General features: G+C 40.5%; 28 protein-coding genes. 1 reads left to right on the forward strand and 27 read right to left on the reverse strand.

Annotation, left to right across the window (positions count from 1 at the left end):
• The 26 genes from DL897_RS11470 to prfA form a co-directional block, all read right to left on the reverse strand.
• Window positions 1-2,508, reverse strand: a 2,508-nt coding sequence (locus tag DL897_RS11470) for a non-ribosomal peptide synthetase (protein WP_145962222.1), incomplete at its 3' end; no start/stop codon positions are given.
• Window positions 2,509-2,525: 17 nt separating this feature from the next.
• Window positions 2,526-5,699: a type I polyketide synthase gene (locus DL897_RS11475; protein WP_113659295.1), complete on the reverse strand. Its 3,174-nt coding sequence runs from the start codon at window positions 5,697-5,699 to the stop codon at window positions 2,526-2,528.
• The gene (locus tag DL897_RS11480; RefSeq protein ID WP_113659296.1) at window positions 5,696-14,830 is read right to left on the reverse strand and encodes a type I polyketide synthase; all 9,135 of its coding nucleotides are present in this window, start codon (window positions 14,828-14,830) and stop codon (window positions 5,696-5,698) included. The genes DL897_RS11475 and DL897_RS11480 overlap by 4 nt, the downstream gene beginning before the upstream one ends.
• Before the next feature lie 2 nt (window positions 14,831-14,832).
• Window positions 14,833-20,022, reverse strand: coding sequence for a type I polyketide synthase (locus DL897_RS11485; RefSeq protein ID WP_113659297.1), 5,190 nt, complete (start codon window positions 20,020-20,022; stop codon window positions 14,833-14,835).
• A 5-nt stretch (window positions 20,023-20,027) separates the two neighbouring features.
• On the reverse strand, window positions 20,028-36,419 hold the full coding sequence (locus DL897_RS11490) for a non-ribosomal peptide synthetase/type I polyketide synthase (RefSeq protein WP_168188772.1): 16,392 nt from the start codon (window positions 36,417-36,419) through the stop codon (window positions 20,028-20,030).
• 485 nt (window positions 36,420-36,904) lie between these two features.
• Complete coding sequence (gene atpD / locus DL897_RS11495) at window positions 36,905-38,320, reverse strand: F0F1 ATP synthase subunit beta (protein ID WP_113659299.1); 1,416 nt, start codon at window positions 38,318-38,320, stop codon at window positions 36,905-36,907.
• Window positions 38,321-38,382: 62 nt separating this feature from the next.
• Window positions 38,383-39,249: an ATP synthase F1 subunit gamma gene (gene atpG, locus DL897_RS11500; RefSeq protein WP_113659300.1), complete on the reverse strand. Its 867-nt coding sequence runs from the start codon at window positions 39,247-39,249 to the stop codon at window positions 38,383-38,385.
• Window positions 39,250-39,327: 78 nt separating this feature from the next.
• A complete protein-coding gene (gene atpA, locus DL897_RS11505) occupies window positions 39,328-40,842 on the reverse strand; it encodes a F0F1 ATP synthase subunit alpha (RefSeq protein WP_113659301.1) in 1,515 nt (504 codons plus the stop codon).
• A 32-nt stretch (window positions 40,843-40,874) separates the two neighbouring features.
• On the reverse strand, window positions 40,875-41,417 hold the full coding sequence (locus DL897_RS11510; protein WP_113659302.1) for a F0F1 ATP synthase subunit delta: 543 nt from the start codon (window positions 41,415-41,417) through the stop codon (window positions 40,875-40,877).
• Window positions 41,414-41,902 (reverse strand): F0F1 ATP synthase subunit B, encoded by a 489-nt coding sequence (atpF, locus tag DL897_RS11515; RefSeq protein WP_240627402.1) that lies wholly within the window; start codon window positions 41,900-41,902, stop codon window positions 41,414-41,416. The genes DL897_RS11510 and atpF overlap by 4 nt, the downstream gene beginning before the upstream one ends.
• Window positions 41,903-41,971: 69 nt before the next feature.
• Complete coding sequence (gene atpE / locus DL897_RS11520) at window positions 41,972-42,193, reverse strand: F0F1 ATP synthase subunit C (protein WP_113659303.1); 222 nt, start codon at window positions 42,191-42,193, stop codon at window positions 41,972-41,974.
• A gap of 42 nt (window positions 42,194-42,235) precedes the next feature.
• A complete protein-coding gene (gene atpB, locus DL897_RS11525; protein ID WP_113659304.1) occupies window positions 42,236-42,982 on the reverse strand; it encodes a F0F1 ATP synthase subunit A in 747 nt (248 codons plus the stop codon).
• A gap of 18 nt (window positions 42,983-43,000) precedes the next feature.
• Window positions 43,001-43,384: an ATP synthase subunit I gene (locus DL897_RS11530; RefSeq protein ID WP_113659305.1), complete on the reverse strand. Its 384-nt coding sequence runs from the start codon at window positions 43,382-43,384 to the stop codon at window positions 43,001-43,003.
• A 6-nt stretch (window positions 43,385-43,390) separates the two neighbouring features.
• On the reverse strand, window positions 43,391-43,609 hold the full coding sequence (locus DL897_RS11535; protein ID WP_168188773.1) for an AtpZ/AtpI family protein: 219 nt from the start codon (window positions 43,607-43,609) through the stop codon (window positions 43,391-43,393).
• A gap of 298 nt (window positions 43,610-43,907) precedes the next feature.
• Window positions 43,908-44,537, reverse strand: coding sequence for a uracil phosphoribosyltransferase (upp, locus tag DL897_RS11540; protein WP_113659307.1), 630 nt, complete (start codon window positions 44,535-44,537; stop codon window positions 43,908-43,910).
• A 601-nt stretch (window positions 44,538-45,138) separates the two neighbouring features.
• The gene (locus DL897_RS11545) at window positions 45,139-45,726 is read right to left on the reverse strand and encodes a DUF4352 domain-containing protein (RefSeq protein WP_113659308.1); all 588 of its coding nucleotides are present in this window, start codon (window positions 45,724-45,726) and stop codon (window positions 45,139-45,141) included.
• 305 nt (window positions 45,727-46,031) lie between these two features.
• Window positions 46,032-47,285, reverse strand: a complete 1,254-nt coding sequence (locus DL897_RS11550) for a serine hydroxymethyltransferase (RefSeq protein ID WP_240627404.1) — start codon at window positions 47,283-47,285, stop codon at window positions 46,032-46,034.
• Between the two features lie 85 nt (window positions 47,286-47,370).
• Window positions 47,371-47,922, reverse strand: coding sequence for a TIGR01440 family protein (locus tag DL897_RS11555; protein WP_113659309.1), 552 nt, complete (start codon window positions 47,920-47,922; stop codon window positions 47,371-47,373).
• 13 nt (window positions 47,923-47,935) lie between these two features.
• Window positions 47,936-48,373 (reverse strand): ribose 5-phosphate isomerase B, encoded by a 438-nt coding sequence (gene rpiB, locus DL897_RS11560; RefSeq protein ID WP_113659310.1) that lies wholly within the window; start codon window positions 48,371-48,373, stop codon window positions 47,936-47,938.
• Between the two features lie 190 nt (window positions 48,374-48,563).
• On the reverse strand, window positions 48,564-49,226 hold the full coding sequence (locus DL897_RS11565) for a low molecular weight protein arginine phosphatase (RefSeq protein ID WP_113659311.1): 663 nt from the start codon (window positions 49,224-49,226) through the stop codon (window positions 48,564-48,566).
• A 500-nt stretch (window positions 49,227-49,726) separates the two neighbouring features.
• Window positions 49,727-50,287: a manganese efflux pump MntP gene (locus DL897_RS11570; RefSeq protein WP_113659312.1), complete on the reverse strand. Its 561-nt coding sequence runs from the start codon at window positions 50,285-50,287 to the stop codon at window positions 49,727-49,729.
• A gap of 304 nt (window positions 50,288-50,591) precedes the next feature.
• Entirely contained in the window at window positions 50,592-51,593 is a 1,002-nt protein-coding gene (locus DL897_RS11575) for an L-threonylcarbamoyladenylate synthase (RefSeq protein WP_113659445.1), read from the reverse strand.
• Window positions 51,594-51,796: 203 nt separating this feature from the next.
• Window positions 51,797-52,264: a GNAT family N-acetyltransferase gene (locus DL897_RS11580; protein ID WP_113659313.1), complete on the reverse strand. Its 468-nt coding sequence runs from the start codon at window positions 52,262-52,264 to the stop codon at window positions 51,797-51,799.
• A gap of 79 nt (window positions 52,265-52,343) precedes the next feature.
• Complete coding sequence (gene spoIIR / locus DL897_RS11585) at window positions 52,344-53,024, reverse strand: stage II sporulation protein R (RefSeq protein ID WP_113659314.1); 681 nt, start codon at window positions 53,022-53,024, stop codon at window positions 52,344-52,346.
• Window positions 53,025-53,326: 302 nt separating this feature from the next.
• Window positions 53,327-54,199, reverse strand: coding sequence for a peptide chain release factor N(5)-glutamine methyltransferase (gene prmC, locus DL897_RS11590; RefSeq protein WP_113659315.1), 873 nt, complete (start codon window positions 54,197-54,199; stop codon window positions 53,327-53,329).
• A 371-nt stretch (window positions 54,200-54,570) separates the two neighbouring features.
• Complete coding sequence (gene prfA / locus DL897_RS11595; protein ID WP_113659316.1) at window positions 54,571-55,641, reverse strand: peptide chain release factor 1; 1,071 nt, start codon at window positions 55,639-55,641, stop codon at window positions 54,571-54,573.
• A gap of 257 nt (window positions 55,642-55,898) precedes the next feature.
• Here prfA and DL897_RS11600 point away from each other — a divergent pair, with 257 nt between their 5' ends.
• Entirely contained in the window at window positions 55,899-56,939 is a 1,041-nt protein-coding gene (locus DL897_RS11600) for a CPBP family intramembrane glutamic endopeptidase (RefSeq protein WP_113659317.1), read from the forward strand.
• Window positions 56,940-56,976: 37 nt separating this feature from the next.
• Here the strand turns inward: DL897_RS11600 and DL897_RS11605 are convergent, their stop codons facing one another.
• On the reverse strand, window positions 56,977-57,567 hold the full coding sequence (locus tag DL897_RS11605; RefSeq protein WP_240627406.1) for a thymidine kinase: 591 nt from the start codon (window positions 57,565-57,567) through the stop codon (window positions 56,977-56,979).
• Window positions 57,568-57,671 lie beyond the last annotated feature (104 nt).

Consider the following 57,671-nt stretch of genomic DNA (forward strand, 5'->3'; position numbering starts at 1 on the left):
TCGTCCTTCTCCCCATGGATTTGGAATAAATCGTTCCCGCTCTAATTCAGGACGATTCCAATAGCTTGCAAGCCCAGCTCCTCCTACATATAGCTCTCCCCATACACCGATTGGGGCTAACTGGTTATACGAATCCAATACATAGGCTTGGACATGATGAATCGGTCGACCAATACTTGGATTTCCAAGACCAAAAGTTTCACACTCTTCGCTTTCGACCTCTCCCGATGTGGAGACCACCGTATTCTCGGTGGGCCCATAGTTATTGACTAACCGGAATGGAATGTGTTTCGGGCGATATCGAGTGAGACGATCTCCTCCTGTCAGCATGACACGGAGTGGGGTTGCTTCTGACCAGTCTTCGGACAGCATTTCCATCGCTAATGGAGTAGGTACAAATGAAACGGTAATCCCCATTTCAGAAAACCACTTTTGAAGATGCGAAGGATTTGGTCGCGTCTCATCATCAACCACATGCAAACTGGCTCCTGTACACAATGTCGCCCAAATCTCCCATGCTGACGCATCAAACGCAGGACCTGCAATCAGAGCACAGCGATCCTTTTCAGTTAAATCAAAGGCTTCTTTGTGCCATGTTACTAAGTTGGCTAGGGCCCGATGAGTTACGGTCACACCATTGGGTTTTCCTGTGGTTCCAGACGTATAAATGATATAAATGGGTGTTTCAGGTTGAATTTGTGTCACCATTGTTTCTTTGGATTGCATATCAATGGTGTCTCGATCTTTTTCCACATGCAAGATAGGCAAATTCACATTTCCATCTATCTTGTTAAAACCATATGAATCTACGATCACAGCAGTTGCTTGGGCATCTTCTGCAATCATACTAATGCGCTTTTTCGGATAATCAGGGTCAATCGGAACATAAGTTGCTCCAGCTTGAATTACTCCGAGTAATGATACTACAAGATCGACTGAGCGACGCATACAAACCAAAACTCGGTCCCCATCTTTCGTTCCCAACTGACGAAGCACCCTAGCTATCTGGTTCGCCCGTTCCATCATCTCTTGATAGTTCAGTGCTTGTACCCCATCAGAAACTGCTAGTGCAGTTGACTGTTGGGTTGCTACCTGTTCAATTATTTGATTTATACATATATTTCTATCCCCTTGACTTAGCTGACCCACTGAATGAGTTAATAGCCAATCTTTCTCCCATTCAGTAATTATGGGATATTGATGAATGGGTTGGTTTGTATCTTTAATCACTTCGTCAACTAACTGTTTAAAATGATCATTCATCCGTTGAATGGTTTCTGTATCAAAAATATCACGATTAAATAAGAACATTCCTTCCAGCTCTTCATCGGATCTCCATATATGCAATTCGATATCAAATCGAGTCGTCATCAATTCCAATGCAAGTGCAGAGGTATGTAATCCTTGCAACTGAAGGTATTGAAAAGGAGCATTTTGAAACGCAAAAACCACTTGAAATAACGGATTTTCTCCAAACTTTCGTTCAGGTTGTAGCACTTCAACCAATCGTTCAAATGGTAGGTCTTGATTTTGATAGGCTTCTCCTGTATTTACTCGTACCTGATCAAGAACCTCCGCAAACGTAGGATTGTCTTTAAGATCAGCCCGAATCACCAACATATTAACAAAGAAGCCAATTAACCCTTCTAGTTCTGTACGCAAACGATTGGCAATCGGAGTTCCTACTGCTAAATCCTGTTGTTGAGAATACCTTTGCATCAAAATAAGAAAGATCGTTTGTAAGACCATATAAAGAGTAGCATCATACTTCCGCCCGATCTGTTCCAGCTCTAGTCTTATATCCTTAGGTAACCGAAAGGATAGTTTACCACCTTGAAATGATGGTATGTTCGGTCGTTTACGATCGGTTGGTAGCTGTAACATCGGAATATCTTTTAACTTTCTAGTCCAATAGTTCACTTGTTTTTGAACTAAATCGCTTGTCAAATATTCTCGTTGCCATTCTGAATAATCCACATACTGAATCGGGAGTTCGAGAAGAGGAGATTCCTTCCCTACTGTATACGCAGCATAAAGAGCTTCGATCTCTGAATGAAGTACACCGATTGACCATGTATCAGAAATAATATGGTGGATGGATAAAAGCAAGATATGCTCTTCTTGATCTATTTTTAACAATCTCACACGAAATAAAGGGCCTCGCTTTAAATCAAATGGTAACAATTGTTCCTCTTTGGCTAAAATATGTGCTATTTCCCGACGTTCCTTGATACTATTCCCACTGATCATTTCTACTTGAAGTGGTAAATCAATGGAATCCCAGACCACTTGGACTGGACTTCCTTGGTCATCTTCAAATGTAGTACGTAACGTTTCATGTCTAGCAACGACTTCACGTATACTATCAAACAAGGATTTTACATCGAGTGCACCTTCAATTAAGGTTGCACTACAAACGTTATAAGCTGGTGTACCTGGTTGAAGTTGCTCCAAAAACCAAATTCGCCTTTGAGCAAATGAGGCAGGAAACTTAAATGCTTCTTGCATAATTCTTCCTCCACTACTCAGATTTTAGATGAACGATCATGATTAGAAGTTTGATGGTTTTTTGCTCTGTTGCGATTCACACGTTTGATAGGGCCTAGGCTCATATTGTCGCTGTTCTTCCCATCTTCTTGAAGTTGTTTAATCTTCTTAGCTATCTTTTGGACAGTCTGTGCTTTTAGCACGCTTCCCAACTCCAAATGGACTTTAAATTCGTCACGTAGTCGCGACGTCAACCTTGTTGCTAAAAGAGAGTCACCTCCTATAGCAAAGAAATTGGTTTGTGGATCAATAAACTTTCGCCCCAATAGTTCCGTAAAGTGTCGAGCAATTGATGACTCTACTGGTGACAAAAATATTTTCTGTTCCTCTTGAGATGTTGTCGAATCATCAGAGGCTACTATTTCACTCGTATCCTGTGACACTGGCAAATCTAATGAGGCAACGGCTTCTGGTTTAGTTTGACTGATATTCCGAGCAGTAGGATAGCTTAACTCAGATGCCCAATATTTCCGGGATTCAAATGGATAAGTTGGGATCCGTATCTTTTGACATCCATATGGTTGGTCAAATTCAGTCCAATCAATATGAGCGCCCATTCTATAAAGTTGAGCAAGAGCATTAGCGATCGTAGGCCATACAGGTTGATCGCGCTCCATGGAAGGAATACCTATTGCATCCACATGTACATCACGAGCAAAACTAAGCAATGTTCGGTGGGGACCTATTTCAACAAAACATTCCACTTCTAGTTGCTTGAGTTTATTCATACCCTCGACAAACACGACTGGACGAATCAAATGTTCTACCCAATAATCTACATTCATAATTAAATCGCTCTCCAAATCTCCGGTCATATTGCTTACATAAGGAACGGCTGGAGTATGATAAGTAACGGATTCCGCTACCTTTCTGAAATCTTCTAGTATAGGAGACATCAATGGTGAATGCGATGCATGTGATATTTCTAACTTCTTGGTTTGTATGCCTTCTTTTTCAAACTGTTCTACAATTTGTAGTACAGCCTCATTTTTCCCAGAGATAACGATTTGATCATAAGTGTTGACCACAGCAATAGAAACTTGATCACTATATGGCTTCATCACTTCTGCTACTTGCTCTCGTGAAGCGGCGATCGAAACCATAGCTCCTTCTTTGGGTAGTCCTTGCATCAGTGAGCAGCGCGCTGCTACAAGACGAAGCGCATCCTCAAGCGAAAACACTCCTGCTGCCCAAGCTGCAGCATATTCTCCTACACTGTGCCCTGCTACGACATCAGGTGTAATACCCCATGATTTCCAAAGTTCTGTCAGTGCAACCTGTAAAACAAATTGGGCAGGGGCAGCATTACCAATTTCATGAATTTGTGATCCCAACTCTTCTGAAAGTAAGAGCGAAACAATCGAACTTCCTAAGAGAGGATCTAGGATTTTAGCACACCGATCTACCATCTTCTTAAAGACAGGGTGCGTTTGATATAACTCTTTACCCATTGCTGGAAATTGACTTCCTTGCCCTGAATACAAAAATGCAACCTTGGGACGATGATCTTGTTGATGAACTTGACTCATGAGCTCATCCGCACGATCATCTCCTTTCGCCATACTTTCTAGAAGAGGAATGATTTCTTTATGCGAAGAGCCTACAACAGCGGACCGATATGATAAATGAACACGTCCCGTATTTGTGGTATGAGCTACATCCTTAATATGAACTGCTGGGGATTCTTTCAAAAACTCTGCGAGTTCAGCTGCTTTCTTCAGAAGAGTTGTTTTTGAGTGTCCCGATAGTGTCAATAGATGACAAGGTCGTATTCTCTCTACTTGGGGTGAATTTACCCGCTCTGGAGCTTCCTCTAATACCAGATGGACATTTGTACCACTCATCCCAAAGCTACTCACTCCAGCAATTCTCGGTGTTTCTCCTTTTGTCCAAGGGATGGACTCTGTTGGAATCGCAAATCGAGAATGATCCAAATCAATTAATGGATTTAACCGATGAAAATGCAAATTTTTGGGGATGACTTCATGCTGTAAAGCTAATACTGTCTTTATCAATCCTGCAATCCCAGCAGCAGCTTCAAGATGTCCAACATTGGTCTTAACTGCTCCCAATATACATGGAACTTTAGAAGATACATCTTGATCAAAAACATTACGAAGAGCATCTACCTCAATCGGATCTCCAATAGCAGTACCTGTTCCATGTGTCTCAACATAAGACACTTCAGCAGGGGATACTCGTGCATTGTTAAGAGCTGTACGTATTAACTGTGTTTGTGCGAGTACATTTGGAGCAGTGATTCCCATCGACCGTCCATCCTGATTCATAGCAGATCCACGAATCAGGGCTAAAATTCGATCGCCGTCCCTTCTCGCATCAGATAATCTCTTGAGTAAAACAACCCCACAGCCTTCACCACGCACAAACCCATCTGCTTGTTCATCAAAAGCTTTACAGCGACCATCTGCAGCCAAAGCTTTTGTCGCATCGATCATTTGAGTTGTCTGATCAGAGACAAGCAGGTTTACACCAGCAGCCACAGCTAAATCACTCTCTCGTAAACGAAGACTTTGACAAGCAAGATGGACTGCTGATAATGAGGAAGAACATGCTGTATCGACTGCCAGACTCGGACCTTCAAAGCCAAATACATAAGATAAACGACCTGCTGCAAAACAATGCCCATTACCAGTGACTACCGCTGCTTGATTGGCTACATTGGGAGTTCGTAGTAATTCGTACAAATAATCTTGTGTTGAAATACCAATAAACACACCTGTTTTCGAACCGAAGAGACGATCTATTGCAAATCCCCCATCTTCAAATGCTTCCCAAGCCACATGTAATAGGAGCCGCTGCTGTGGATCTAAATAATTGGCTTCATCTGCTGTAATCCCAAAAAGGTCTGCATCAAATTCATCAATCTTCTCAAGCCATCCAGCTTTGATCGATGTTTGTGATATAGCCAAGCGGCGAGAGCTTGGCATTTCACAAACACAGTCGTGACCTTCATTTAGCAAATGAAAGTATTCATCAGGTGTATTGGCATTTCCCGGAAATCGGCATGCCATTCCCACAATAGCAATAGGCTCAGATCTTTGCGTTTCCAGTTCGATAATCCGTTTTTTTGCCTTTTGTAATGATTCAAGCGCTAGAGCTGCTGGTGAACGTGCATCTGCCCTTTGTGTCATGATAGTAGATCCTCCATTTCTGCAATTTCCTTTAAAAGCAGTGTATTCATTTCATGATCGGATTCTGGATCTAATGAATCATTACTATTCTTCTTTTGTTCTGTAGCATCTGATTTATGCAACTTGTCAAAATCCAATTGATCCAGTAAATAATCTGAAAGACGGTCAAGATCAGGATAAGCCCAAACAAGGGTTGCAGGTAATTGAAGCTGAAATGCTTTTTCAATTTCTTTACGAAATTCCAAAGCCATCATCGAGGTTAAACCGTAAGAGTTCAATGGTTCATTGATCCGCAAACTCGATGGATCATCCAATTGGAGAATTTGGGCTAATTGTCCTTGCAAGTGATTACATAGTACTCGTTTACGGCTGCGTGGGGCAGAGCCACGTAGTTCATCCCATATCGGATCTAAGGAAGTCCCCGTCTTTATGAGATTAGAATTTACAGTCATCTCTTTCGCATGAGACAGATTTTCTACCATCTGTTGTCTCCTGAGAGATACACTTGTCCATCTAGCAAGCAGCACACCTTTTTCATTATAGAAAGAAACATGGGCTTGTACTTCTTCCTCTGAAACAACTTGGGTCGAAAGATGCATCCAAGTACATGCAGATAGGGAATGAGCTATTTTCACTTCTTGGATAGAAGAAGGTATATATATATTTCCTGTTGTCTTATGCATACTAGCCTGTAACATCAAAACTAGAAAAGCAGACTCTGATATATTTAGTTCTTCTTTATTACTAATGGAGTCATTTCGATCATGTAAGGAATCCAAATATACAAGACATTCATGATCCCCCCACACTGCCTGCTTTATCCGGTACGGATTTCCTTCACTCTTGATTCCCATTGCCTGAATCCGCTGATAAAAGACCTCTGCCTCTTCCAGATTTGAATTTGAGTCCTGTTGATCCAGTCTAGTTAGCTCTTCTTCACTGAATGATTGGACTATGGATATAGCGGAACCATGCTGTTCCCAGTTAATCCCTTTCTCAGATATTTGAGCACTTCTTACTTGAACAATATTCTCTACTTCATTTTGTTTAACTTGTATCTGTAAGATTTGTTGCTGGTCTTCCTGTAAAACGATGGGAGCTTCAAAACGTAAGTCTTTAATGACAACTGAATCCTGTTTAAACACATCTTGACTAGCATGAATGATTGCTTGAAGTATCCATGCCTCTTTTAACCGTCTAACCTTATTGATCTGATAAGTACCCACGCCCCTTTTCCATTCAGATGTGGTTGTTAAATTCCATAATGTTGTATCAGGTTGATCAGGAAGTAAAACTTTTTGCCCCCATAATAGTTCATCATCGAATTGGACGATTGAAGCTGATGGCAAGGCTTCTTCCAGCCAATAATGATCTCGATCAAAGGGATAGGATGGAAGAGAAACCACTTGCTTTTTCTCAGACCAAAAATCCGAAAAATGGATAGGATAGCCTAATGTAAACAAAGCTCCTACTGTGACCATCCAATCCTTCATAGAACGAATCGAACCCTGTGTTAAAAATGGAGAAAGTAATGGGTTTGCACTGATCTCGATCCAATTCGTAAAGTCTTCATGAGTGAACATATCAATAGACTGCATCGGATCATTTGTTGATTCAAGACTTTCTATCCATTTCATATCTAGGTTTATCTTCTTATCATGACTGGAGTATAAAGGAATGGTTTCGTCATTTACCTTAAGAGTGGATAACAACCCCTGTATTTTTTCCTTGGAGATCTCCCCTTTTTGATACTGACCCCAGCTATAGATCATCCGAACGGAGTCTTCAAGGGAGAGTATCCCTGCAGCATATGCAGCTGTTATTTCTCCATCACCACTTCCGACAATCGCATCAGGCTGAATACCATATGACCGGATCATCTCTATCCATCCAGCTTGAATAGCAAATTGAGCTACTTTTTGGATCTCCAAAGGTATCTCTTTAGAAGGTACAGATAAAGCTTGTAAAATGGAGCCACTCTGTAGTTGATCACTTATTTGCTCACAGGTACGGATCATATCTCGGAAGTACGGACTCATATCAAAAAGTGACTGTACTACAGATAGATCTACGCTATTCAACTGTGGAAGTATCCAACAAAGCTTCCTTGATGAATTCACACTATTAACCAAAACCCTAGGATGAGAGTCGCCATTCACATAGGCTTGTAGTGCCTCTATCCACTCTCCATAATTTTCTCCCACTACTACTAGTCGATGATCAAAATGACTTCTTCTTAAAGCAGCAGTATAAGCAATATCTTGGAATCTAACTTCTTCCTTCTGTTTGGAACCCAAAAAGGGAATGAAAGCTTTAGCAAGTCTATGAAGCGATCGCTTTGTCTTCGCAGATAAAATTAACGGCAAATGGCGTACTTCTTCTTTTTGTGAAGAAACCGCTACCCGTGGTGGTTCCTCGACGATCAGGTGGGCATTAGTACCACTTAATCCAAGAGCAGTTACACCAGCCCGACGTGGTTTACTTCCTTGTTGCCAAGGAATCGACTCGGTAACTACACGAATAGGTATCTCATCCCAAGGTACAAGTGTATTAGGCTCTTCAAAGTGAAGAGAAGACGGAATCCTCCCGAATTTAAAGGAAAGTAACACCTTCAGTAAACTTGCGGCACCAGCGGCTGCGCCAATATGACCGATATTGGTTTTAACAGAACCAATATAAAGTGGATTCTCTTGGGTTTTTGCTGAGGCAAATGTTTCAGCAAGTGCTTGAACTTCCATTGCATCACCCATCGAGGTTCCTGAGCCATGCGTTTCAATATAATCAATCTCTTGAGCTGAAAAAGGAACCGATTGTAAAACTTTCTGGATTAACTCTTGTTGAGCCACTCCATTCGGTGAAGTAAGACCATGACTCCGTCCATCCTGATTCACGGAACTTCCTCGTATCACACCCCATATATGATCACCTGACTCTACAGCATCCGATAACCTTTTTAATACAAATACTCCACAACCTTCACTTAACACAATACCGTCAGCCTGCTCATCAAAAGCTTTACATCTTCCTGCAGATGAAAGACCACCTAAACGGCTAAATTCTACATGCAAATCTGGTGAAAGCATTAAAGTAACCGCTCCTGCTAATGCCGTAGAACACTCACCTGCTCTTAAAGACTGACAAGCCAAATGAATCGCTACTAAAGTTGAAGAGCATGCTGTATCCAGAGTCATACTTGGTCCTTTGCTTCCAAGCCAATATGATAGACGACCTGATGCAATACTTGGTGCAATCCCCGTTAACAACGTACCATCTAATCGTCTTTGGTCACTGGTTCCCAAACGTTCATAATCATGTGACATCATTCCAACAAAGATACCCGTATCTGAATTGGTTAACTCTTCATAAGTAAATCCTGCATTCTCCAAAGCTTCCCATGCAACTTCCATCAAAATCCTTTGTTGGGGATCGATATTTTTGGCTTCTCTTGGTGAAATACCAAAGAATTGTGGATCGAATTGGTCAATATTATGCAAGAATCCACCATGCCGGGTGACCATCTTTCCTGATGCTTGAGGATCAGCATCATACCATTTCTCTATATCCCATCGTTCTAGAGGAATCTCTTCAATCGCTTCCTTACCCTCTGATAAAAGTGTCCAGAAAGCATGCGGATCAGCTACATCTCCTGGAAATCGACATCCGACTCCGACAATGGCAATGGGTTCTTCTGAATATATACGAGATGTCTCCACGGAGGATTTTGTGATATTCTCATCCTTTAAATCAATGACTTCCTCAAGGAGATACTTGGTTAAAGAATGGACAGTTGGATAGTTAAACACGATTGTAGCAGGTACAGCTTTACCCAATAGTGAACGAAATGCATTACGTAGCTCTAAAGCCATCAGTGAATCTAAACCAAATTCTCTAAAAGGACGATCAGGTTCTACTTCTGATGCAGAATAACGCCGTAAAACTTTCGCTACCTCTGCTTGAACAGCCGTGCGTAATAGGGTAAATCGTTCCTTCGCGGCAAGGGACTGAAGTCGATGGAGAAACGCTTCAGCCTGCTCATCTCGCAAATCTACTTTCACAGGGGCAAAGTCACGAAGTAAGCCAATGGAATGTGCCTGTTCAGTCGACTGGCGAAAACGCATTTGATCAAATTTAAATAAAGCTAGTTCTGGATGATCATTCAATTCTAGTGCTCTACCAAGCAAAGCAAAGCCTTCATCCATTGATAAAGCTCCAAAACCCATCGCCTCGAATTTTTCTCGAAATCCTTGCTCTAGCGTTCCACCTAATCCATCTCCTGCCCAAAGACCCCAATTTAAGCTTTGACAAGGCTTCCCAAGGCTTTGCCGCCAATAAGCAAATCCATCAAGAAAAGCATTGGCACAAGCATAATTTGATTGCCCTGCACCCCCAAGTAATGATGCTGTAGAGGAATAATTAATAAAGAATTGTGGCTCTATATGCTCTTTTTCTAGTGCTAGATGCAAATTCCACGCTCCTTGTACCTTCGGAGCAAACACTTTTCTAAAGCGTTCTTCATTCTGTTCAAGAAGGATTCCATCATCCAAAGTTCCCGCAGCATGAATAATACCAGCTAACTGAATCTCTTCATTTTTCAATGTGGACAAGAGTTTAAAAACCTGTTCCTGAATACTGACATCGATTTGTGCAATTCGAACCTCTACTCCTTGATTCTGTAGCTTTTGAATCATCCTTTGCGATACTTCATTCGGTTGATTCCTTCCTACTAAAACCAAAGAGCGAACCCCTTTTTCTTTCACTAACCACTCCGCTGTTCTTAATCCAAGGAATCCCAAACCACCTGTGATTAATACTGTTCCTTGTATTTTCTCCAGAGTAGAGGAAAGTTGAGGATCTTTGTCTATGATGCGTGCTAATCGAGCTACCAAACGGTCTGGACCACGAAGTGCAATTTGTCTCTCGTCCGTAAGCACTCCTAGCTCTTTCATTAGCGCATAAGCAGATTGCTTTATTTCCCAAGTAGGATCTAAATCAATCATTTTAAAATCAAGCTCGGGGTACTCACGCATAACTACACGCCCCAATCCCCAAAGCCCTGATTGTGCACAATAAATCGATTTGCTCTTTTCAATTGATTGGGCTCCAGTAGTCACAAGCACAATCCGTTTGGTATTACCTGTTTTCGAACGAATCAATCCCTTGAATACTTCGAGTAACATCTGTGATTGACTTAAAGCGATTTGATCAAGATGGTTGTATTCCGAACTCTTCCCAAAATGACATATGATTCCTGAGATAGATTCATTATTTTCTATTGATTGAACCCATTTTTCTATCTCATCCATCTTAGGGAATGAATGAATATTTATTTTGCAGTTTGAAGTTGACCAAACATCTAGGATCTCTTCTTTGTCATGATATTGATCTGTTAACATCAGCCAGTGCCCATCGAGTGGTTGTGATGAAGAGGAGAGCTTACGCCAAGAAGGTACAAATATAGCTTCGTCTAGCTCTCTGTCAGCCCCGCCCATTTTTAGGAATGCAGACTTTGGTGCTTCTTTCGCCGTAAATCGATCGATCTCCGCCAAAACCCTCCCCGTTTCATCAGCCAAAACAAAGTCACATGTCGTTGTTTCACCTAATTCATCAATGCCACCTTGACCAAAACACCATACTGAGTTCGAGGCCTGACGTTTATACCGTAGTTCACCTACATAAAATGGCAAATGGGGTGGCTGATCCTTATTCACTTCATCCGGCCAGAAAGCCATAGCAACGCCAAAGCAGTTATCAATAAGTACTGGATGGAGTGGGCTGGATGCTTGTGTGATGGTAAATGAGCTGGATAGACGCGCTACTGCTTCTCTCTTTTCTCCTCTTAAATCATCCATCCAACGCCATTTTGGTCCCCATACAATATCCAGATCAGCAATCGTCTCGTATAAACGTTTGATATGAAATTCTTTCGTAAATCTCTTTTCGGTATGTTGAACCTCTATCCAATCATTTTTTAACACAGCCTCTAACTTAATCATTCCGGTTGCATGATGACGCCAAACAACCGATTCTTTCAATTTCGGTTCCCGAGAATACACTTGGAATGAATAAGTATTTTCTTGGCTTGGTTCAAAAATGATATGTACTTCTGTAGGTTCTGAAAGGATAAAGGGCTGGACAAATTGAACATCCGAAAGGGTAAAACCGTTACTTTCCTCAAAGTGTTCCTCAGCTACAGCAAGTACTGTTGCCAAATGAAATGCGCCAGGAACAACCACTTGTCCAAATACAACATGATCTGCCAAATATGATTGATTTGTCGTACTTACAGGGACGACAAAATGGTAACTTCCATTCGGCAAAGCCATTCCATGTCCAGAGAGCGAATACTTATTCCCTATGTTTGCTGTTGGTAAAACCCCTTGTATGGGTTGTGAACCATTTGGAACATGCCAAAAATGGGAATGATCAAAAGGATAGGTTGGCATCGAAACCCGACATGCATCCTTTGGAAATTGTTTATGCCAATCCAGCGAATATCCAAGCGTATACAATAGCCCCAAGGAGTGCAGAAATTCGCTTCTTTCAAGCTGCTGACGGCGTAATGTTCCCAATGCTTTTGCAGGGGTATTTAGGTCTGTAAATAGTTTACTTAGTACCGGAACAAGCACAGGATGAGCACTCACTTCAATAAAGAAATGAAACCCTTTTTGCAGTAGTTCTTTGATAACCGTTGCGAATTGTACAGGTTGACGTAAATTTTGAACCCAATAATTCGCATCCAGTTCGGTACCATTGATCATCTTTCCTCTTACAGATGAGATCATTGGAATCTTTGCTTGCTTTGGACATATCCCAGATAAAACTTGAAAAAGCTCTTCCTTCAACTCATCCATTTGCGGACTATGCGATGCAACATCCACCTTGACTTTCCGACAGAATATCTCGTTCTTACTCAGTTCAGTGATTAATTCATCAATCGCCTTCGGATCGCCAGAAACGACTGTCGATGTATCACTATTACTTACAGCTATGGCTAGTTGTTCTTCTCTTCCTTCTAACCATGTTTCTAACTCTGAAATCGACAACTCTACGACAGCCATTGCACCTTTTCCCACAACTCTACGCAATAATTTACTACGTTCACAGACGACTCGAGCCGCATCTTCAAGGCTAAGAACCCCAGCTACATAAGCTGCTGCAATCTCCCCTTGACTATGACCGACGACAGCATCTGGAATAACTCCTCGCGATTTCCATAATTCTGCTAAAGCAATAGCTACTGCAAATAAGGTTGGCTGTACAACATCTATTTTTTCTAATAAAGCGGCATGATGATCTGAAGTTAGCACATCGATTAAAGACCAATCTACAAATTTTGTGAAAACCTGTTCGCACTGCTCAATCAAGGATCGAAAAATAGGTTCGTGCATAAATAACTCACGACCCATCCCAATCCATTGTGAGCCTTGACCTGGAAAGACAAAAGCTGTTTTTCCTTTACCATCCGCAGTTGCATACTCTACAAAAGGTAGGGTTTCACCTTTCGCAAATGATTCCAGCTTATTTCTTAAGTCTTGCACGTTATCACTAACAATAGACAAGCGACAATGATGATGATCCCGCCCCGTACCAGCCGTATACCCAATGTCAGCCAATCTTTGCTCTGTTAATTGAGGATGATGGGCATAAGTTCGTGCTAATTGACGTAAAACTTTTTCACTCTGTGCTGAAAGAGGAAACAAATAGGGAGATGAGTCATTTTCACTCGGACTTGTCTCTTTGCTAGGTGCTTCTTCAATAATCACATGGGCATTTGTCCCACTCAATCCAAAGGAACTAACTGCCCCTCGACGAATTCCAGCATCTTTGGTCCAATCTAACGCTCGATGAGGAATTTTAATAGGAATATGATCCCAATCGATATAAGGATTTAAGGTTTCCGCATGGAGATGGGCTGGAATCCTTCTATGTTTTAACGACAAGACCACCTTAATTATTCCTGCTAATCCTGCAGCTGCTTCCAAATGACCGATATTCGTCTTAATTGAACCCACGAGTAAAGGATTTTCTTTACTATGCGACTCTTTATAAACATGGGATAACGCCTCAATCTCGATAGGATCCCCTAATGAAGTACCCGTACCATGTGCCTCAACATATTGGATATCTGCTGGAGTAAGACCGGCATTATCTAATGCTTCTCGTATGACTGCCTGCTGTGATCCTCCATTTGGAACCGTAAGACCACTACTGATTCCATCATGTTGTACAGCAGACCCACGAATAACAGCTAAAATCTGATCACCATCTCGTTTAGCCTGTGAGAGACGTTTGAGTACAAGCACCGCACATCCTTCACCTCGACCATATCCATCCGCATCGGCTGCAAACGTTTTGCAACGGCCATCTTTTGATAAGGCTTTGGTTTGTGATAGATATACATTACTTAAAGGGGATAGGATCAAGTTCACCCCACCAACTAAAGCAACCGATGACTCACCTACACGTAAACTTTGACAAGCAAGATGTACAGCTACAAGTGAAGATGAGCAGGCTGTATCTACGACCATACTAGGTCCTTGCAATCCTAAAATATAAGAGATTCGACCAGCTGCAAAGCAGAGTCCTGTTCCTGTACCAGCATAAGCATCTAAATCCTCTATTGCTCCTGCATTCATTTGTAAAGAATGATACTCTGTTGTACTAATCCCTACAAAAACACCAGTACGTGTTCCCTCTAATGAACTTGGAGGAATTCCTGCATCTTCTAATGCTTCCCATGTGGTTTCTAGCAAAAAACGATGTTGCGGATCCATCCGCTCTGCTTCACGAGGAGAGATACCAAAAAAATTAGCATCAAACATCGTTGGTTTATCTACAAAGTGACCATGCCGAACATACATTTTCCCTTTCGCATCAACATCCGAATCATAGTAAGCAGAAACATCCCAACGATCTGAAGGAATTTCACTCAATGTTTCAAGATTGTTATGAAGTAATTGCCAAAGTTCATCGGTAGTATTCATACCATTTGGAAAGCGTAATGACATTCCCACAATAGCGATGGGCTCATTTTTGGCGGCCTGCAATTCCTCCACTTTGGCATTTGCTTTTCTTAACGCCGATAACGTTTTGCGAAGTGAATCTAGCACCGCTGACTTGTTGTCTGTCATTTTTAATCACCATCTCTAAGTTCGTTTTCGACGAGTTCAAGTAACTCTTCGACACTCATCTCTTCCAATTGCCCCAACTCTTGATCCATGTCCGTTTTCTCCATTTCTAATGGTTTTGAATCCATATCGTTTTTCCATCCCAACTCTTCCATTAAATAAGAAGATAGAGAAGATATATTTGGATAATTAAACGTAATAGTCGGTGGTAAAATCAGATCTAATTCCATCTGTAGACGGTTTCTGAGTTCTACTGCCATTAAGGAATCTAATCCTAAATCAAAGAAACCGATATGCTCATTGACCTCTATTGAAGTATGATCTCCAAGTAGATCCGACACTTTTTCAATCAACCAATGTTGCAGCAAAGAAAGCCTTTGGTCAGAATCTTCTTCTGATAAACGATCTTTTAGTAAATGAGGGCGATTCACTGGTGTATCCACTTTTTCTTGCTGATCTTCGAGTAATGAGAATAGCTTTCGCTCTTTACGAGCTTGGTAAATAGGAATAAATGTTTCCCAGTTGACATTTGCTACAACGAATCCATCTCCCTTAGACATTCCCATCTCCTTTAGCGCTGCACATGCTATATCTGGATCCATCGGTTTAATGCCTAATTGAGTTAGAAGCTCTTCATTCCCTTCAGCCATTCCTCCACCAGCCCATGGACCCCAGCTAACATTACTAGCAGGTAATCCCCGTTCTTGTCGGTACTTTACAAACCCTTGCAAAAACGCATTAGCCGCAGCATAATGCCCACCTTCTTCAGTACCCCAAACTGCTGAAATGGATGAAAAACAAACAAACCAATCTAAAGCCATCTCTTTCGTTAACTGGTGAAGAATCCATGTACCTTTTACTTTAGGAGAGATTACATCTTTTATAGACTTATTTTCTATTTCAACAACAGGAATATGACTAGAAACACCCGCTGCATGAATAATGCCTGCAAGTGGCGGTAAATGATCGTTCATCCATATAAAAGCCTGATTCATTTCTACTTCATTCGTTACATCTGCTTTGACGATATGGATCTGAGTACCCAGTTCCTCTATTATTCTCAATCGATTCTGGGACTTTTCATTGAGTGAGTCTGATCCGCCTCGACTTAATAAGACCAAAGACTTCGCACCACTTTTGGCAAGCTCATAAGCCATTTTTAGTCCGAGAGCACCTGTGCCACCTGTAATCAGATAAGTTACGTCCGAGCGGATTTTTATGGGTTGAGATGGAAGAGATGGTTTGCGATCCAGTCGTAAGACAAAAGCTCTGTCTGCTTGTATACGATAAGAATCTTCACCATGTAATCCTTTAGTCATAGCTGCAAGACACAGTTTGAGCTCTTGTTCACTTACACTCGAAGAGAGATCAATTCTCCCCCCCCAAATATTGAATCTCTCAAGCGAAGCACATACACCTAATCCCCAAAGTGAAGCACTTACTGGGTTTGTACTTAAATCATCTTTCTCATTTCCCCACGCATTTTTGGTAACAATCCACACTTTTGTCTCATACATGCCACTTATATTTACAATACGACTTACTTTTTTAACCGCTTGTTCAACTTGAGATAGCATTTCTTGAGGCGAAACTTCATCGACCGTTGATTCAAACGTATAAATTACGGAACGTACAGATCGATTCCGAAAATGATTGGCATCCAATGGACGATCTGGGATGATCACTTCTCCACCTCGTTGTTCAACCTGATCAGCAACTTGTCTGATGAAATTTTCATCATCACCTAAAATGATCCAGGAACCTGATGCATCCAAATGATCCGTTATTAATTCAACTGGCTTCCATGTTTGTACATAAGTATGTTTCTGCCAATGATCTTTCTTGGTATCTTGTTTCATATGTTTAAGTAGTGAATTAAGAATGTTATGGACGAGTGGGATCTGACTTTTATCGACTTGAAGTTCATCAACGAGCTGTTGTGCTAATTCCCCTCGTTCCTTTTCCTTCGTTAAGGAGGTAAGTAATGGATGAGAAAAATGATCTGGTTCAGTGATATCAATCCAGTATCGTTGACGCTTAAAAGAATAGGTAGGTAACGGAATAGGTCTACGACGATAAGGTTGATCAAAAGACTTCCAATCAATACTGACACCCGATACATAAAGGTTAGCCAAACTCCCTAACAAACTACTCCAGTCGTTACGATTTTTGCGCAAAGACGGAAGCATGCGTTTACCGCGGATATCCATGCAATCTGCAACCATTCCGAGTAAAGTAGGTTGTGGACCCACTTCTATAAAAAAGGAGAATGCGTCATGGTCTAAACATTGTATGGCCTCTTCAAAGTTTACAGTGGAACAGACATGTTGAACCCAATATTCAACCGTAGCTAAATTGGGAGAACCTTGTGGGTCCACTGTCGAAATAATCTTCCTACGTGCAGGTCTAAATCGAATCGTATTTAATACCTGTCTAAATTCTGCTAGCATCGGTTCCATCAGTGGTGAATGAAAAGCATGGGATACACTTAATGTATCTACACGAATGCCCTTCTCTTTCAAATCAGCAGCAATCATGTCCAAAACCTCCAACTTACCAGACAAAACAGTGCTTTTCGGACCATTTACTGCAGCAATACCAAGTTCGCCTTTGTATAAGTCTAAGTATTTTTCTAGCTCATCTGGGGCTGTTCGAATGGAAATCATTCCGCCTCCCGCTGGCAGCTTCGACATTAAGCGTCCTCTAGCTGCTACCAGCTTTACCGCATCTTCCAGATCCATGACATCCGCAATATATGCGGCACAAATCTCACCAATGCTATGACCGATTAACACATCTGGATCGATCCCCCAAGATAACCACAGCTTGGCTAACGAAAGTTCCAGAGCAAAGAGAACAGATTGAGCTTTTTCTGTATCATGGAGAGATTCTGGATTCTCTTCATGGTATAGCTGATGAATCATAGACCAACCCAAATGTTTTTCGAATAAAGCTGAACAGCGATCCATCATTTCTTTAAATACTAGATGCTCTTCATAAAGTAGCTGTCCCATCCTCAAATATTGTGTACCTTGCCCTGAGAAAAGGAAGGCAACCTTCTTATGACTTTCCTCTAATTCTCCTTCATTTTGAAGGGCTCCTCGAAGTTTTTTACCTTCACTAAGAGTTACGAGTGCTTGCAGAAGATCATCTTTAGACTTTACTGGAACAGCTACTCGATAAGCTAAATGGGCTCTCCCTTGGATTAAAGAAGAACAAACATCACCTACTGACCAATCATCTTTTTGTATAAGATATTCATATAGTTTTTTGGCCATTTCTGGAATAACTGTCTCTTGATGCCCACTTAAAATTAATAAGTGCAAAGAGCGATCTTTTCGTTCTTGTTCATTAGGGATATCTTGAACAAACTCTTCAACAATTACATGTGCATTTGTACCACTAAATCCAAACGAGCTGACAGCTCCGCGCCGTGTTTTTTTAGAGTGCCATTCATGCATTTGATCAACCACTTGAATAGGTAAGGTAGACCAAGGAATATAAGGGTTTGGAGTTGAAAAATGCAGTGTCTTTGGCAAACGTTTATGTTTAAGAGAAAGAATTAACTTCATAAGCCCAGCAATTCCAGCAGCCGCCTCTGTATGTCCAATATTACTTTTCACTGACCCGATTAAGAGTGGATTCTCCTTACTATGTCCCGATCCATAAGCTTTAGCTAACGCATCTACTTCGATCGGATCCCCAAGAGCAGTACCCGTTCCATGAGCTTCGATGTAAGTAATATCTTCCGGTTCTAATCTGGCATCTTGTAATGCTCGACGAACCACCTCTTGTTGTGCTAAACCATTGGGTGCAGTTAGACTACTGCTACGTCCGTCTTGATTTACGGCGCTTCCTCGAATGACAGAAAGAATCAAATCACCATCACGAAGAGCATCACTTAATCGCTTAAGGACTACCACTCCACACCCTTCACTACGTACAAATCCATTTGCCGATGCATCAAATGGTTTACAATGCCCCTCTGGTGATAAGGAATTAATTTGCGAAAGATAAACACTTACATTAGGATCAAGAATCAGAGTAACCCCTCCCGCAAGAGCAAGATCTGTCTCACGGGAACGTAAACTCTGACATGCCATATGGACAGCGACTAGTGAACTGGAACAAGCTGTATCAATCGTAATACTTGGACCGTGAAAGTCGAATAAATAAGAAATTCGACCAGATACCATACTCGGCACAATTCCTGTTCCTGACCAAGCATCAATTTGAGTTGCTTCTCCACCCAGTGTATTTTTCCGATATTCATTAGCACAAAGCCCCATAAAAACTCCTGTCGCACTTCCTCGAAGCAAGTCAGGACTCATCCCGGAGTTTTCTAAAGCTTCCCATACTACTTCAAGCAAAATACGATGCTGGGGGTCCATAGAAGCTGCTTCGCTAGGAGAAATACCAAATAACGATGCATCAAACTGATCTATATCCTTGAGGAACCCACCCCGACGTATATTCATTTTGCCTGGTTTCAACTCTTGATCATAAAATGCATGAATATCCCAACGTTCCAATGGAATATCTACGATAGCATTACGCTCTTGCTCCAATAAATTCCAAAACTCTTCTGGACTAGATATGTCTCCAGGAAAACGACATCCCATTCCTACGACGGCAATCGCATCCATTTGTGTATGGTCGAGAAGATCATGTTTTGCTGTTAGACTATCGGGCTGGATGGATTCATTTAAATGATTATGTGCCAACTTTCTTGCTAGCTCTTCAATGGTAGGATAGTTTAATAAATCTACCATTTTAATATCCCGCTTTAGCACATCGCGTAGTTGTGCATGAACTAAAGCAAGTAAGAGAGAGGAGCCACCTAGTTCGAAAAAGCTTTGATTCCGAAGGATTTTCTCCTTTCCTAATACTTTCCTCCATACGTTAGCAATAATATTTTCTAAATCATTCATTGAAATATCTTCTATTTCTAAGAATTCCGCTTGATTTGAAGGCGTAATTTGGAGTGCTTTTCGATCAATTTTGTTATTAGGGGTTCGTGGGAGCCGATCGAGTACAACAAACTCGTTCGGCACCATGTATGCAGGTAAAATGGACTCACAAAGGGTTCGTAATTGCCGATTGATATCTTGTTTTTGTATCGGTTTCGCTATGAGCGGCTCATTCACATATACCTTTTTCGTAGATAATTCCCTAGACTGATGCTTTTTCCACATGCCCTTTACCCCCTCTCTCTCACGAATGCTACATCAAAACAACCATGTGAATCATGATCAGACCAATCAAATAAAACCTTATAGCCATATTTTTGACCTATCTCTACTAACGCTTTCGGCTTGATCCCCTTTGGTAGATATGAATTGATTTTCTCTTTCAACTTAGCAACAGTGAGATTATTATGAAGTTCCTCTAATAACTTTCGATCTTTTTCTAGTCGAGCATTCGGAATTTGTTCCACGACTAGAGAGGTTAGCTTTTCATTATCCAACCATTCACACAAGTGATCTAAATTCCAACCCTCTTCTTCCCAGTTGATATATCGCTCAATCGTCCATTCTGGTAGTATCCCTTTGTGTAAGACAACATCATACCGATAGCAGGTTAATTCATTGGAGAAACTCCCCAATTTAGGTGTCACCTCAACAGTTGACTCTAACTGTAGTTCATCGACCCAAGCATGGAAATATTTCGGATCTAGAATCAGCTCACGTTCTTCTTGCATCTTGCTCTCAATATACTTAACAAGCATCGTTGTGTTCCATTCCTCTGGAACCTGCTCCAAAGCTACACTGCTATGAAACATCTTAAGAAGTCCTAAGCTACGCACATCACCAATAAAGATATGACCTTGTGGACTTAACTTTTGCCATGCTTGTTGTAAAACCTTTTCCAAATAATCGGCATCTGGGAAGTACTGAATTACAGAATTGAAAATAATCATATCAAATGAATCATTACCTACCCGATCAGCTAGCTGGTGAGCAGCTCCTTCTATTAGCTGGACATGTGAAGCCGAAGGATCGTCTTTCAGTTCGAATCGAATTTGCTCCAGTGCCATACTGGATAAATCCATTCCTACATATTTCTCTACATGGTTATAGATCTGATAGAGAATTAAGCCTGTTCCACATCCGATTTCTAACACCTTGCGCGGGCGTAATGCTAATATCTTAGATGTTGTCTCATCTAGCCATTCTCGCATCTGCTCTGGTTCAATCGGCTGCTTCGTATAGCTACTAAGCCAACCGGTCGTGTTAAAACGCGGATCTACCTTTTCTACTTCCTTGTTATACTGGACATTCCACACGGACCGCCACAAGTCAACTTGCTCTAGCGGATCTGACTGGTTTCCTCCATGATCTTGGTATGGCTCAACAAATGCTACCATATGATCTGTCTGGAGATGACCAACCGTTTGCTTTTGAATACGAATAACCGTCTCAGATACTGCTGGATGACTTCGGATAGCTGCTTCGATTTCACCGATTTCAATACGGTGCCCATTTACTTTGACTTGTTGATCAATCCGACCGATATACTCTACCATTCCATCTTCTCGCCAGCGTACCAAGTCACCTGTTCGATACATTTTTTGGCCATCCTTAGCTGAATATGGATTCGCTAAGAAACGTTCCGCTGTTAACTCTGGCTTCTGCCAATACCCTTCAGCTACACTATCACCACCAATATATAACTCCCCGATAACCCCGACCGGAACTGGCTGAAGGTTTTTATCTAGGATATATAAGCTGGTATTGGCAATCGGACGTCCAATACTTACGTAACTTGGATTGGTATCCACTTTCCAAACTGTGGACCAAATCGTTGTTTCTGTTGGTCCATATACATTCCAACACTCAACACCAGGTAGAGCTAGTCGTTTCGCTAGGTCAAGAGACATCGCCTCACCACCGCACAATATTCGTAAATGTGGCTTTGGCTCCCACCCTGATTCAAGGAGAATACGCCAAACAGACGGCGTCGCTTGCATAATTGTAATCTTATGCTGATCGATTAAAGATTGGATCATCTGGCCATCTAGTACTTGATCACGCGTCACCATAGAAATCTTAGCTCCGCAAAGTAGCGGAACAAACATTTCAAGGACAGAAATGTCAAAGCTAATGGAAGTCACAGCAAGCAATACATCTTCCTTGCAGAAATGAAATTCACTCTTAAAAGCTTCTAAAGCATTGGTCAGTGCACCATGTGATATACAAACTCCTTTGGGCTTTCCAGTTGAGCCAGATGTATAAATGACATAAGCCAAATCATCTGGAGCAATAGGGTTCAATCTGATTTCAGGAGCTTGAGAAATCTTTATTGCATCCCGGTCTAACAACACACGGGAAATGGAGTCTGTGACAGAAAGTCCCACTTTTTCCTCTGTTACTAGCACTTTTACTCTTGCATCATCTAACATATAACGGATACGCTCACGAGGATACTCAGGATCAATCGGAACATATGCTGCTCCGGCTTTCATGACTCCCAAAAGAGCTACTACTGTATTTGCAGATCGCTCTACACATACCCCTACCAAATCACCGTGGCGAACACCTATACTAATCAAGTAACGTGCTAGTACATCAGAATGGGAATCTAACTGTGCATACGTCAGATCAACCTTCTCTGATTGAACTGCAATGCGATCAGGTGTAATCAATGCTTGTTCTCTGATTCTCTTTACAATCGACTTCTCTTTTTGATAAATTTGTTCATTTCGGCTCCAAGAAGCTATTTTTTCTTGTTCCACTTGTGTCAACATTGGGATCTGCCCTACAAATACATTCGGTTCTACGGCAATACTAGAAAGCAGTTGCACAAAGTGCTCGACCATCTGTTTAGACTGATCTTCCTCAAATAGATCTGTTCGGAACTGAAATTCTCCTTTGAGGTATTCATCTTGTTCCATCAACGAGAGCCAAAGATCAAATCGTGCTAGTGATGAACTACCTGCTTCCATTGTCTCTGTTTCAAGTGCCCAATTCATATCTGGAACATCAAGCTCTGGTAGTCCAAGAGGCATCGCAATTCCCACTCTAAAAAGGGGCCTACGGGTACCCGAGTCGGAAGGAGCCACTGCATTGACAACATGTTCAAAAGGTACATCTTGGTGAAAAGAAGCCATTTGAGCAAAATTGCGTACTCTAGCTAAAAGCGTTTCAAAGGTTGGCTTTTCGGATACATCCACTCGCCAGACTTCCGTATTTACCATAAACCCAACCAGATCCTGAACCTCAGGTCTCGTTCGACTTGCCCTATAGACACCAATCCCAAAGTCTTCTTGCCCGCTATATCGATAAAGTAGAACAGCAAATGCGGTAAACAAAACTTGATACAGAGTAGCATCATTTTGTGCTGCTACTTGACGTAATTGTTCCATCAGCTTCTTAGTTAACCTAAATTTGATGGTTCTTCCGTTTTGTGTTGGTTTAGCAGGCTCGGATCGTTCATTGAGCAAACGCAATTCTGGCAAATCTTTTAATGTGTTTTCCCAGAATGCTAGATGTTCTGTCCATTTTTTTGACTGAACAAATTCATTTTCCCACTGTACTACATCAGCGAATCGATAAGCTGGAGCCAGGATAGGCGAAAGTGATCCATTTTTTATCGAACTATATTCTGTAGCTAACTGCTCAAAGATGAGTCTTAGTGACCACCCATCTGTACAAATATGGTGTTGTACATAAAGAAGGAGATGCTGTGTCTCTGATAAACGAATCAATTTAAAGCGAACCAAATCATCATGAGCAAGGTCGAATGTGTGATTGAAGTGTGCTTCAATCTCAGCGTCTAATTGTTGTTGATCTACATTACTACTTAAATCTACATAAGATAAAACTTGATCTGGAACCTCATGAATCACTGTGATGGGTTCACCATTCGTGTCTGGGAATTTAGCGCGAAGTAGTTCATGCTGTGCCATCAATCTCTGAATGGCCTTTTCCAAACAATCAATATCTAATTCTCCAATCATATTTAAACGCACACGCACATTATAAAGCTCAGGTTGAGATAATATTTGATCTAACCACCACAACCGCTTTTGTCCAGAAGAAAGAGGGTAATTCATCACTGTGCTTTCTACACTTGCTATAGGTAGTGGCTCACTCTCTTGCAATTGAGGGAGCAAATACTCTGTGAGTGCCTTTGCACTAGCATTTTGGAAAATCTCTTGAACTGAGATGGAGACATCTAGTTCTGAACGCAAGCTATTAGCCAGTTGGAAAGCCATAATGGAATCAAATCCCCAAGAAAAAAGCTTATCATCTGGAGATAAAACCACATCTTGTGGCAACCGTAGAACCTTTCGAATTTGCTGATGTACAGTTGCCTCCACAAATTCAGCGATTTGCTCTGATGATTTTAAGTCCATGATCACAGGCTGTGTTTCTTTTACATCCAAGCTCGTCTGTTCCTGATTCATCCACTCTTCAAGTAAAGGTCGATGGCGACGAGCTGTATATATTTCATAGAAACGTGCCCAATCCATCTGTACAACAATGGGATCTTGATCAGGCATTAAAAGTGCTTTTTCAAAGGCTTCTAAAGCAACCTCAGGATTAAGGGGATACATACCGCTTTCTTTAAATGATTTCAACCGATCTCCAAAAGCCATCCCCCCTCCATCCCATGCCCCGTACCGAATCGACGTACAAGGCAGTCCTTGTCCGCGACGGAAAGAGGCCAACGCATCTAAAAATGCATTTGCAGAAGCATAATGGGATGCTCCAATCGTTCCCCAGACAGCAGAAGCAGATGAGAAGCAAATAAAGAAATCAAGTTTTTGATCTTGGGTTAGCTTGTGTAGCAGCCAAGACCCTTTCACCTTGGCAGAGAAAGCCGTTGCAAGCTGTTCTTGATCCAAGGAACCAAAAGGAATCTCCTCATACACTCCTGCTGCATGAACAACACCAATCAATGGTGGGCAGTCTGTATGAATCACATTCATCACTCGATGCATATCTTCCTCACATGCTACATCAGCCTGAAGTACAAGGATCTGAATCCCCTTCTCTTTCAACTTAGCCCATTCTGATTCGATATGAGATGGGATAGTAGCACGGCGACTCGTAAGAACAAAACTACGAACTCCACGCTTGCTTAAGTGTCGTACCACATGCAACCCTAAAGCACCAAGACCTCCCACGATCAGAACTGTTCCCTGCTTTGTAACCGCAAATGTCTCATTTTTCTCGTCCATAAGAGGTACAAGCCTTGGAACATACCACTTATTGTCACGTAAGAGCAGACGATCTTCTCGCTTTTCACTCAAAATGAGACAAGAAATTTTCTGACAGGCTGTATCCCAATCGGTGACATTGCAGTTAATCATCCCTCCCCAAGCATTAGGCTGTTCCAAAGAAAATCCAACACCAAGTCCCCAAAGCGGCGACTGACTTAGTCCTGCAATCGTGGATTCTCCTTCAAAACCACTCGCTTCTGAGGTAACAATCCACAGTTTCGCTTGATTTTCTCTTCCAGTTAAAGCTTGTCCTAATACCACGAATCCATGGGAAAGAGCAACAGAAATATCAGACAGATCTTTAACCTGATAAAAAACACTTTCCCGTGGAGGGATGAAGATCACCCCAGCTAAATTGTCAGATAAATGGATAATACGTTGATACAGAGGCATCCATACTTCAGAATTTACCTTAATCTCTCTCTCGTCATAGCAAAGAAGTTCAGCTTGCTTCTTATTTGCAGTCAATGCTGTTATCATTGGATTTCCAATCGCTTCATTTGGAGCAATAACTAACCACAAACCTTGCTGACTATCATCCCTTTCAATCTGTACAAGTGGCTCATATATACGCCACTTCATGCCATAGGTTACTTGCTTAGAAGCAAATTCATCATCTTTTCGTTTTCTTTCAGCCTCAACCCTGTTTAAGATTTGCTGAATCAACCTTCTTTCTTTATCCGTAATCAGAGAAGACTCTTCTAGTGAAGCAAGCCACTGTGTTGATTCTACGTCAGAAGTTGATTTCCTAACTTTATGTTTATGTGGATCTCCTTGGTTCTCTAACCAATAACGTCTTCGTTCAAATGGATAGCTTGGTAAAGACACATGTTTACGCTTCACTTGGAAGAAGCTATCCCAAGACATTAGACCCGCTGTATAAACTAGGCCATAGGACTGAATAAGTGATAGTTGTTCCGATTCCTCACGCCTTAAACTGTGAACAACCACCCCTTCTCTTTCCGAAGCGGCAAGTGTGGCACGAATTGCGTTTAAGAGTACAGGATGTGGACTAATCTCGATAAATATATGTTCTTGTTGGCTAGCTATCTTATTGATAACCTGTGCAAAACAAACCGGCTCCCGAAGATTTCGTATCCAATATTCAGCTCCTAGTTCTTCCCCCATACTTTCTAGACCAGTTACAGTAGAAAATATCGGAACCCGGGCTTTTTTTGTATGGATTCCTTGTAATTCTAGTAAAAGTTCATCTAGGATCGAATCGACTTGAGAGCTATGTGAAGCCACATCCACCTTAATCAAACGGCAGAAGACAGTCATTTGTGTTAAATCTTCTATTAATTGCTCAATGGCTAATTTATCTCCTGAAACGACGGTAGTACTAGGACCATTCACTGCAGCTATAGAGATATCAACAGCACGTTGTTTGATCATTTCTTCCACTTCTGTATGCGGAAGTTCGATCAGTGCCATTGCTCCCTTGCCTAGTACTGCCCGCAATAAACGGCTCCGCACGCAAACTATCCGTACTGCATCTTCAAGCGATAACGCTCCACAGATATAAGCAGCTGCAATCTCGCCTTGGCTATGTCCAACGACAACATCAGGACGAACTCCCCACGATTCCCATAGAGCCGATAACGATACATTGATTGCAAAAAGGGTAGGTTGAACCACATCAACATCTGTTAGTATCCGTTCAGTTTCTCCACGAATTCCCAATACAGCTAGAATCGAAAAGCCAGTACATTCTCTAATTAGTTGGTCACATCTTTCCAATGTTTGGCGAAAAACGGGCTCTGTGTTAAATAGCTCACGCCCCATTCCTTCCCACTGTGAGCCTTGACCAGGGAAAACAAAAGTGATCTTAGGCTTAGTTAGTCGCTTCTGTGGTACAATCCCACCATCACTTTTGGCCTTAGCAAAGGCTTGAAGAGATTGACATAAATCGTCACGTGTGGCCCCTACAGCTGCCCAACGAAAATCATTTTGTGATCGTTTGATAGCCGCTGTGTAACATAGATCAGCAACTGCCCCATCATTTGTCATATTCGCTATCAGTTCACTATAATCCCGGGCTGATCGACGGAGTACGGTTAGTGATTGTGCTGATAAAGGCAGAATAAACGGTCGAGGCCAATTAGTCATCCTTTCTGGTGATTCGGTCGCTTGTTCCACAATCACATGTGCGTTGGTCCCACTAAAGCCAAAAGCACTTACACCAGCTACTCGTCGCTTATTACCTTCTGGCCATTCCATATTCTCTTTAACAATGTGAACGTCTAATTCACTCCAGTCCACATTAGGATTCGGCTGCTCAAAGTGAATGGTTTTTGGGATTATTCCATGATGCAAAGCTAGCACCGTTTTAATTAATCCGGCAATTCCTGCAGCACCTTCTGTATGACCTAAATTGGATTTAACAGATCCTACCATTAGAGGTAATGGAGATTCATTATTCTTTCTAAATACCGAATGAAGAGCATTAATTTCAATCGGATCTCCCAAAGGTGTTCCCGTACCGTGCGCTTCAACATAAGATACATCCGCAGTTTGAACTCCAGATTCCTCTAAAGCACGTAAAATAGTTGCTTCTTGAGCTAAGCCATTTGGAGCGGTAAGTCCATTACTTCGTCCATCTTGGTATACTGAACTACCTCTTAACACAGCATAAATCCGATCACCGTCACGTTTTGCATCGGACAATCGTTTTAATACTAATAAACCACATCCCTCACTCCGTACATAACCATCAGCCGCCGCATCAAAAGGCCGACAGCGACCGGTAGGTGACATAGCTTGCATTCGACTAAAATAAATCGTTCCTTCAGGGCTTAGTAGTACATTAGCTCCCCCTGCTAATGCCATATGACATTCACCCATACGAAGTGCTTGCATAGCTAGATGAACTGATACAAGAGATGAAGAACATGCTGTATCGATTGCCATACTAGGACCATGTAGTCCTAGCCAATAAGAAATACGTCCAGCTGCAATACTATGAGCGGTACCTGTACCTGCATATGCATCAATTGCCGTTGGATCACCAGAGTAAAGAGCTCGTTCAATATAATCGTTCGAACAGAGTCCCACATATACACCTGTTAGGCTTTCGCGCAACATCTCTGGGGAATAACCAGCATCTTCTAAAGCTTCCCATCCTGTCTCCAGAAGGAGTCGATGTTGTGGGTCCATACTTATAGCTTCACGAGGTGAGATTCCAAAAAACTCCGGTTCAAACTGATCAATTCCTTCTAAAAATCCACCCCAGCGTGTATACATCGTTCCAGGTTTATTCCGATCCTTATCATAAAAATGATCGATATCCCAACGTGAATGAGGAACTTCTGTAACCGCATCTTTACCTTCCAGCAGTAGTCGCCAAAGTTCTTCTGGAGTGGAAACTCCTCCAGGAAAGCGACAGCCCATGCCAACGATGGCTATCGGCTCTTGCATAGATAGAGACTTGCGGACGGGAGCACTCTTCTTTTTCTTTTTTTCTTGGACTGTCAGATATTTCGAGTACAAATATTGAGCAATCTCTTGCACTGTTGGATAGTCAAAAACAATTGATGTAGGCAGTTTTTCTTCAATCCATTTAGAAATAGCATTACGTAACTCTACTGCCATGAGAGAATCTAATCCCAATTCTTTAAATGGTTTTGAGACATCTACATCTTCTACTTCGGAATAGGCCAATATCTTTGCTACTAATCGTCGAACTTCATTTTGAACCACTAATTCAGCTTCTTCAGATGATTGCACTTTGATTTGCTCTAAAAGAGTACTCTTCTTACGTGTAATAGATGATTTTTCACTTTTTCGTACTAATTTATGGAATAACATGCTATATTCGCTACTTTGGGACACCTGATCCATATCGAGGGCAAATGCTCCTACCCTTGGTTTACCAGTTTGTACTGCATGATCCAATAGGGATAGCCCAAACGCAGGCTCTACAAAGCCAATCCCCCGACGTATCCATCGGTCTACATCACTATCTTTTAGGCCTGCTGCCATTCCAATTTCCGCCCAAGGTCCCCAATTGATACTTGTCGCCGGAAGTCCTTGTGCCCTTCGAGTTTGAGCCAATGCATCCAGATAAGCATTCGTTGCTGCATACAATCCTTGTCCAGCAGACCCCAACATAGAAGTAACGGAAGAAAAGAGAACAAAAAAGTTAAGGGATTCCGACTTGGTTTTTTGATGTAATAGCCAAGCTCCAGCTACTTTCGCCTTCAAAGATTCGTGAAAATTAGCAGGGTTCATATTTTTAATGACCCCATCATCCACCACACCCGCGGCGTGAATCACACCCATCAAGGCAGGAAGTCCAACTAACTCTTCAAAAATGGAGTCCATTTGTACAGGATCACTGATATCAGCTTGTAGGATATGAATCTTTGCACCTTTTTCTTCAAGCGAAGCAATCTGAGCCAGCGCTTGCTTCGAAGGTTTAGAACGACCCACTAACACTAAGGTTTGTGCACCCTTTTCCTCTACCAGCCAATGAGCCACATGTAAACCCAGAGCACCTAATCCACCTGTAATTAATACCGTACCAGTAGAGAGATTTGCAAAAGCATCTTTCTTTTGTGGTGGAACTAATACGATTTTCCCTCTATGTTTTGCTTGAGCCATAAAGCGAAATGCTTGTTTTGCATGAGTTAAAGCAAAGGTTGTTGAAGTTAATGGACTTAGTTCCTTATTTTCAAACCTATGACTTAAATCATTAAACATCCGCTGAATTACATCGGCTTCCACTTCTAAGAGATCAAAATGAGTATATGTTACCTCTGGATATTGGATCGCAATCTTTTTTGGATCGCGAAGGTCTGTTTTTCCTAGCTCAATAAATCGTCCACCTTCTTGAAGCAAGGACAAACTCTCATCGATATAAACACCCGCAAGGGAATTTAAAACAACATGAACTCCTTTATCACCCATACGCTCACGGATTTGACGAGCAAAATCAACCGTTCGAGAATCAAAAACATCTTCGACTCCCATGGTTCGTACAAGATCATGCTTTTCTTTACTTGCTGTAGCATATACTTTCGCCCCACGCAATTGTGCAAGCTGTACTGCTGCCATTCCTACACCACCTGCAGCAGCATGGATCAAAACAATTTCATCTGGCTGTAAGTTTGCTAACTCATATAAAGCATAGTATGCAGTTAAGAAGGGCATCGGAATCGTTGCGGCATCGACAGGGGTTAAATGCTTTGGACATTTCACGACATAACGAACATCGGACTTGACAATTCTTCCGAAACAACCACCTGTTAGTGCCATCACACGGTCTCCAACTTGCAGATCCTGTATATTCTGCCCTACAGATGTAATGATTCCAACACATTCTCTGCCTAATGCTCCTGCATCTCCTGGATACATTCCCAATGAGTCAAGTACATCTCGAAAGTTAAGACCTGCAGCTTCAACTTCGATTTCTACTTCATTGGGTCCCACTTCTTCCCATTGAGTCGTTACAAATTCTAATTTGTCGATTTCACCTCGTTCTTTAATCACAAGCTGATAGGCTTCCGTTTGCGGAATAGTAAGCTTCTTTTCATCTATCTTTGTACCGCGCTGTAGTCTTGCCGCTAGTACTTGTTGGTCACGAATAACGAGCTGGTGCTCAATGGATGTTTCATCCCTTGCAATCATCATCAGTTGTTCATATAACGAGTTGGTGTACAGAACTTGTTTTTCTAAATCAATGAGCTTTACCTGTAGCTCAGGATGCTCTAACATGAAGCAACGAACTAATCCCCAAACAGCATACTGTTCACTATAAACGGATTCATATTCAGTGGTTGCGACCGCCCCGTTTGTCACCCAAAGGAGTCTTTTTTCTAGATTTGAATTACTTCCAATCACACCTTGCATAATAGCCGTCGCCCATTGTAATTGAGTGTGGACCTGTGCAACTGGTTCATGCTGTTTTTTCTTCACAGAATCCAGCACAGCGATATATATTGATTTCTTATTCTCAGCTGCCAATTCGTCTAGAAGTTGCCTGATATCATTAGAATTCCCATATCGAACTAAAAAGCTATCCTGCCCTAAACGCTGATATGTTTCGGTAACCCTTACCTTTATACAATCTTCATCGAAGGCACATACTTGACTAGCAAAATCGTTACATATCTCTTCATCTTCTGCAATGACAACCCATGTATTAGAAGGTGGTATCGATTTACGTTGAATATGGATCGGTTCCCACTCTATAAAGTAGGTGGAATTCTGCAATGAGTCATTATGATAGTTGGCAAATGCTGTTCGCTCGATACGATTTAAACTAATTTGGCCCGCTTTAGCGATGACTTGACCTTTCTCATTTAAAAAGAGGATCTCTCCTACCAACGCTTGTTCACTATTTCGATTATTCCACTTCGCATAAACCCAAAGTTGTTTAAAATGCGGTTGATAGAAGGTAAAGTCGTTTATTTCAAAAGGTAAATATACATGAGAAGATGAAACTCGATCGGCCAACAGAACTTGTAATCCAGCATCAAGTAAAGTGGGATGAATCTCCATCATGTCCATCTCTTTAAACTGTGAGTGGATTTGTAATTGAGCAAGTGCTTCTTGATCAGATAAGTGAATTTCCTGAATTGTTCGGAATGACTCCCCATATTCTAGTCCTGCATCCATAAAATGCTCATAGAGATCCTCTTGATCCATTTTCTTTATAAAATCATCGCAAACTTGTGGTAAATCGAGCTCGAACTCAGGCGATATTCCTTGTTGTAACCAAAGAGTTCCACTCACATACAAAGTCCAATCACGTGGTTCTTCTGTCGAATAAGAAGCATAGATTGATAGATGATACTGATCATCTTGGTCGTGTTTTTCCAGATGTAATTGAATAAAGCAAGGTGATTGTTCATCTATAAACACGGGGCGCCTAATGATAAACTCACTAAGTGTCCAATCATAATCAAAAAATTTATATTGAATTGCTGCTCTTACCAGATTGATTAGAAAAGCAGCCGGAACCACCGATTTACCAAACACAATATGTTCCTTTACATACTGCTGTGATGGTTGATGTAAATGGGTTTCAAAAATAAAGCCTCTACCTGCTAAATCCATAATTCGATCAAACAGAGAATGACTTACTTCAATGGATACCTTCTGGTCACTTTCTATATCGTGATCAAGCCAATAGCGTTGGCGCTGAAATGGATAAGTCGGAAGATCTATCCAATTATGTATATCATGATCTTCTTCCCAATGAATCTGCCAACCCTGTACGTACATTCTAGCGATGCTTTCACTAAAAGTGGACTGAGCATTACGATTTTTTCTCATCGAAGGGTATAGCTCATATTTCTTATCATCTTGAAGTGTAGAATCAACCGAGCTTAAAAGAACAGGGTGAGGACCTATTTCTATATAGTAATTGATATTGGCTTCATCCATTGTTCGAACACAATCAACAAAACGAACCGGTTGTCGAACTTGTTGAACCCAATAAGAAGGCTCCATTATTTCCGTCGTTACGAATTGTCCTGATACACTACTAACAAAAGGAATACTGGGCTCATGATACTGAATCGTATTCGCAATTTGTTCAAACTCTGATAACATCGGGTCCATCATTGGTGAATGGAAAGCATGTGAAACCACCAGTTTCTTGACTTCCAATCTATCTGCTTCTAACTGTTCCTTTAATTCATCCACCGCTTTACTTTCTCCTGAAATAACAACCTGCCCAGGACTATTTATTGCAGCGATAGATACACGATCTTCATATCCTTGAAGAGCAGCTAATACCATATCTTCATCAGCTCGTACAGCTAACATCGAGCCTTGGTCAGGTAAATTTTGCATGAAGGAGCCACGAGCTGCTACTAATTTAACAGCATCATAAAGATTAAAAACCCCTGCAATACAGGCTGCAGATATTTCTCCTATACTATGACCAGCAACAATATCTGGCTCAATCCCCCATGAACGCCATAAGGCAGCTAAGGCATACTCGATCGAGAATAATGCTGCTTGTGTATATTTTGTTTGGTTAATATCTTCTTTTCCTTCACCCCATATTATCTTATAGATTGATTCTTTTAATAATGGTTGAAATAGTGCATCACACTGATCCAATGCCTCCTTAAAAACCGGTTCTTTTTCATAAAGGCTTTTTCCCATTCCTACATATTGAGAACCTTGACCCGTAAATAAAAAGGCTAATTTCTTTTGTGTTTCTTTGTTCTGACAGATGGCTGTATAAACTTCCTCTTCAGAGCCTTGTAGGTATAAAGACAGCTTTTCTATCGCCTCTGAACATGAGGAGACAGTCATCGCAAGACGATGAGCATGATGAGCCCGCTTCGCATTCAATTGAAAGCATAAATCTCCCAACTTCATTTCCGGAATAGAACGAAGTACCTGAATTAACTGTTCAACTCGCTCACGTAATGCTTCTGAGCTATGCCCTGAAAGAGTTAAAACATACACTTTATCATTCAAAGCAGGAAGCTGCTTACTAGCCTCAGCAAGAGGATAAAGAGAATGACTATGCAAACAGGCTCCTTGAAGGTAAAGCTCTTTAGCTAATTCCAATAATGATTCTTTTTCATTGGTTTCTCGCCAAAATGTCGATAAAATCATCGTATTTTTATTGTCAATCTCAGCAATTTGCTCCAATGCTTTTCTTAAAACGGGGTGTGGGCTTAACTCAATCCAAATGATTGGTCTTCTCGATCTATTTTCCGCAAATCTTACTGCTTGCATAAATTGGACCGGTTGACGTAAATTACGTGCCCAATAATCGGCGTCTAACTCTGGACCATCTAACTGGGCTCCTGTTACAGTCGATATCATACGAATTGAACTATAAACCGGCTTAACACCTGATACCTTTTGGCGAAGCGGCTCTACCAATGGCTCCATTTGCTGACTATGTGAAGCGTAAGCAATGTTTACTCTACCCACTCTAATTCCCAATGATTTAAATACTTCTGTGGCTTGAGCTAGTGCTTCATTATCACCTGATAAAATGGTAGTGAACGGGCTATTATATCCTCCAATTTCTAGCGAATTTTCTAATTCTGTTCTTTCTCTAAGAATACGTTCGGCTTCGTCGCTTTGTGTATTTACTACAATGACTCCACCTTGGCCAGCAACAGTCTTAGCTAACCGACTCCGAGAAACAATGATTCGTGCTGCATCTGAGAGAGTTAATTTTTCAGCTACATAAGCTGCTGCTACTTCTCCCATACTATGACCTATTACTACATCCGGCTTTATCCCCCAAGTCCGTAAAAGGGCAGCGATCGAGACTTGAATCGAAAAAAGAACAGGTTGAACCACGTCTGCTTCATGGAGATTACTGCTTTCTTGTGTAGCACAAAGTTCTTCCAGAATAGAAATACCTGCTTCTTCTCGAAATACTTTCTCACACTTCTCTATTTCTTTACGAAAAGCTGAATCACAGTTTAAAAGGCTTCGCCCCATACCTAACCATTGACCACCATGACCAGGAAATACAAATCCATATACAGGTGGTTCGCTAACTAAGTCTCGGTCATTTCGATATTCACTAATTCCTGAAGCCAACTGATGAAATAAAGAGGAGGATGATTTTCCTAGTGCTACAAAACGTGCCATCCCTTCAATATTTTCATTCATCGCTTCCATGCAAACATTCTCTAGCTCTTGATCCCCTTTTACATCCGATAAAATCGGCAATAAGCTAGCCATTCGTTTACGCAATTCCTGCTGATTTTTTCCAGAAATTGCCATCATGCGCATTGAACTACCTGGAGGCTCTTCAACAATGACATGACAATTGGTTCCGCCAAAACCAAAGCTACTAATTCCAGCTCGACGGGGTGAATCGCCACTAGGCCAACTTATTCTTTGATCAACAACTTTGATATTTAATTCTTCAAAGTCAATATGTGGATTCGGATTTTCATAATGCAAAGTCTTAGGGATTGATCCATGACTAAGACACAATACTGCTTTAATCAAACCCGCAATTCCTGCAGCAGATTCTAGATGCCCAAAGTTAGTTTTTACTGAACCAATTAAAAGTGGTTCATCTTCAGATCGTCCTATACCATATATAGCTCCTAGTGACTCTGCCTCTATTGGATCACCTAAAATCGTACCAGGTCCATGTGTTTCAACATATTGAACTGTAGCAGGTGCAATCCCTGCACTCTCACATGCAGCACGAATCACAGATTGTTGTGCATAAGGGTTAGGTGCAGTTAAACCATTACTAAATCCATCATTATTCGCAGCATGTCCGCGAATAAGAGCATAAATACGATCGCCATCTTTAAGAGCACGAGATAATGGCTTTAAGAGGACAACTCCAGCTCCTTCTCCACGAACATAACCATTTGCTCGGCTATCAAAAGCTCTACACCTACCGTCTGGTGACATCGCTCCAAACTTAGTCATTGCGACAGTACTATGTGGAGATAAAATCAGATTAACTCCACCGGCAATCGCCATCTCTGATTCACCTGATTGAATACTTTGACAAGCCAAATGTACAGAGATTAGGGATGAAGAGCATGCAGTATTCACAGTCATACTCGGACCTTCTAGTCCAAAAACATAAGAAATACGAGCAGATATAATACTTGTATCTTGTCCAGTCGCAGTATGCTGAACAATTCCTGTTGTATCACTTCTGCCTTTTCGTGCATATTCATTCCACATTGCCCCCATAAACACACCTGTCATAGATTGAGCAAGCGAAGAAGGCTGAATTCCTGCATCCTCAAACGCTTCCCAAGCTAATTCCAGTGATAGACGCTGTTGTGGGTCCATTTCAATGGCTTCTCGTGGCGAAATACCAAAAAAATGCGGATCAAAACGTTCAATTGAACGTAAAAAACCACCCCAACGTGTCGTCATCTTACCAGGAGAATGAATATCAGTATCATAATATTGATCAATATCCCAACGTTCAGGTGGCACTTCGGTAATGGTATCTACCTCATCACAAAGTAATTCCCAAAATTGGCTTGGCGAGTTCACATCTCCCGGAAAACGACAAGCTATCCCAACAATGGCTATATCTTCATTTATGGTATGGTTTGGACTTTTGGAAAATGATTGGTTCGGTAACTCTATATTCTCTTTATTTAAATCAATCATTAATCGACGGACGAGAGAGTCAACAGTTGGACACTGCCAAGGAAGGGTTGCTGGAAGTTTTCTCCCCAGTCGATCACCTAAACGGGCCAACAATTCCCCAGCAATTAACGAATCAACTCCATAATCCCTAAAACGAATTTTCGGATCGATCTCAGTAGCAGGCACTTTAAGTAGCTCTGCTAACTCCATCAGGACTAATTGCTGTAAACCTTTTTGGTCATGATCATGATTGACTTGTTTATGTTTATTATCAAATTGATTTTTCGAATTACCCATAGGAAAATCCCCTTTTCCAAACATTACTATAAAATACCAATAAATCAAATAATTTATAGCTTGTTACAAGTCCGCTCACTTATCTATTAGAGCTTAATCGATCCAGTGAACCTCTTTAAGCTTATCTATAAAATACTCCTAATCTTTTAAGAATAAGTCGATCCTATGCAAAAGTGATTCGCTCCCATTCTAGGAAAACCCAGTTATTGTCATATTAAATATTTGATTCCAAACTTTATACTAAATTAAGTATTTATATTAATTCGATCAGTTATATTTATACCCAATGTTTATTTAAATAAAACCATTTTAATTTTATTATTTAATTATATTATAATTAAAATATTATAAATTAATATCGAATAGTTTTATTTTTATATCTCATATAAAAAATACCTTACTAGATTACAAACCGCATTCTAGTAAGGTATTTTCATTCACAAATCAATTAATTATAGTTTATTCAATTGATTTTTTTGTAAAAATTATACTTGACGTCTCCAGCCAAGCTCTTTCGCTCTCTCCACTGCCTGATCAATGTTACCCACCATGTAGAATGCATCCTCTGGTAGGTCATCCCATTTCCCTTCAAGAACTTCTTTAAAGCTACGTACAGTCTCTTTAACAGGTACATATACACCAGGGTTACCTGTAAACTGTTCAGCTACGTGCATATTCTGTGCTAAGAATCTCTCTACACGACGTGCACGATATACAAGCTGCTTATCATCTTCTGAAAGTTCATCCATACCCAAGATTGCAATGATATCTTGGAGTTCTTGATAACGTTGTAAGAGCTGTTGCACACCACGTGCGACTTGATAATGTTCAAGCCCTACAACAGCAGGTGACAAAATCCGAGAGGTAGAAGCGAGTGGGTCTACCGCAGGGAAGATCCCTTTTTGAGTAAGACGACGCTCCAAGTTAGTCGTTGCATCTAAGTGAGCAAAGGTTGTTGCTGGAGCTGGATCAGTATAGTCATCCGCAGGTACGTAAATCGCTTGAATCGAGGTTACTGAACCTTTTTTGGTCGAAGTAATCCGCTCTTGCAATTGTCCCATCTCCGTCGCCAAAGTAGGCTGATAACCTACCGCTGATGGCATACGACCTAAGAGTGCTGATACCTCTGAACCTGCTTGGGTAAAACGGAAAATATTATCGATAAAGAGCAATACATCTTGCCCTTCTGTATCACGGAAATATTCTGCCATGGTAAGTCCGGTGAGTGCTACACGCATCCGTGCACCTGGTGGCTCGTTCATCTGACCGAAGACCATCGCTGTTTTCTTGATAACACCTGAATCAGTCATTTCATGATACAAGTCGTTACCTTCACGAGTACGCTCACCAACACCTGCGAATACGGATAATCCACCGTGTTCTTGTGCAATGTTGTTAATAAGCTCCTGAATCAATACGGTTTTACCTACACCCGCACCACCAAAGAGACCAATTTTTCCACCTTTTGCATAAGGTGCAAGTAAGTCAATAACTTTAATTCCTGTTTCTAACATTTCTTGAGCAGTAGATTGCTCTTCAAAGCTTGGAGCTGGACGGTGAATCGACCAACGTTCTTCGGTAACTACAGGACCTGCTTCATCGATTGGTTCACCCAATACGTTGAATACACGTCCTAAACCACCACGTCCAACAGGTACAGAAATAGCCGCACCTGTATCGATTACATCCATACCTCGTACCAATCCATCTGTTGAAGCCATCGCAATGGTACGAACCATGTTATCACCTAAGTGAAGAGCAGTTTCTAAAACAAGCTCATTATCTTTTCCGTCCACTTTAAAATTTACTTTTAGCGCATTGTTAATCTCAGGTAGATGTCCTCGTTCGAACTGTACGTCAACGACGGGTCCCATCACCTGAACAATCCGTCCTTTGCTCATCGTATTCCCTCCTTAAGCAGCCATCATCTGTTTTAACAAACCGTTCTTGAAAGTATGATCATCTATGATAATGCGTTCGCTCCGCCGACAATTTCTGCAAGCTCTTGGGTAATTGCAGCCTGACGAGCTTTGTTGTAATCGAGCGTAAGCTTCGCAATTAGGTCAGTAGCATTATCCGTAGCATTACTCATAGCCGTCATCTTAGCCGCAAGCTCACTTGCTTTCGCATCCATTAATGCACTATAAATTAATGATTCCGTATAACGCGGCAAGATTTCAGCTAATACTTCTTCTTGCGATGGTTCATATTCATACTCAGTTTTTACGCCCTGATTGTCGCCTTCAAATTGATCTTGATCAAGTGGAAGTAATTGCTTTTCAGTAGGACGTTGAACTACAGGATTGACAAACTTATTGTATAAGATATATAGTTCATCAAATTTCTCATCTGCATAGTAGCCAACTGCTTGACTAGCAATCTCTTTGATGTCAGCAAAAGTTGGTGAATCGGATAGCCCTACTACACTTCCAATCACAGGATATTTTTTTCTCTGTAAAAAGCTTAAACCTTTCTTACCGATCACAAATATGACATATTCATCTTTACTTTGATGTCGCTTTTTCAAAGTATTCTCTAACAATCGCAGCACGTTGGCATTATAACCACCAGCCAATCCACGATCAGAAGTAATGACTAGATATCCTGTTTTTTGGACAGGACGTGAAACCAACATCGGATGATTACTTTTAGTTCCTTGTGCGAGATTGGTAATTACATCATGCATTTTTTCTGCATAAGGGCGAGCAGCCTCTGCTTGCTCTTGTGCTCGGCGGAGTTTAGCTGCTGCAACCATTTTCATCGCACTAGTAATTTTTTTCATGTTTTCAAACGAGCGAATCCGCCGTTTAATGTCCCGCATTGTTGCCATCGTTTGTTCACCCGCCTTTCATTGACCATTCGCCTCTAATTCGTTTAGAAGCGAATGGCAACTATTTCAGTCCGATCTTTATTCAGAGACAGCAAAGCCTTTTTTGAATTCTGCAATCGCAGCTTTTAGACCTTCATCAATCTCATCTGTCAATTTCTTCTCTTCACGAATACCAGACAGAATGTTAGGATGATTGCTCTCCAAGAATGCATGGAATTCTGCTTCAAAGCGTCTGATATCAGCAACTGGAATATCATCTAAATGTCCACGGGAAACCAGATAGATCGAAGCAACCTGCTTTTCTACTGGTAATGGTTGATGCTCATCTTGTTTTAAGATTTCCATAATCCGTTCACCGCGATCCAGTTTCGCCTTTGTTACTGGATCCAGATCTGATGCGAACTGAGCAAATGCTTGAAGATCACGATACTGAGACAATTCAAGTTTCAAGCTACCTCCAACTTTACTCATCGCTTTAATTTGTGCTGCTCCCCCTACCCGGGATACAGAGTAACCAGAGTCTACCGCAGGACGTTGACCAGCATAGAATAAATCAGATTCTAAGAAGATTTGTCCATCGGTAATAGAGATCACGTTGGTTGGAATATATGCAGAGATATCTCCCGCTTGTGTTTCAATAAATGGCAGAGCAGTCAAAGATCCGCCACCACGCTCATCCGAAAGTTTTGCAGCCCGTTCTAAGAGACGAGAATGCAAGTAGAAAACATCCCCTGGATAAGCTTCACGACCTGGCGGACGACGGAGCAAGAGAGAAAGCTCACGATAAGCTGCAGCTTGTTTGGATAAGTCATCATATACACATAAAACATGTCCACCGTTGTACATGAAGTATTCACCCATAGCACAACCTGCATATGGCGCCAAGTAAAGTAGTGGTGCAGGATCCGAAGCATTTGCTGCAACAATAATGGTATAGTCAAGTGCACCAAAACGGCGTAATTTTTCTACTACGTTTGCGATCGTAGACTGTTTTTGTCCAATTGCCACATAGACACAGATCATATTTTGATCTTTTTGGTTAATGATGGTGTCAATCGCAATCGTTGTTTTACCGATCTGACGGTCACCAATGATGAGCTCGCGCTGACCACGTCCGATTGGAATCATCGCATCAATAACTTTAATTCCTGTATACATCGGTTCATGTACGGACTTCCGATCGATGACCCCAGGCGCTGGAGATTCAACAGGGCGGAATTCATTTGTTTCAATTGGTCCTTTTCCATCCAATGGTTGACCGAGTGGATTTACCACACGTCCTAACATTGCTTTTCCGACAGGAACTTCAAACAGACGGTTCGTTCTTTTAACTGGGTCACCTTCACGAATATCTTGGTATGGTCCTAAGATAATAGCACCTACATGATTCTCTTCTAAGTTTAATACCATACCCATTGCGCCATTTTTAAACTCTAACAATTCACCAGCCATTGCATTTTGTAGACCATGAATACGTGCAATTCCGTCACCCACGTAGATCACAGTACCTACATCAGCTACTTCGACTTCAGAGTTATAATTCTCGATCTGCTGCTTAATTAGTGAGCTGATCTCTTCTGGTCTGATGCTCATGTCAACTTCACCCCTTGTCTTTCAACTTGATTCTATCCGACTCGATTTTCTTGTAAACGCTCTTTGAAGCGAACTAATTTTGTTTTTAAACTACCATCGTAGAGACGATCCCCTACTTGGACAATCACACCACCGAGAATATCAGAATCTACGACATTCTCAATTAATAGCTGTTTACCGATCAGCTTATGGAAAATCTGAATTAATTCTTCTTTCTCTTTATCAGTTAACGGAGTAGCTGAGGTAACAGTGGCATCAGCGATACCTCTTGCTTCATGAACAAGTTGTTTATACTCCTGCATGATTTCGCCTATTAACCCTTCTCGATGGCGATCCGTTAACAAAAACAGAAAATTCCGAGCAGTCTCGGATAAATGTGAGAATACGGAGGAGAAAAGCTCTTTTTTCTTTGCCACTTCAGTCAATGGGTGGCTAAGCCATTCATGAAGAGTTGGCAAAGAGGAGAAGGTTTCTACGATCAAAGTTAATTCTTGTTCTAACTGATCCAAAATATTACGTTCCGAGGCGATTTCAAAGAGAGCTTTTGCATAACGTTTCGCTACTGCTACACTCATTGTAATCTTCCTACCTGTTCAAAATAACGATCAACAAGCTTTGCCTGACCTTTTGCATCCAATTCTTTTTCCAACAGTTTTGATGCCAGTTGTACTGTGAGAGTACCCACTTCATCACGTAAAGCAGTAATCGCCTTCTCTCTTTCCCGCTCGATCTCGAGCTTCGCCTCTTGAATTAAGCGATCCGCTTGCTCTTTTGCCTCTTGGATAATTTTCTCTGCTTCTTTATCTTTTTGAATTTTTGCCCGTTCAATCAATGCTTTCGCTTCAAGTTGTGCTTGCTTGAGTAACGACTTTTGTTCCTCTAGTAGTCCTTCAGCCTCTTGACGGCCTTTCTCAGCTGTATTAATTTGATTATCTATATAGTCCTGTCGTTGCTTAATTGTTGCAATTAATGGACGGATTGCATATTTAGAAACCAATAGCAACAAAACGAGAAAAACGACGATTTGGATAAGCATAGTACCCCAATTAATACTAATCACGTTCAGTCACTCCCTTCGAGCTCAAAATAAGAGCGGGGAGAAAATCCCTTTCCCCGCGTCACATGTTGATTATTTGAACATTCCCATTAGAGAAAGGATTCCGAATGCAGTTCCAATAATAGGCAATGCCTCAATAATAGCAAAGAAGATCAAGGTTTGACCAAATAAAATATTACGTGATTCTGGTTGACGTGCAACTCCTTCTACATACTTAGAGAACAAGTTACCGTTACCAATAGCTGCTCCAAAAGCACCCAATCCAATCATAATAGCACCTGCGATTAAATTCATTTTTATATCCTCCTTAAATGTTTGTGATTAGAATGAAAATGATTAATGAGCTAAATTAATTTTTTCTCCCATGTATACATTTGCCAATACTGTAAATACATAAGCTTGCATGACTCCTACAAATAATGAGAAGCCCATCCATGCAGCGAGCGGAATACTTGCGGCCCATCCTGCCTGAAGCATAATCCCAATCAAGATTTCTCCAGCAAAGATATTTGCCCAAATACGCATTCCATGGGTTATTGGGTTAATAACTCCTTCGAAGATATGGAGAAGTGCCATCGGTCCGACCAAATAGCGACCTTTGATATACCCCCCCACTCCATTAATCCACATACTTATAATAATAGCACCGACTGCTACCCCAATCGACATAGCAAAAGTCACACTCATATCAGCAGTAGGTGACTTTAACCACGCTACACCATGCGCATTTTGTTCATGCATGATTTCTGGTGTAATTCCGAGCGCCGGTATATTGGTATCTGCTCCTGAAGTCACCATCAGGATCACACCCAATTGATTCGCAACCAGCAAGAATAAAAAGAGGGTAAAAGAAAATCCGAGATATTTCTCAGCTTTTTTGTCATCATGTCCCATCCGCGTTAGATTACGCGAAAGATCTAGTAGCATTTCGATCCCTGCTTGGAGTTTTCCTGGTCGCATTTGCAGGCGGCGTGTGGCAGCAATCGCAAGAATCAGAACGATAATTGCAGTGAGTACACTCCCAAAAATAATGGTTAAATCAAACTTAGTGCCAAATGCTTCAATCTTCGGAGTGAGTTCCATTCTTTGTTTTCACCCCCTTTAGCTACTTAAAAATTTTTTTCTATAAACTAAAGCAATGAAAAAGGGAAGAAAGTAACAGATTGGCAACCCGAGTGCAAAACCCCTGTAGTCAAACACCTCTGGGAATTTATATAATATGATAACACCGAGGGTTACCATGAGAAATCGATTGATCACGCCGAGCCCACTCATCTTTTTACCATCCGTTTGAATAGCTAGTTCTCCTGCAAGTCGGAGTCTTCTCGCTAAATGCAACACGTTATAGAAAGCTGTTAAGATTCCGAGTGCAATCCCAGCTATAAACGTTTTATATGGGGTTAAAAACCAGCTGATCAACAGGAGAGAAAGAAACACAGCAGTAAGAATTACTAGTTGACGGCGCATGAATTGCATCAAATCCATTAAAGTTCATTCCTTCATCAAACCTTTTAAGGTATAACCAGCGATAACAAAGCCTAACGTCAAGCCTAATAATATTCCCACTGCTAACATGATCGGCTTGGTACTGAAAATCGAATCCAACCATTTTCCTAACCAAGCCCCACCGATGGTGAGAAAAATCACTTCCATACCCAATGTTCCAACCATTGCGGCCATGCGCCAAAAATTACCTTGTGAATTCTTCACAATATCACCCATGGGAATAAATATATTTACAGAAAGGTAAAACAGTGGGGATAAAAACGAAGACTTGATTGGTTTATGGGTATTTTAGTTAGAGGCTTTCCCCTGCTTATGGTATCTGATGCTATGTAATGATGTCAATGTTTTCTTTTACAGATTTATGAACAATTCGTCACATTTATACACGAATCCAATTTTAATAACTACTAAGATCTTATTAATCTGCGATCAATCTCTATCAATCTCAAAAATTCTATTCATATCTATGATAGAGATTCTCATTAGAATTTTTTTGTATTCATTATTTTGTACCAAATAATCGATCTCCTGCATCTCCCAAACCTGGGACAATATAACTTTTCTCATCCAATTTTTCATCGACAGCAGCTACATAAATATCAATGTCTGGATGGTCTTTTTGTAACCGTCCGACACCTTCAGGTGCAGCAATAATACACATAAACTTAATATTTTTGGCTCCCATTTCCTTTAAAGCTTGAATTGCTGCTGATGCAGAACCTCCCGTTGCAAGCATGGGATCAAGGACGATTAATTCACGTTCTCCAATATCTGTTGGCATTTTAGAGTAGTAATGCACAGGCTCCAGTGTCTCAGGGTCACGGTATAAACCGATATGTCCTACTTTTGCCGCTGGGATAAGCTTTAAAATCCCATCGACCATCCCGATCCCTGCTCTTAAAATAGGTACAATACCTAATTTTTTCCCTGCTAATACTTTACATTTAGCCTTCATCAGTGGAGTTTCTATCTCTACTTCACGTAGTGGCATCTCTCTGGTAATCTCATATGCCATGAGAGCAGCAACTTCATTGACTAGTTCCCGAAATTCCTTCGTCCCTGTATTTTTATCACGAATAAAAGTTAATTTGTGTTGAATCAAGGGGTGATCAAAAACGTATACATTCCCCAATCTCATTCGCTCCTCTCAGTAATCATTTTTTACTGCAAAACTACCCAAGGGATATATTAACCATATAACTATCTGTATCACAAGTGTTTCCTAAAGATTTCATGATTGTTTCTTGGAATATAAACCTAAATGTTTCTTCTAAATTACCTAGAGACAGTCCTTATAACCATTATTTTCATTTTGTGGTCATTTATACTAATCCAATTTCGTGTTTTTTAATTGAGGGATGCGCATATTCGTTTCCTTTTATAGGAAAAATTGATAATAAATTTATTAATTGTTATAAAAATCTTTCATAAAAATGTAAAAATATGAGGTTTAGACTGCCTTATAATGAACCCACAGTATTCGTTATATCAAGCGTCAGCTTTACTAGTACAATATAGTTATATAAAAAATAACTAATATTTTGAATTTTATTTTGATTGTGATCAAAATAATAAAAAGCTATCAATCCATGCATGATCGTCACCTAACGAGATCATGTATATGTACCGATGGCTAGTCGGGAATTTACGCCTGTGGAATATTATACCAAACTATAGTAGCATATTAAAAGAGACTTCATAGCTTAACATAAAGCCTCTTTTTTGTCTTTTATTTAAGGGTTAATAGTCCAAGTTGTGGTGTTATCCCCTTGCTTGATTTCTAGGGTGTATGGCGCAGATTCAGATATATCAAATACCAATACACCTCTCGTCACTTTCGATTGAGGAGAGACAAGTGTAGTTACATAATTGATTTCTGTTAACCCATATGGGCTGTACTGTGCGTTTGCTGTTTGACCATTTGCATTTTTCAATGTGGCATAACCGTTCAATGAAAGTGGTTTGTCTATACTATTGTTAGTAACACTGGCATCCACAACGATATATTTTCCATTCTTTGGTTGGCTTGTCTTATTCCCAGATTGCACACGCACCCCATTTACTTGTATTGTCAGATCTCCGACTGTTTTTGTTTGCCCCACATCGCCTTGTGTATTCTGACTGGCATTTTGATTTTGATTGTTTTGATTGGTATTTTGGGTATTTTGGTTTTGATTATTTTGATTTTGATTATTTTGATTTTGATTATAGGAAGTATTTTGTGAAGCCGGTTGTTCACCTTTTAAACCGAAGGAACAGCCAGTTAAAACAACAACACTAGCTGTAAAAATACTAACTAGAGAAATATGTAGTTTTTTCATTACTCTCTCTCCTTTTATAAATACTATTACAATATTAATAATACTATTATATTTATTCAGGTTAGACAACAGAAATAATGGTATAAGAAAGATTAATTTCCCCTTTATTTAATAAATTTCACTCTTTATACAATTTTTTCGTAAGTAATCCATTTTCAATTGTGGGAGTGATCGGGTATTGTGTAACATGGCTCCTCTTATGGATATCGTCCGAAGCTCATAAAAAGGCTATTAGAACGAATATCTAATAGCCTCAACTTGCTAACAAGGATGCTACCTATAGCAGTTTGTCACCTGTTTTTTGATTATATTTTTAACTCAGGATAAAGGGGGAACTTGGCTGTAAGAGTTGCTACACGCTCGCGAGCTTCTTGATGTACTTGCTCATCTTCTGGACTTTTCAGAACCAGTACGATGATATTTGCAATTTCATCCATTGCTTCCAAGTTCATCCCTCGGCTGGTGACCGCCGCTGTTCCAATACGAATCCCACTTGTTACAAATGGGCTTTCTGGGTCATTTGGAATTGTATTTTTATTGGTCGTAATCCCTACATCATCCAAGAGTTTCTCAGCCACTTTTCCAGTTAAGTTTAAATTACGTACATCCATAAGAATCAAATGATTATCTGTACCACCCGAAATGAGATTTAAACCTTGTGCTTTTAAGCCTTCAGCTAAGCGAGCTGCATTATCCAAAACTCGCTGAGAATAATCTTTAAATGGTTCGGTTAATGCCTCTCCCAGTGCTACGGCTTTCGCTGCAATCACATGCATGAGTGGTCCACCTTGGATTCCCGGGAAAATCGATTTATCAATTTGTTTTGCATACTTTTTCTTACATAAAATCATTCCACCCCGTGGGCCTCTTAGGGTTTTATGTGTCGTTGTCGTTACGAAATCAGCATATGGCACGGGGTTCATATGATGGCCTGTAGCAACAAGGCCAGCGATATGAGCCATATCTACCATGAAGTAACAGCCTACTTCATCACATATTTCTCGTAAACGAGCAAAATCAATTTTACGTGGATAAGCACTTGCCCCAGCTACCAATAGTTTGGGTTTATGCTCAAATGCTAATCTGCGCACTTCGTCGTAGTTAATCAAATGGGTCTTTTCATCCACACCGTAAGCTACAAATTGATATAGTTTACCAGAGAAATTGACAGGACTACCATGTGTGAGATGGCCTCCATGTGCTAGATTCATTCCTAAAACAGTATCACCGGGTTCTAAGAATGAAAAGTATACAGCCATATTTGCTTGTGCACCTGAATGTGGTTGTACATTGACATGCTCAGCTCCAAACAACTCTTTCGCCCGCTCACGTGCTAAATCCTCAACAATATCAACATACTCACATCCACCATAGTAGCGTTTCGCCGGATAACCTTCCGCATATTTATTCGTTAAAACTGTACCCATTGCTTCCATCACTGCAGGACTCACAAAATTTTCAGAAGCGATTAATTCGATTTTTTCACGCTGTCTGCCTAACTCAGCACGGATTGCTTCGAGAACTTGTGGATCTTGTTTGCTTAAATGATTGAGTGCCAATCCGACTTCCCCCTTCATGGTATGTATTTTAAGATATTCTATCACAAATAATTATTTTCTAGCTTAATAAAATAATCAGTTTCTACTACTTTTCTAGTATATAGACAGCTCTTGCCCCACCAATCAGTTTGGGTCTAGTTTTCGCCATGGTTACATGCGCTGCTCCCACTTGACGAATACTAGGACGAACTGGCACTGCAACAGGTTTTAAGTGCATTCCTATCAAGGTATCACCAATATCTATGCCCGCATCTGCATGTACTTCTTCTACGAGTACGGATTGCTCCAAATGTTTATAAGCATAGCTTGCCATAGCTCCGCCAGCATGAGGTACAGGAATCGCTGCTACTTCTGTATAACCAAAGTACTCTGCTGTTTTTCTTTCCACAACAACTGCTCGATTTAAATGTTCACAGCATTGAAAAGCAATTTGAAAGCCAAATTTAGTTTGTGCCTGTTTGATTCCATGAAACAAAGCTTGTGCAATCTCATCACTACCTGCTGAACCAATCCGCTGACCAGCCACTTCACTAGTACTAACACCAAAAACAAGAAGGTGCCGGTTATTCAGTGGCATCGCTTGTATTAAATCATGGATCACTGTATAAATCTCATGCGTAAGTTCCTCACTGTTCATGTTTCTCACCTTCTTACTTTTCTAACGCATGAATTTTATTTACTCGACGTAAATGACGAGAGCCTGCGAATTCAGTGGTTAACCAAGTTTTTACGATTTTTCTAGCAAGACCCGGTCCAATTACTCGCTCGCCTAAAGCTAACACATTCGCATTGTTATGTTCACGACTCATCTGTGCTGAGAACTCATCACTAACAACCGCACAACGAATTCCTTTTACTTTATTAGCTGCAATCGACATTCCAATCCCAGTGCCACAAATTAGTATTCCATAATCAAATTCACCCTCTGCTACTTTCTCTGCGACAGGGAGCGCATAATCTGGATAATCTACGGAATCCTCACAATCACAACCTACATCTTCAAATTCAATTTCCATCTCTTGAAGTAACTCTTTAATTTCTGCTTTTAGACGTAAACCGCCATGATCAGAAGCTAAAATAATACGCATATTCTTTCTCTCCCATCTGTACCATTTCATAGTTAGTATAAGCATATCTATAAACTGCTGTCTAAATCAGTACCTCATCGCTTTATCACTGTTCCCATCGCTTCATGAGTCAATAGTAAACCGCCACTTTGTCTAGGAATGATAGCCAGATTTGATAAGTTGCGCCACAGACTATACAAAAATAGAACAATTAATTACTAGTCTCGCTTTTCCATTTCTGAATCATATTTCGAATCTCTTGTTCAATTTCCTGACAGCATGCTCGATATATTTCAATAGAACCACCAAAAGGATCTTGAATATCCATGGAGTAAATAAGCTTGTCCAATTTCTCTAGTAACTCTTGTTCTTTTCGAAATAAAGGTTCAAGTTCTTTATATAATTTCGCTTTAAATTCATCTTCTTGGATCTTGTTTTGATTAGTATGAAACTGAGCTACCATTCTTGCACGACTATTTTCCATTTCAACATATAACAAATCCAGCTTTTTATATAATTCCTGAATTTCCTCATAATCTGGTTGAGCTATTTCTTTCAAAGTATAAATCTTGTCTGTGTACTCAGGAAACAATTGGATTAATGTTTGTTTATGAGACATGGTCATGGTTAATACATAATCTGCCCATTCTAACAAGTCTTTACTTACTTTTTGGGAACGATGTTCTTGCTTAACACCCTTTTCTTGTAACACATCTTGGGCATGATTAGATGCTTGCATACCATCCATCGCCGCAACTCCAGCAGATTTCACCTGAATAGCTAAATTCTCTTCTTCAGCTATTTTTCTTAGTAAAGCTTCCGCCATCGGACTACGACAAGTATTTCCTGTACAAACAAATAATACTTGCTTCATAAAAACTGCCGACAGGAGACTGAGCCATTCATTGGCTCAGCAGAATGACAACATGCTCAAGATCTCTCTTTAGAGCAGTCATCCCTAGTATCCCGCGACTCCCTCCTTTCATAAAAGGAATCTAAAAAATGATTATTATAAAATTCCCCTTTCTTCCTTCATCTCCATTATCAGTGAAATTGTTAAAGGATATACACCTATATTATCTTATGTATATCCTTTAGCCCATTCCCCTTGGGAACAATAAAAAAACATAAGAATTCACTTCACCAATCATAAAATAAAAAATCCCATCCATTAGTGTTTCGTCCTAGTTCCTTTCTATTTCTTACTTTACCTAAATAAAGCAGAAGGATCAATAGATGGTAATTTCTATAGAATAAACTAAAGGATTGGCGCAAAAGTTGATCCTACACAAAATTCCTCTAGGTATGATCTGAATTTACACTCAAATGAAGAAACATGCTGCACTTACAATAAAAGTTCACTTCATTCTTCCTTCACCAAATAAATTTAATTCCTAACATAAACAAAATAACTCCACCAACAGCTTCCCCATAGCTTCCCAACCAAGAACCTATATATTTCCCTAGGCCGAGTCCAGTTCCAGCCATAATGGCTCCTGCACTGCCAAAAAATAGAACAGCTAGCCACTGATCTGCAGAAAAAAGCCCTAAACTAAGCCCGGCGGATAAGGAGTCCAAACTAACACTAACCGAAAATAAAATCATATTCCAAAGTGAGTTAGCTTGAATACTTGTTTCCTTCTCTTCACTTTTAAAACTATTCCACAACATATTTCCACCGAGAAAACAAAGCATAGATCCTCCTACCATCACCGCAATTTCTTGCATATACTGATTAAGATATTGTCCAATCCAAATCCCCAGTAAGGGCATCAGAATATGAAATAGCCCGATGGAACTACTCAAAATAGCCATCTTGCGAATCGACATCCCACGTACACCTAACCCGATCCCCAAGGAAAAGGCATCCATTCCCAGAGCAATAGCAATCATAAATAAAGTGATAATTTGTCCCCATTCTGGAAAAGAAAGCATCTTTCCTGCCTCCTTGTCCTTCATTTGCTTGTACATGGTTATGCCTTGTTCTAGGAAAAAAGAACTAAAGGGTGTTCAATAAAAAAGCATCTTTCCGGTTTTCACGGAAAAATGCTTTTTTAATTAAGTAGAGGTCGCCTTCTATGTCAGCCACTTATCGCTTTCCTACTTACTCTGTCCAATGATTAGTCAATAAAACTTCTTACGAGTTCCTATCCTTATTGGGGAAAAAGTTGCTCCTAAACAAAGTAATTCTCATCATTCATCTAGGCCTTTGAATAATTATAAGTACACGAGTCGTTTTTTATGCTTGAATAAATCTCCCTCCAGCAGCTTTAACCAAACGATTCATTACCGAACGGAATAGACCATTTTCCGGAAAGGATTCAGCATAGATCACTTCAACATGTTCATCATCAAATTGTCTTAGCGCATGGTAGAGATTACTTGCTACACTCGCAGGATTCTTTCGACTTCCACAAGGAATCGCTAGTAGCTCGCCGAACTGATTTCGATTTTCTACAGTAGTTAAAATACCTACTTTTTTTCCTTGAGAAGCTGATTGCTTTGCCAGTTGTTTTATTTTACGAATCATATTTTTTTCTACGCCTCGAACAATCCACAATTCACCCTGTGGAGAGTAATGACGATATTTCATTCCCGGTGACCGAGGTTTATCTTTTTTATTGAACAAGCCGGGATCGAATTCTACCTTTCCAATTTCTTTTCTTAGTTCTTCAACTGTGATTCCACCTGGCCGTAGAATAGTTGGCACTTTTCCCGTTACATCGACAACAGTCGATTCAACTCCAACTTTTGCCGGACCTCCATCTAATAAAATATCAATTTTACCAGCTAAATCATTCCATACATGATCAGCATTTGTTGGGCTTGGTTTACCTGATCGATTGGCGCTTGGAGCGGCTATAGGGATTGAAGCCAGTTGTAATAAAGCTAATGCAACTGGATGGTCGGGAATCCTAATGGCTACTGTATCCAAACCCGCTGTTACTCTTTCTGATAGTCCCGCGCGATATTTTAAGATCAATGTTAATGGTCCTGGCCAAAACCGTTTCATTAGCCGCTGTGCAACTTCAGGAATTTCTTGTACAAAGGGAGATATCTGTGATGGCTCTCCAAAATGGACGATTAGTGGATTATCTTTTGGGCGACCCTTCGCTATAAAAATTTGTGAAGTAGACTCTTCTTTTCTTGCATCTGCTCCTAGTCCATATACGGTTTCTGTGGGAAAAGCGACCAATCCCCCTTCCCGCAGGAGCTGAGCCGCACTAATTAATTCTTGCATCTCTTTCAGCTCTTCCACTTCTTTTTGAGAAGAAATCTTCCACCAGTGTGTTATCTTGAGCTGTTGCACGTTTCATTCCCCTTTTGTCTAGTTTCCATCTGTTGTATGATAACATAAACTGGATACATATGAAAAAAGCACTCTCAAATAAGACGTCATATGCATCTCCCTTTTGCTCTCCAAAAAGACAATCCATCTTTTATCTAATGTTTCCTCTTAGTAAAACACTTATAAACCATAGGTGTACCTTTTTGCTCCTTACAACGTTTCACATGATTTGAATCACTAATTTCATCTGGCAAATTCTCATAATCTATCACTTCAAATCCCATTAGTTGAAATAATGAAATAGAATCACCGGCTACTAAATAGACTTCAAATAATTTTAATGCTTCTGCATATGCCAATAAAATTTTTATCAGGTGAATGCCTACTTTTCCATTCCATGAAGCTCTAGCTAAAACAAAGGAACGAAGCAAACCATATGGATTGTATACTTCCATGCCGATTGCTCCTACTACAAGTCCCGTCTCCTCTTCTTCATCAGTCTGTTCCACAATAAAAAAATGTTCAAGGTGCTGATCAATGCCTTGATCGTTCAATTTGGCTTGTTGAAGTAGCCGTTTTACTGAATAAAGGTCAGATATTTGTGCACGTCGAATTAAAAACATTACCGCCATCCCCCTTCAGACCTTGTCCTAAAATCACTCTAACTTAACGGTATGAAAGAGGTTGTTCATATAGAACAATCTAAAACATCTCTTGAACCCATGTAGCAATCTGATCAACTAGCAGAAGGCGAACTTTTAACACCTCTTTAGAATTTGGTCGATCGACTTCTTGATCTGCTCCTGCTGCCAAAACTTCAGCTTGTGGAGAAAGAGAGGCAGAGAGCCTTTTTTTTGGTATTGCTTCACCACTTTCCATATCAACAAAGCATAATGGTGGGAATAATACACACCACCAATTATCTCCTTCACCTGCCCCCAGTGTCACCCTTAAAGCTTCATATTTCCCTGCGGGGTAAACCTTATTCCCATATAATTTTGTCGGAAATGAAACCTGTCCAAAATCAACGTGTACAGGATAATTAAAGCCCGCTTTTCTTACTGTTTGCTCTGCAATTTGTTTAAACATCGGCAAATGACCTTGAATTAACTGACGAGCTGCATCAATATTTTGCGGTCGCCTAGTCCAAGCTTCCAATTCCTTGATGATTTCATCACGCACTTTTCTTTTAATCCATTGATCCTGTGCTCCATCACTATTAGCTAAAATACGCAAACGAATCGCTTCTTTAGGAATTTCATTTCTATGTGAAGAGGATTCCCATAATTTTGTTCCGGCTAACACCTCTTCATAAGCCCAACTTAAAAAAGTAAATCCCATAGCTATGACCAAAAAAATAATAAAATAAGTACGAATTTTCATTGAATCTTCCCCCTTCTCTCTTCTATCCATCAGTATGGACAAAGCAGAGGGGGATTAATCATATCACTTAAAATACAATTCAAAATCCTCTTGAAAATGAGGGAAGAGAATCCTATTTAGACTCAGTAGTATTGATTTACAAAAAATGTGTTTTACCGAAGGCAAATTTTCGTTACGTTATCCTTTGTAAATAGGGATAAAAGGGTTCGATTTAATCAAAAATTGCCTCTTCGATCTTCTTATTTTTGGTTAATCAACACTACTGATTTAGATTGATGAATTCCCTTCATATTGATTAGATGTTATTTAGGCATTCTCCCAATTACAATCCGATCATGTCCTGCAAAGTCTGGTTTTACTAATACATCTTTAGCCACTCGTCTTACCATCTCAGCGACTTCAGTTCCCTGATCTGAGCCAATTTCAAAAGCAATTAGCTGAGGTCTTTCTGGTAACTGTTCAATTTGATTCGTTAATATTCGATAAGGTTGAAGTCCATCTGCCCCGCCATCAAGGGCAAGGTGTGGCTCATACTGACTTACTTGTTTTTCTAAAGTCGGAACCACTTCAGATGGAATATAAGGTGGGTTAGACACCAAAATATCCAATGAAGCTGCCGATTGGATCAATGGCAACAAATATTCTCCTTGTTTAAAATGTACCCTTGAATCTACAGAATGCTTTCGAGCATTAAAATGAGCGACTTCTAAAGCTTGTGGTGATAAATCAATCGCCGTCACATGCCAATGGGGACACTCTAAAGCCAAAGTAATCGCGATACAACCACTTCCCGTTCCAATATCGACTACATGGAGGGGCAGCTCTCCCCATATCCCTTTGGCTTCCTCTATCACTGTTTCCACTAATAATTCTGTTTCCGGTCTTGGGATTAAAACAGCAGGAGTCACCTTAAATTCACGACCAAAAAACATTTGATCTCCGAATATATACTGTAAAGGTTCATTTTGCACACGACGTTCTAACCATTTGATTAATTGTTCATATTCATTTGAGCCAATAGGATTATTCCATATCATAAAAAAACGTGTTCGATCTACTCCTAACAGACGACGCAACATCCATTCTGCTTCAAAGTTAGAAGAATCAACTTCATGCTTTCGCAAAAAAGAGGCAGCCATCTGAAAGGCTGCTCGAATGGTTAATGAAGAATCCATAGGTATCCTGATACTAAAAACATAGTTCAAGGTGTCAGCGCGTTTAAGTTTCCTGTTTTCATTCGTCTCCTCGTACCAATTACTTGCTCATACACGTTACTACAATATTTATCCTACTCATACTTACAACCATCATGTTGGATACTTCCATTTTATTTTCGCTTGGGACACTTATTCTATGTTTTGTAGCAGTTTTCCTCCCTTCTATCTTTATTTTTACCGATCCATCTTCACTTTTAAGAGGTGACCTTCTTAATCAACCGCTCATCGCTTCCCTACTCACTTCCGCCCAAAGGTATAGCGCAAAAGTCGATTCGCGACTTCCTACGGATATGACCTAGGTTTTCAACCGAACTATGAAATATGCTGTCTTAAGAGTCTACTTTGGCTAATAGCTTGGATTGTTCTTCCATAATCAAAGCATTGATGATTTCTGTTAGATCTCCATCCAACACTAAGTCCAATTTATGAAGAGTTAACCCTATACGATGATCTGTAACCCGACTCTGTGGAAAATTATAGGTACGAATTCGTTCACTTCGGTCTCCTGTACCTACCTGACTTTTACGAGCATCAGCAAGTTTTGACATTTCTTCCTGCATCTTCAAGTCATATAAACGAGCTCTTAGTACTCGCATCGCTTTATCTTTATTACTGTTTTGTGATTTTTCATCCTGACATGAAACCACAATACCTGTTGGAATGTGTGTAATACGTACTGCTGATTTCGTTGTATTTACACTTTGACCTCCAGGTCCACTTGAGCAAAATGTATCAATTCGAATATCTTTATCTTGTACTTCTACTTCTACTTCTTCCGCCTCAGGTAAAACAGCCACTGTGGAAGTTGATGTATGAATGCGACCACCTGATTCGGTCGTTGGTACACGTTGTACCCGATGAGCTCCACTTTCATACTTTAACTGACTATAAGCTCCTCGACCTTGAATCGAAAAAACAACCTCTTTAAAACCTCCTAGTCCAGTCGCATTGGCTTCTAAAAGCTCTACTTTCCAGCCTTGTCGCTCTGCATAGCGCGTATACATCCGATATAAATCAGACGCAAATAAAGCGGCTTCATCTCCACCAGCTGCGCCACGTATTTCCACAATGACGTTTTTCTCATCATTGGGGTCTTTGGGTAATAATAAAATACGAATCTTCTCTTCCAGTTCTTTTTTGCGAGGGGTTAATTCTTCAATTTCAGATTTAACTAACTCACGCATTTCATCATCTAACTTTTCTTCTAACATCATTTTTGCTTCTTGTAACTGTTCTACAACCTGTTTATATTCAAGATACGCTTGATTCTGTTCTTCTAAGCTTGCTTGCTCCTTTGAATAGGCTGTTAACTTTTTAGGATCATTTATCACTTCTGGATCACATAATAATTGACTTAACTCTTCATAGCGGCGATGGATAACTTCCAAACGATCCAGCATTGTTCTTCACTCCCCGTATATCGCTATTGATATTTTTATTGTATCTACTTATAAATAAACCATTTTATCAAAACTGCAAGTCGTTAAGATTAACTCTTGAGCAGTCAAATTTCCTTTATCATGATCAGTATCCCTGTCATTTTTTTGATTGTGAACTGATTGTATCATATCATATGTAAACTGTAGAAGAAAATCTAAGTCATAAAAGAACATATGATATAATATTCAAGTATCTAAACAAGTAAGGGGATTTCAAGATGTCAAATATTACAGCTCCTATATTGAGCAATCTATTTACATTCGGACCCATTATTGTGTTGTTTTATCTGATGAACTTCTCAGAAAAAAGACGTACGGAAAGCGAACCACAAAAAGGACAAAGTCTTGCAGTTGTTTTATATGTATGTTTAATTATTGTATTTGGTTTATTTATCTTAATTGGCCTTGCCAATCACTTACTGAGCACAATTCCAACCAATGGCTTAGAAGGACTTTTACCCCTTTCGCCCCTTGATCAGAAATCTCTTAAAATCATCGGGCTTGGCCTTTGGATCCCATCCCTTATCGCGATTATCGTTTTAATTCCTGCTGTTCGTAGAGGAATCGCCCATCTTATTCCAATCGATCCAACCAGGCGTGTCCATGCAATATCCTTATCCCTTAGCCTGCTAGTATTTATCCAACTCTTTACTACACTCGGAATCGGTTTGGACATTCTAAGTGAGACAGAACAATCTCAGAGTCTAAATGATACTTTAGCTACGATATGGTCACAAGATCTTTTACTTGTTTTACTTGGGTTCATTGGAGTCGGATGGTTAACACATCGAAATGGTAAGGAAGCCTTAGCCCGACTTGGTATCGTAAAACCAACTTGGAAACTAATCTTGCTTGGAATCATTTTCGGGGTTGTTTTTTCCTATATAGCACAGCTCCTCGAGCTTATAGCAGTTCAACTAGGATTTACAGGAGATCCTGATGTAAACAAGCTTACAGAAAAATGGCTCGGTTCATTATTCACATCAACTTTTGGTGTTATTACACTTGGGGTTGCTGCAGCATTAGGAGAGGAAACCATCTTTAGAGGAGCTATGCAACCTCGCTTCGGAATCATACTGACCGCTATTTTATTTACTTTTACCCATGCAAACTATGGTTTCAGTCTATCGGCGGTCATTGTACTTATTTTTGCGTTTGTTCTCGGCTTTTTAAGACAGCGCTTTAACACCACGTTTACCATGATTGTCCATGCTACTTATAATATGTCACTCGTTGTCTTGCCTACTCTCAATCTTTGAAGAAGTAAAAACCCCACAAGAGCTACCAGTGGGGTTTTTACTTCTTAAGTACTTCATGACAGTGACGACAGCGTGCTTCATACTGTTCTTTGGCTCCTACTTGGATGATTGGATCTTCTTCACTCGCAGGTCGACCATCAATCAAACGCTGTGTACGACTGGCTGGACCTCCACATTTCATACAGATGGCTTGAAGTTTAGTAATGTGCTCGGCAACTGCTAACATTAAAGGAGTCGGACCAAATGGTTTTCCCCGAAAATCCTGATCCAATCCTGCGCATATGACTCGTTTCCCCTGATTTGCTAGCTCCTGACAAACATCGAGAATCTCCTCATCAAAAAACTGGACTTCATCGATGGCAATCACATCCGTTTTTGGGGAAACATTCGCCAAAATCTCTGCGGCTGTATGAATCGTCTTCGCTTCAGCGATGAGTCCATTATGAGAAGCAATAGCTTCACGATGATATCGATCATCAATCACAGGTTTAAAAGCTTGAACTTCCAATTTGGCAATACGGGCTCGTCGAATGCGGCGGATTAGTTCTTCGCTCTTTCCCGAAAACATACCGCCACAAATAACTTCAATCCACCCCTCTTTTTGCATCAAAAAGGTATTATATGACATCGACGTCCTGCTACTTGAAAAACATGTGCTTATGATTTTATGAGGTTCTTGCATAAAATAGTTATTGATTATGTTTGGAACATTTTAACCTAATTGGTTGATAC

The organism is Thermoflavimicrobium daqui, assembly GCF_003313465.1.
Classification (GTDB): domain Bacteria; phylum Bacillota; class Bacilli; order Thermoactinomycetales; family Thermoactinomycetaceae; genus Thermoflavimicrobium; species Thermoflavimicrobium daqui.

Coding starts and splice junctions, on each gene's coding strand:
- rpiB (WP_113659310.1), bottom strand. CDS start 48,373: ATGCGTATTATTTTAGCTTCTGATCATGGCGGTTTACGTCTAAAAGCA.
- atpG (WP_113659300.1), bottom strand. CDS start 39,249: ATGGCAACAATGCGGGACATTAAACGGCGGATTCGCTCGTTTGAAAAC.
- DL897_RS11600 (WP_113659317.1), top strand. CDS start 55,899: ATGTCAAATATTACAGCTCCTATATTGAGCAATCTATTTACATTCGGA.
- DL897_RS11580 (WP_113659313.1), bottom strand. CDS start 52,264: ATGTTTTTAATTCGACGTGCACAAATATCTGACCTTTATTCAGTAAAA.
- DL897_RS11545 (WP_113659308.1), bottom strand. CDS start 45,726: ATGAAAAAACTACATATTTCTCTAGTTAGTATTTTTACAGCTAGTGTT.
- DL897_RS11530 (WP_113659305.1), bottom strand. CDS start 43,384: ATGGATTTGATGCAATTCATGCGCCGTCAACTAGTAATTCTTACTGCT.
- atpE (WP_113659303.1), bottom strand. CDS start 42,193: ATGAATTTAATCGCAGGTGCTATTATGATTGGATTGGGTGCTTTTGGA.
- atpB (WP_113659304.1), bottom strand. CDS start 42,982: ATGGAACTCACTCCGAAGATTGAAGCATTTGGCACTAAGTTTGATTTA.
- spoIIR (WP_113659314.1), bottom strand. CDS start 53,024: ATGAAAATTCGTACTTATTTTATTATTTTTTTGGTCATAGCTATGGGA.
- DL897_RS11510 (WP_113659302.1), bottom strand. CDS start 41,417: ATGAGTGTAGCAGTAGCGAAACGTTATGCAAAAGCTCTCTTTGAAATC.
- DL897_RS11555 (WP_113659309.1), bottom strand. CDS start 47,922: ATGAACAGTGAGGAACTTACGCATGAGATTTATACAGTGATCCATGAT.
- DL897_RS11485 (WP_113659297.1), bottom strand. CDS start 20,022: ATGTGGAAAAAGCATCAGTCTAGGGAATTATCTACGAAAAAGGTATAT.
- DL897_RS11475 (WP_113659295.1), bottom strand. CDS start 5,699: ATGACACAAAGGGCAGATGCACGTTCACCAGCAGCTCTAGCGCTTGAA.
- prfA (WP_113659316.1), bottom strand. CDS start 55,641: ATGCTGGATCGTTTGGAAGTTATCCATCGCCGCTATGAAGAGTTAAGT.
- DL897_RS11575 (WP_113659445.1), bottom strand. CDS start 51,593: ATGCAAGAATTAATTAGTGCGGCTCAGCTCCTGCGGGAAGGGGGATTG.
- prmC (WP_113659315.1), bottom strand. CDS start 54,199: ATGGATTCTTCATTAACCATTCGAGCAGCCTTTCAGATGGCTGCCTCT.
- DL897_RS11565 (WP_113659311.1), bottom strand. CDS start 49,226: ATGAAGCAAGTATTATTTGTTTGTACAGGAAATACTTGTCGTAGTCCG.
- DL897_RS11490 (WP_168188772.1), bottom strand. CDS start 36,419: ATGGGTAATTCGAAAAATCAATTTGATAATAAACATAAACAAGTCAAT.
- DL897_RS11570 (WP_113659312.1), bottom strand. CDS start 50,287: ATGCTTTCTTTTCCAGAATGGGGACAAATTATCACTTTATTTATGATT.
- DL897_RS11605 (WP_240627406.1), bottom strand. CDS start 57,567: ATGTCATATAATACCTTTTTGATGCAAAAAGAGGGGTGGATTGAAGTT.
- atpA (WP_113659301.1), bottom strand. CDS start 40,842: ATGAGCATCAGACCAGAAGAGATCAGCTCACTAATTAAGCAGCAGATC.
- DL897_RS11480 (WP_113659296.1), bottom strand. CDS start 14,830: ATGACAGACAACAAGTCAGCGGTGCTAGATTCACTTCGCAAAACGTTA.
- atpD (WP_113659299.1), bottom strand. CDS start 38,320: ATGAGCAAAGGACGGATTGTTCAGGTGATGGGACCCGTCGTTGACGTA.